This is a genomic window from Microbacterium sp. ZW T6_19 (assembly GCF_044987465.1).
Classification (GTDB): domain Bacteria; phylum Actinomycetota; class Actinomycetes; order Actinomycetales; family Microbacteriaceae; genus Microbacterium; species Microbacterium natoriense_A.
The window spans coordinates 168,691-225,517 of record NZ_JBJDRH010000005.1; the positions used below are offsets into that span (position 1 = coordinate 168,691).

General features: G+C 67.3%; 50 protein-coding genes (2 of these 50 running past the window's edge). 9 read left to right on the top strand and 41 right to left on the bottom strand.

Translation table 11 applies throughout. From position 1 onward, the window contains the following. A protein-coding gene (locus ACI3KT_RS09730; protein ID WP_404903929.1) for an ABC transporter substrate-binding protein crosses the window boundary here: on the bottom strand, positions 1-1,372 show its 5' portion. The gene continues 149 nt to the left of window position 1, outside the view; 1,372 of the gene's 1,521 nt are visible here — the first part of the coding sequence; its start codon is at positions 1,370-1,372; its stop codon lies beyond the left edge, outside the window. Positions 1,373-1,667: 295 nt separating this feature from the next. Between ACI3KT_RS09730 and ACI3KT_RS09735 the strand changes: the two genes are divergently transcribed. Further along, on the top strand, positions 1,668-2,624 hold the full coding sequence (locus ACI3KT_RS09735; protein ID WP_292904441.1) for a LacI family DNA-binding transcriptional regulator: 957 nt from the start codon (positions 1,668-1,670) through the stop codon (positions 2,622-2,624). A 53-nt stretch (positions 2,625-2,677) separates the two neighbouring features. On the opposite strand, the gene ACI3KT_RS09740 is transcribed toward ACI3KT_RS09735, so the two are convergent. The 3 genes from ACI3KT_RS09740 to ACI3KT_RS09750 all read right to left on the bottom strand — a co-directional run bounded on the left by ACI3KT_RS09740 (position 2,678) and on the right by ACI3KT_RS09750 (position 7,063). Continuing rightward, a complete protein-coding gene (locus ACI3KT_RS09740) occupies positions 2,678-4,162 on the bottom strand; it encodes an MDR family MFS transporter (RefSeq protein ID WP_404904063.1) in 1,485 nt (494 codons plus the stop codon). A gap of 92 nt (positions 4,163-4,254) precedes the next feature. Further along, the gene (locus ACI3KT_RS09745) at positions 4,255-6,759 is read right to left on the bottom strand and encodes a glycoside hydrolase family 2 TIM barrel-domain containing protein (RefSeq protein ID WP_404903931.1); all 2,505 of its coding nucleotides are present in this window, start codon (positions 6,757-6,759) and stop codon (positions 4,255-4,257) included. A gap of 127 nt (positions 6,760-6,886) precedes the next feature. Continuing rightward, positions 6,887-7,063, bottom strand: a complete 177-nt coding sequence (locus ACI3KT_RS09750; RefSeq protein ID WP_404903933.1) for a hypothetical protein — start codon at positions 7,061-7,063, stop codon at positions 6,887-6,889. 188 nt (positions 7,064-7,251) lie between these two features. On the opposite strand from ACI3KT_RS09750, the gene ACI3KT_RS09755 reads away from it, so the two are divergent. Continuing rightward, entirely contained in the window at positions 7,252-8,211 is a 960-nt protein-coding gene (locus ACI3KT_RS09755; RefSeq protein ID WP_404903935.1) for a LacI family DNA-binding transcriptional regulator, read from the top strand. Positions 8,212-8,333: 122 nt separating this feature from the next. Here the strand turns inward: ACI3KT_RS09755 and ACI3KT_RS09760 are convergent, their stop codons facing one another. The 6 genes from ACI3KT_RS09760 to ACI3KT_RS09785 form a co-directional block, all read right to left on the bottom strand. After that, positions 8,334-9,314, bottom strand: coding sequence for a glycoside hydrolase family 43 protein (locus ACI3KT_RS09760; protein WP_404903937.1), 981 nt, complete (start codon positions 9,312-9,314; stop codon positions 8,334-8,336). Between the two features lie 2 nt (positions 9,315-9,316). Next, complete coding sequence (locus ACI3KT_RS09765; RefSeq protein WP_404903939.1) at positions 9,317-10,108, bottom strand: carbohydrate ABC transporter permease; 792 nt, start codon at positions 10,106-10,108, stop codon at positions 9,317-9,319. A gap of 103 nt (positions 10,109-10,211) precedes the next feature. Beyond that, on the bottom strand, positions 10,212-11,087 hold the full coding sequence (locus ACI3KT_RS09770; protein ID WP_404903941.1) for a carbohydrate ABC transporter permease: 876 nt from the start codon (positions 11,085-11,087) through the stop codon (positions 10,212-10,214). 65 nt (positions 11,088-11,152) lie between these two features. Next, complete coding sequence (locus ACI3KT_RS09775; protein WP_404903943.1) at positions 11,153-12,463, bottom strand: ABC transporter substrate-binding protein; 1,311 nt, start codon at positions 12,461-12,463, stop codon at positions 11,153-11,155. A gap of 78 nt (positions 12,464-12,541) precedes the next feature. After that, positions 12,542-13,555, bottom strand: coding sequence for a LacI family DNA-binding transcriptional regulator (locus tag ACI3KT_RS09780; protein ID WP_404903945.1), 1,014 nt, complete (start codon positions 13,553-13,555; stop codon positions 12,542-12,544). A 125-nt stretch (positions 13,556-13,680) separates the two neighbouring features. Continuing rightward, positions 13,681-16,266, bottom strand: coding sequence for a carbohydrate binding domain-containing protein (locus ACI3KT_RS09785; RefSeq protein ID WP_404903946.1), 2,586 nt, complete (start codon positions 16,264-16,266; stop codon positions 13,681-13,683). Between ACI3KT_RS09785 and ACI3KT_RS09790 the strand changes: the two genes are divergently transcribed. Continuing rightward, a complete protein-coding gene (locus tag ACI3KT_RS09790; RefSeq protein WP_404903948.1) occupies positions 16,266-17,804 on the top strand; it encodes an alpha-L-fucosidase in 1,539 nt (512 codons plus the stop codon). The genes ACI3KT_RS09785 and ACI3KT_RS09790 overlap by 1 nt on opposite strands. 336 nt (positions 17,805-18,140) lie before the next feature. Here the strand turns inward: ACI3KT_RS09790 and dnaB are convergent, their stop codons facing one another. After that, positions 18,141-19,514 (bottom strand): replicative DNA helicase, encoded by a 1,374-nt coding sequence (gene dnaB, locus ACI3KT_RS09795; protein ID WP_292908606.1) that lies wholly within the window; start codon positions 19,512-19,514, stop codon positions 18,141-18,143. A 496-nt stretch (positions 19,515-20,010) separates the two neighbouring features. Here dnaB and ACI3KT_RS09800 point away from each other — a divergent pair, with 496 nt between their 5' ends. After that, entirely contained in the window at positions 20,011-20,988 is a 978-nt protein-coding gene (locus tag ACI3KT_RS09800) for a hypothetical protein (RefSeq protein WP_404903950.1), read from the top strand. 106 nt (positions 20,989-21,094) lie between these two features. Beyond that, the gene (locus ACI3KT_RS09805; RefSeq protein WP_404903952.1) at positions 21,095-22,567 is read left to right on the top strand and encodes a chaplin family protein; all 1,473 of its coding nucleotides are present in this window, start codon (positions 21,095-21,097) and stop codon (positions 22,565-22,567) included. Positions 22,568-22,926: 359 nt separating this feature from the next. Here ACI3KT_RS09805 and rplI read toward each other — a convergent pair whose 3' ends face one another. The 4 genes from rplI to rpsF are packed head-to-tail and all read right to left on the bottom strand — an operon-like array spanning position 22,927 to position 24,588. Then, complete coding sequence (gene rplI, locus ACI3KT_RS09810; RefSeq protein WP_292908564.1) at positions 22,927-23,379, bottom strand: 50S ribosomal protein L9; 453 nt, start codon at positions 23,377-23,379, stop codon at positions 22,927-22,929. Positions 23,380-23,390: 11 nt separating this feature from the next. Continuing rightward, positions 23,391-23,645: a 30S ribosomal protein S18 gene (gene rpsR / locus ACI3KT_RS09815; RefSeq protein WP_045257356.1), complete on the bottom strand. Its 255-nt coding sequence runs from the start codon at positions 23,643-23,645 to the stop codon at positions 23,391-23,393. A gap of 50 nt (positions 23,646-23,695) precedes the next feature. Continuing rightward, positions 23,696-24,223, bottom strand: coding sequence for a single-stranded DNA-binding protein (locus ACI3KT_RS09820; protein WP_292908560.1), 528 nt, complete (start codon positions 24,221-24,223; stop codon positions 23,696-23,698). A gap of 5 nt (positions 24,224-24,228) precedes the next feature. After that, positions 24,229-24,588, bottom strand: coding sequence for a 30S ribosomal protein S6 (rpsF, locus tag ACI3KT_RS09825; protein WP_404903954.1), 360 nt, complete (start codon positions 24,586-24,588; stop codon positions 24,229-24,231). A gap of 224 nt (positions 24,589-24,812) precedes the next feature. Here rpsF and ACI3KT_RS09830 point away from each other — a divergent pair, with 224 nt between their 5' ends. Further along, a complete protein-coding gene (locus tag ACI3KT_RS09830) occupies positions 24,813-25,520 on the top strand; it encodes a hypothetical protein (RefSeq protein ID WP_292908556.1) in 708 nt (235 codons plus the stop codon). 53 nt (positions 25,521-25,573) lie between these two features. Here ACI3KT_RS09830 and ACI3KT_RS09835 read toward each other — a convergent pair whose 3' ends face one another. The 16 genes from ACI3KT_RS09835 to ACI3KT_RS09910 all read right to left on the bottom strand — a co-directional run bounded on the left by ACI3KT_RS09835 (position 25,574) and on the right by ACI3KT_RS09910 (position 42,708). Then, the gene (locus ACI3KT_RS09835) at positions 25,574-26,470 is read right to left on the bottom strand and encodes a ribokinase (protein WP_404903956.1); all 897 of its coding nucleotides are present in this window, start codon (positions 26,468-26,470) and stop codon (positions 25,574-25,576) included. A gap of 31 nt (positions 26,471-26,501) precedes the next feature. Then, complete coding sequence (locus ACI3KT_RS09840) at positions 26,502-27,494, bottom strand: ADP-ribosylglycohydrolase family protein (protein ID WP_404903958.1); 993 nt, start codon at positions 27,492-27,494, stop codon at positions 26,502-26,504. After that, positions 27,491-28,486, bottom strand: coding sequence for an ADP-ribosylglycohydrolase family protein (locus ACI3KT_RS09845; RefSeq protein WP_292908550.1), 996 nt, complete (start codon positions 28,484-28,486; stop codon positions 27,491-27,493). The genes ACI3KT_RS09840 and ACI3KT_RS09845 overlap by 4 nt, the downstream gene beginning before the upstream one ends. A 23-nt stretch (positions 28,487-28,509) precedes the next feature. Beyond that, a complete protein-coding gene (locus ACI3KT_RS09850) occupies positions 28,510-29,856 on the bottom strand; it encodes an ADP-ribosylglycohydrolase family protein (protein WP_404903960.1) in 1,347 nt (448 codons plus the stop codon). Next, a complete protein-coding gene (locus ACI3KT_RS09855; protein ID WP_404903962.1) occupies positions 29,856-31,004 on the bottom strand; it encodes an ADP-ribosylglycohydrolase family protein in 1,149 nt (382 codons plus the stop codon). The genes ACI3KT_RS09850 and ACI3KT_RS09855 overlap by 1 nt, the downstream gene beginning before the upstream one ends. 52 nt (positions 31,005-31,056) lie before the next feature. Then, the gene (locus ACI3KT_RS09860) at positions 31,057-32,349 is read right to left on the bottom strand and encodes an ABC transporter substrate-binding protein (RefSeq protein ID WP_292908544.1); all 1,293 of its coding nucleotides are present in this window, start codon (positions 32,347-32,349) and stop codon (positions 31,057-31,059) included. A 55-nt stretch (positions 32,350-32,404) separates the two neighbouring features. After that, the gene (locus tag ACI3KT_RS09865) at positions 32,405-33,313 is read right to left on the bottom strand and encodes a carbohydrate ABC transporter permease (protein WP_307293093.1); all 909 of its coding nucleotides are present in this window, start codon (positions 33,311-33,313) and stop codon (positions 32,405-32,407) included. Further along, the gene (locus ACI3KT_RS09870; RefSeq protein WP_292908540.1) at positions 33,310-34,245 is read right to left on the bottom strand and encodes a carbohydrate ABC transporter permease; all 936 of its coding nucleotides are present in this window, start codon (positions 34,243-34,245) and stop codon (positions 33,310-33,312) included. Before ACI3KT_RS09870 ends, ACI3KT_RS09865 begins: the two co-directional genes overlap by 4 nt. Continuing rightward, entirely contained in the window at positions 34,242-35,264 is a 1,023-nt protein-coding gene (locus ACI3KT_RS09875; RefSeq protein WP_307293097.1) for a LacI family DNA-binding transcriptional regulator, read from the bottom strand. Before ACI3KT_RS09875 ends, ACI3KT_RS09870 begins: the two co-directional genes overlap by 4 nt. A 106-nt stretch (positions 35,265-35,370) precedes the next feature. Beyond that, positions 35,371-36,168: an HpcH/HpaI aldolase/citrate lyase family protein gene (locus ACI3KT_RS09880; protein WP_404903964.1), complete on the bottom strand. Its 798-nt coding sequence runs from the start codon at positions 36,166-36,168 to the stop codon at positions 35,371-35,373. Next, positions 36,168-37,385 (bottom strand): CaiB/BaiF CoA transferase family protein, encoded by a 1,218-nt coding sequence (locus ACI3KT_RS09885; protein WP_404903966.1) that lies wholly within the window; start codon positions 37,383-37,385, stop codon positions 36,168-36,170. The genes ACI3KT_RS09880 and ACI3KT_RS09885 overlap by 1 nt, the downstream gene beginning before the upstream one ends. Positions 37,386-37,485: 100 nt before the next feature. Further along, entirely contained in the window at positions 37,486-38,325 is an 840-nt protein-coding gene (locus tag ACI3KT_RS09890; protein ID WP_292908532.1) for an ABC transporter ATP-binding protein, read from the bottom strand. Then, positions 38,318-39,148, bottom strand: coding sequence for an ABC transporter ATP-binding protein (locus tag ACI3KT_RS09895; protein ID WP_404903968.1), 831 nt, complete (start codon positions 39,146-39,148; stop codon positions 38,318-38,320). The genes ACI3KT_RS09890 and ACI3KT_RS09895 overlap by 8 nt, the downstream gene beginning before the upstream one ends. After that, positions 39,145-40,056, bottom strand: coding sequence for an ABC transporter permease (locus ACI3KT_RS09900; protein ID WP_307293111.1), 912 nt, complete (start codon positions 40,054-40,056; stop codon positions 39,145-39,147). Before ACI3KT_RS09900 ends, ACI3KT_RS09895 begins: the two co-directional genes overlap by 4 nt. After that, on the bottom strand, positions 40,053-41,114 hold the full coding sequence (locus ACI3KT_RS09905) for an ABC transporter permease (RefSeq protein ID WP_404903970.1): 1,062 nt from the start codon (positions 41,112-41,114) through the stop codon (positions 40,053-40,055). Before ACI3KT_RS09905 ends, ACI3KT_RS09900 begins: the two co-directional genes overlap by 4 nt. Positions 41,115-41,121: 7 nt before the next feature. Then, positions 41,122-42,708: an ABC transporter substrate-binding protein gene (locus ACI3KT_RS09910; protein WP_404903972.1), complete on the bottom strand. Its 1,587-nt coding sequence runs from the start codon at positions 42,706-42,708 to the stop codon at positions 41,122-41,124. A 196-nt stretch (positions 42,709-42,904) separates the two neighbouring features. On the opposite strand from ACI3KT_RS09910, the gene ACI3KT_RS09915 reads away from it, so the two are divergent. After that, positions 42,905-43,444, top strand: coding sequence for an Lrp/AsnC family transcriptional regulator (locus tag ACI3KT_RS09915; protein WP_292908522.1), 540 nt, complete (start codon positions 42,905-42,907; stop codon positions 43,442-43,444). Positions 43,445-43,456: 12 nt separating this feature from the next. Here the strand turns inward: ACI3KT_RS09915 and ACI3KT_RS09920 are convergent, their stop codons facing one another. From ACI3KT_RS09920 to ACI3KT_RS09930, 3 genes are read right to left on the bottom strand one after another with little or no spacing between them, the layout of a single operon-like run. Then, positions 43,457-43,816 carry a hypothetical protein gene (locus tag ACI3KT_RS09920; protein WP_404903974.1) on the bottom strand — a complete coding sequence of 120 codons (360 nt, stop codon included), beginning with the start codon at positions 43,814-43,816 and terminating at the stop codon, positions 43,457-43,459. Beyond that, entirely contained in the window at positions 43,813-44,382 is a 570-nt protein-coding gene (locus ACI3KT_RS09925; protein ID WP_292908518.1) for a GNAT family N-acetyltransferase, read from the bottom strand. The genes ACI3KT_RS09920 and ACI3KT_RS09925 overlap by 4 nt, the downstream gene beginning before the upstream one ends. A gap of 2 nt (positions 44,383-44,384) precedes the next feature. After that, a complete protein-coding gene (locus tag ACI3KT_RS09930; RefSeq protein WP_404903976.1) occupies positions 44,385-45,395 on the bottom strand; it encodes a hypothetical protein in 1,011 nt (336 codons plus the stop codon). Positions 45,396-45,508: 113 nt separating this feature from the next. Between ACI3KT_RS09930 and ACI3KT_RS09935 the strand changes: the two genes are divergently transcribed. Beyond that, positions 45,509-46,636 (top strand): hypothetical protein, encoded by a 1,128-nt coding sequence (locus tag ACI3KT_RS09935; RefSeq protein ID WP_404903977.1) that lies wholly within the window; start codon positions 45,509-45,511, stop codon positions 46,634-46,636. Positions 46,637-46,855: 219 nt separating this feature from the next. On the opposite strand, the gene ACI3KT_RS09940 is transcribed toward ACI3KT_RS09935, so the two are convergent. The 5 genes from ACI3KT_RS09940 to ACI3KT_RS09960 all read right to left on the bottom strand — a co-directional run bounded on the left by ACI3KT_RS09940 (position 46,856) and on the right by ACI3KT_RS09960 (position 53,369). Beyond that, positions 46,856-48,493, bottom strand: coding sequence for an ABC transporter ATP-binding protein (locus tag ACI3KT_RS09940; protein WP_404903979.1), 1,638 nt, complete (start codon positions 48,491-48,493; stop codon positions 46,856-46,858). Continuing rightward, the gene (locus tag ACI3KT_RS09945; protein WP_292908510.1) at positions 48,493-49,488 is read right to left on the bottom strand and encodes an ABC transporter permease; all 996 of its coding nucleotides are present in this window, start codon (positions 49,486-49,488) and stop codon (positions 48,493-48,495) included. Before ACI3KT_RS09945 ends, ACI3KT_RS09940 begins: the two co-directional genes overlap by 1 nt. Position 49,489: 1 nt before the next feature. After that, positions 49,490-50,596, bottom strand: coding sequence for an ABC transporter permease (locus ACI3KT_RS09950; RefSeq protein ID WP_404903981.1), 1,107 nt, complete (start codon positions 50,594-50,596; stop codon positions 49,490-49,492). An 81-nt stretch (positions 50,597-50,677) separates the two neighbouring features. Then, positions 50,678-52,315 (bottom strand): ABC transporter substrate-binding protein, encoded by a 1,638-nt coding sequence (locus ACI3KT_RS09955; RefSeq protein WP_292908506.1) that lies wholly within the window; start codon positions 52,313-52,315, stop codon positions 50,678-50,680. Positions 52,316-52,454: 139 nt separating this feature from the next. Beyond that, positions 52,455-53,369, bottom strand: a complete 915-nt coding sequence (locus ACI3KT_RS09960; RefSeq protein WP_307293134.1) for a helix-turn-helix transcriptional regulator — start codon at positions 53,367-53,369, stop codon at positions 52,455-52,457. Positions 53,370-53,426: 57 nt separating this feature from the next. Here ACI3KT_RS09960 and ACI3KT_RS09965 point away from each other — a divergent pair, with 57 nt between their 5' ends. Further along, entirely contained in the window at positions 53,427-54,827 is a 1,401-nt protein-coding gene (locus ACI3KT_RS09965) for an MFS transporter (protein ID WP_404903983.1), read from the top strand. 35 nt (positions 54,828-54,862) lie between these two features. On the opposite strand, the gene ACI3KT_RS09970 is transcribed toward ACI3KT_RS09965, so the two are convergent. Together ACI3KT_RS09970 and ACI3KT_RS09975 are read right to left on the bottom strand one after the other, a co-directional pair. Then, positions 54,863-55,240, bottom strand: coding sequence for a DUF779 domain-containing protein (locus ACI3KT_RS09970; RefSeq protein ID WP_404903985.1), 378 nt, complete (start codon positions 55,238-55,240; stop codon positions 54,863-54,865). 71 nt (positions 55,241-55,311) lie between these two features. Then, positions 55,312-56,827, bottom strand: the 3' portion of a protein-coding gene (locus ACI3KT_RS09975; RefSeq protein ID WP_404903987.1) for an aldehyde dehydrogenase family protein. It continues 32 nt past the right edge of the window; the window shows 1,516 of its 1,548 coding nt (coding positions 33-1,548); its start codon lies off the right edge, out of view — the gene reads right to left on this strand; it ends in the stop codon at positions 55,312-55,314.

Here is a 56,827-nt window from a genome sequence, read left to right on the forward strand (position 1 = left end):
ATGCGGCGCCCTGCTCCTCGAGAGGTGCGGCCCCCGCGGCGTCCAGCAGAGCGGTGAGCTCCGGAGTCGTCGTCGCCTCGGGGTTGAAGGAACCGGACAGAACCTGCGAGATGTCCTTGGCATCGCTGCCCGAGTACCCGTTGTAGAACCAGAACATGCCGTACGCGTTGGCGTAGAGCTTGGAGTAGAGGTCCTGGAACGGAACGGTTTCGTAGGTGACCGAGATGCCGATCTCGCCGAGTTGTTGTGCGATGGTCGCATCGAAGGTGGTGGAGAGGACGGTGCTGGGCATCGTGACGCTGAACCCGTCCGCGTAGCCGGCCTCAGCCATGAGCGACTTCGCCTTATCGACGTCGTACGGGTAGGTGTCATCCAGTGCCGGGTCGTAGGCGTCGCCCGCGGGGCTGACCATCTGTGCCGTCGCTTCACCCGAGCCCGCAGTGAGCTTCTCGGCGATCGCATCGCGATCGATGGCGAGGTTGATGGCCTGTCGAACGCGAACATCGCCGAGGGCCGGGACGACGGTGCCGGCGCGGTCTGTCAGCATCAGAACGCCGATGGCGGAGGGAAGGCTCTCCCCGATGATGAACTCGCTCCCCTGGAACTGTGAAGCGAGATCAGGTGACCCCAGCAGGGCCCAGTCGATCTGTCCCGTCTTCATCGCGTTCTGCACGGCCGTCGGGTCGGCGATGACCGAGATGTCGATCGTGGCGTACGGGTACTCGTCCACGTCCCAGTAATCCGGATTGCGGGTCAGTCGGTAGGACGAGCCGACCGTGCTGCCCTCTTTGTCGAGCACGTACGCGCCCGATCCGATCGGCGAGAGCTTAGACTCCTCAGAGCCGAGCAGGCTCGGAGCACCGATCATTCCGGGATTGGCCGCCAGCTGATAGATCAGGCCGGCATCGGGATAGCTCAAGCGAATGACGACGGTCGACGCGTCCGGCGCCTCGACCGACGAGATCGAAGTCAACTGGGCTGAGCTTCCCGGGCCGACCCTCGACGCCTCGATCGAGGACACGACCGCGGCGGCGTCGAGCGTCTCTCCGTTGGAGAATTTCTGTCCGTCGCGGAGCTTGAAGGTCAGGACCGTGTTGTTCTCGGTGGCCTCCCATGACTCGGCGATCGACGGGACGAGCTTCCCGTCGATGCCCTGGGCGACCAGTCGATCGTAGATCGCGTACACGACGGTCGGGTCGCCGCCCGTGAAGTTGCCGACCGAGAGGTCGGCGGTGGGCGCCTGCACGGAGAGGGAGAGCGTCAGGTCGGAGTTGGTGTCGGAGGACGGACTCTGACCGGTGCACGCGGAAAGGGCGAGCGTCGCAGCGAGGGCGACGGCCGCCGCCCGCAGGACGGTAGCGGGTTTCTTCATAGAGGACTCCTTTGTCGGTAGAGAGGCGGCGTTGCCAGTCGGCGGTTCGACTCGGATGTGCCAAGTCAGAAAACCAGCGTTGACGCGCGTCAATGACTGATTGTTGCGTGTCAACTGCCGAAACACAAGTGCTGGGCTGTGTTTGTTTCGCTGGCCCGGACTCCGATACCGCGCCTCGCCTTCCAGACGAGGCCCGTCCGCACCGTCGCGCGCGTAGGATGCTCGCTGCGGGCCCGGACATCGGATCGATGTGGCCATTCTCGGTAAGCTGACGCACGTAGTCAGGAGGGCTCCGATGAATCCCACCAGTCAGGACGTGGCGAATCGAGCTGGCGTCTCACGATCCACTGTCAGCCAGATTCTCAACGGTCGGGCTGAGTACTTCGCAGAGGAGACGCGTGCGAAGGTGGCCAGCGCTGTCGCTGAGCTGGGGTACGAGCCGTCCTCCGCTGGGAGGACCCTCGCGCGCGGGTCCAGCGATGTCGTCATCGCTCTCATCCCGAACACGACGTTCGGCCACAACCTGCAGGACATCTACGCGTCCATGACCGATGAGTTGGCGAAGCGCGGGCTGACGCTCGTCCTGCGTCTGGCCGGCCATGACGCCGCATCTCTCGATCGGGTGGTCAAGAGCCTGTCGCCCCGGTTGATCATCTCATTGGAGAGACTGCCCGACCCGCAGCGTGAGGTCGTCCTGCGGCAGGGCGTGGAGCTCCTAGAGCCGGATGAATCGCTCTCCCTCGACTCCAACGCCCAGATCGGGGCGTTCCAGGCGCGGTATCTCATGGACCGCGGCTACCGGAGGCTCGCGTTCGCCCATCTGCGAGACACGCGCACCGATCCTTTCGGCGGCCCGCGCGAGATTCTCTTCGCTGCGGAGTGCGCCGCCGCCGGCCTCGACAAGCCGAGGATCCTGCACCTCGGCATCACCGCCGACGATGCCCGATCGGCGCTGGACAGCCTGGGCGAGCCGGGCTTCGCCGTAGGCTGCTACAACGACGAGGTCGCCGCAGCGCTCCTGTTCGCCGCTCACGAAAGAGGTTGGCGCGTCCCCGAGGACCTCGCCCTGCTCGGCATGGACGACATTCCGCTCGCCCGCTTCACCACCCCACCCCTCACCACTGTGGGCTACCACGCCGAAGAAGCCACGGCCCCCGCTCTCGAGCAACTGCTCGCCCGACTGGACAAGAGACTCCAGCCCACCAGCCCCAGCCAATTCAACGTGTATATCGTCGAGGGGGGAACGGTCTGACCACGATGACACGCCGTGCAGGTTGCCGCCGGGGCGCTGCCACGCTGCGCTAATCAGTGGGCCACCAACGTGCTCCGGTCGACGTCGGACGGCCGCTTGACGAAAAGGGACAGCAGGACGGGAACCAGCGAGAGGAAAGCTCCCCAGACGAACGCCGTGTGCACGCCGGCGACCTGGGCGGGGACGACAGCAGAGCCTGCGGCCGTCGCGGCGACGGTCCCGGTGGTCATGAGCGTGATGAACAAGGCCGTTCCGGCGGCGCCGGCGACCTGCTGCAGCGTGTTAACGATCGCGGATCCGTGAGAGTACAGATTCTTCGGCAGCGACCCCAGCGCCGAGGTGAGCAAGGGTGTGAGCATGAACCCGAGCCCCACGTTGAGCGCGACATGGACCGCGATGACCAAGACGACGCCGGTCCCCTCGTTCACGGTGGTCAGCCCCCACAGTGAGGCACTGAGGAGTACGGCACCCGGGGTGACGAGCGGCTTCGGCCCGAAGCGGTCGAAGAGACGGCCGACAATGGGGGCGGCGACCCCCATCGCAACTCCGCCGGGGAGGAGCGTCAGCCCTGTCTGGAGCGTGTCGAGGCCGAGCACGTCTTGCAGGTAGATCGGGAGCAGGATGAGCGACCCGAACAGCGTTGCCATGCTGACGATCACCAGGAGCGTCGAGATCGCGAAGGCCTGCGAGCGGAAGGGACGAAGATCCATGAGGGCCCGGTCCTGCTCCTGCAGCGACAGCGAGCGGAGAACAAAGACAGCCAGAGCGAGGACCCCGACCGCCGCAGGCACCACCGGCGGGAGCAGCACCTCTCCGGCGGCCGCCTCCCCCAGGCTGCTCAGCCCGAAGATCAGCCCACCGAAGCCGATCGCGGCGAGCAGAATCGACAGCACGTCGAACCGGCTTCTACGGGTCTCGGCGATGTCCGTGATGAGGACGGAGCCGAGGATCAGCGCGACGAGCGCGATGGGGAGCACGACGATGAACAGCCACCGCCAGGACAGCGAGCTCAGGATGAGCCCCGAGATCGTCGGGCCGATCGCCGGCGCGACGGCGATCACGATCGAGATCAGGCCCATCATTCGGCCCCGGCGCGATGCCGGGACGAAGGTGAGCACGGTCGTCATCAGCAGCGGGATCATGAGCGCCGTGCCGCTGGCCTGGACGACGCGGCCGGCCAAGAGCACCTCGAAGCCGGGTGCTGCCGCGGCGAGGAGGGTGCCGAGGGTGAACAGCGTCATCGCCGCGATGAAGACCGACCTCGTGCCGAACCGCTGAAGGACTTGACCCGTTGTGGGGATGATGATCGCCATCGTCAGGAGGTAAGCGGTGGTCAGCCATTGGGCGGTGGCCGCGGTGATCCCGAGGTCCCGAATGAGGCTCGGCAGTGCCACCCCCATGATCGTCTCGTTCAGGATCACGACGAACGCCGAGGCCAGGAGCAGCCCGATGATCGGCTTCGCCCGCTTCGGGAGCCGTTCGTCCATCGCGGGGTCGGCAGTGGCCCTTGAGGGATCGATTGCGGTCACGACGTCCATCCGGTCGGCTGCGGAGGTGGGCTTTGTCGCCAGTGGACCCACTCGTAGTTGTCGTGGATACTCCGAGGCAGACATGCGCTTCTTCTGGGTGCTCACCGGCCACCGGCCGAAGTGATGGGGGGGACGGGTAGGGCCGCCTCGTGCCCCAGGAGGGCCCCACGGCCCCGCTCGGCGCTGGCGTCTGCGACGTCGAGTGCGATGGTCACGGGCTCGAGCCCGTCGGCGGTCACGATGACGGTGACGCGTCCGACACCGGTGGGCCGGACGACGGCGAGGAGGCGCCCCTGGAAGGTGGTGTGCTCGTCCGAGTCGTACTTCTCAGTAGGGTCGGGGCGCGCGCTCCCCAGGCCCTGGAGGATCGCCGCGCCGCTGATCGCGACTCTGGCGAGGCGGTCGGCGCCGGTGATGAGGGTGCCCTCGGCGTCGCGCAGCTCGATGGTGATGAAGCCGAGGTCGGAGGTGTTGTCGATCAGGCGATCGCGATCGGCCTCCACCTTCAGCCGCACGTCTTCTGACGCTGTCCGGAGACTGGCCCGGCTCACCTCGGATCCGGCGGTGTGGGCGATGGCGGTGAGCTCGCCGGGCGCGTAAGGAACCTCGAAGACGGCACGGTAACCGTGGTCGCGGCCGGCCGCCGTCCGGCCGATGCTCTCACCGTTGAGGAGCAGCTCGACCTCGTCGGCGTCGCTGTAGACCTCGACGGTGGCGGGAGAGCCTGCCGGGACATCCCAGGTCCAGCTTGCGACGGCATCGGACCACGCCCACGGGCTCGGGAACTGGACGGCGCCGTGGTGCTGCGGAGGTTGCACCGCAACGTAGGGCTCGTGGCGGAGCCCGAACACCGTCTCGCGGTAGTACGACATGGGGCGGCGGAATCCCGTGATATCGAGGTCACCGCACCAGGCTGCGAGCCAGGGGTAGGGAGCCGCGAAGGAGGGACCCTCACCGTCAGCGAGGTACTGGACTCGGCCGATCCCGACCTCGCCCAGGTAGTCCCAGCCGGTCCAGGTGAAGTCACCGATCACGTGCGGGTTCTCCTCGACCAGGCGCCAATTGACGTCGATGTTCCGGGGGAAGGTCTCAGTGCCGACGATGATGCGGTTGGGGAACTCATCGCTGTCGGCGACATAGCGGGTCTCGCCGTAGTTGATGCCGGCGACGTCGACGGCGGCGAAGGATTCCGCGGTCCTCTCCGTCACCATGCCGGAGGCGTTGATCGCTCCCATGAAGTCGCCTGCCGCGTTCACTCCGGCGGGGGCATCGCCCTCGCGCTCTGCCGCCATGATGCGGGCGACCTCGGTGAGCGCTGACACGAAGCCGTTGATGCTGTTCGTGACGAAACGGGTCTCGTCGAGTGAGCGGATCTTCTCCGCGATCCTCCGTCCCCAGTCGGATCCGAGCGGGTTCCCTGTCTCGGGGATCTCGTTGCCGATGGAGTAGAAGATCACCGAGGGGTGGTTGAAGTCCTTCGCGACGAGGGCTTCCACGTCTCGCTCCCACCACTCCGGGAAAGAGAGGGAGTAGTCGAAGGCGGACTTGCCGACCGTCCACATGTCGAAGGTCTCGTCCATGACGAGCATCCCGTGACGGTCGCAGGCGTCGAGCATCGCCTGGCTGAGCGGGTTGTGCGAGCTGCGGATCGCGTTGAAGCCCGCCTCCTTCAACAACTGCACGCGTCGTTCCTCGGCGCGGCCGATCGTGGCGGCTCCGAGGATGCCGTTGTCGTGATGGATGCATGCCCCGCGGAGCTTCACGGTTGTCCCATTGATCCGCAGACCCTCGACCGGGTCAAGTTGGAGGGTGCGGATGCCGAAGCGGGTCTCGCGCTCCTCGGCCGCGGTCCCCGTGTCGAGAAGAGTGGTGACGGCCGTGTAGAGGGAGGGGCTGCCCACGTCCCATAGCTGCGGGGTCGTGACATAAAGTCGTTGGCGCGTGACGGAGGTCGATCCTGCGCGCAGGGTGAGGAGGGCGGTGTCGGTGGCGACGGTCCGGCCTTCGGAGTCCCGCAGGACTGTGGAGATCGACCGCTGCGCGGTGCCTGTGCTTTCGTTCTGCACGGTCGTCACGACCTCGACGACGGCACGACGGGCGTCGATGTCGGGAGTCGTGATCTGCACGCCGGTCCGCGTGACGTGCACAAGCTCGGTGACGTGCAGCCATGCGTCGCGGTGCATTCCGACGCCGGTGTACCAGCGGGAGTCCTCGTGGGCGCGGGCCTCGATTCGGATCGTGTTCGCGGCGCCATACGTCAGGAAGGCGTCGAGCTCGACGTAGAAGGTGGAGTATCCGAACGGCCGCTGCGCGGCGAACACCTCGTTCACGTAGACCATCGCATCGCGATGGACGCCCTGCAGCTCGAGCGTGACGCGCTTGTCCCGGTAATCCTCCGGGATGTGGAGAGTCTTCGCGTACTCCACAGTGGCGCTGGGGAAGTACCCCGTGTGCGAGGTCCGTCCGGCGGCCCCGGAGCGGTCACGGTGGATGAGGGCGTCATGCGGGAGCCGGACCGACTCCGTCTCGACGGCGCCTTGAAGGCTCTCGAAGATGCTCGTCTTGTCGCGAACGCTCCAGCCGTCGTTGAATGAGGTGGTCGTCATGGTGGGCTCCTTCATGCGGGTGTCGTCCTCATGCGTGGCATGCGTGCCGGTTCTAGATGGCGGACGGGATCGGTAGGTGTCGTCGCCTCATCGGCGGATGGGATGCGGCGGCGGCCGAACCTCCGCGTCAGCGCATGACCTTGATGCCTTGGGTGGCGAGGTCGGCTCGACGCCTGGCGGTGACGGGGACGATGGCCACCGCACCCAGCATCGCGATGACGGCACCGACGAAGAAGATCACGTCGATGATCCGAGGGTCAAGACCCGAGGACGGCGAGATGCCATCAGAGAGTTTTCGAGTCATTGATCAGAACCCCGTTGTCGTGAAATGTCGTGCATACGCCGCGGTCAGCACTTAGGCGCTGGGCGACAGTGACGTGCCGTTGTTACGAAACAATAGCGGGAGAAGCTCTCATTGTCACGCGTCAATCCGATAGCGCTTTGGAGGAGTGGGTACCCTGAGAGCCAGTTCAAGAACGGAAGAGAGCCGCAATGGCCACGACCAGCCGCGACGTCGCGCTCCACGCAGGCGTGTCGAGGTCGACCGTCAGCGAGATTCTCAACGGCCGCGGAGCCAAGTTCGCCGCGGCGACCCGCGAAAAGGTAGAGCAAGCGGCCCGAGAGCTCGCGTACCAGCCGTCGGCGGCGGCGCGGAGCCTCGTGCGGGGCACCAGTGATCTCGTGATCGCACTCATCCCCGACACCACGTTCGGCGTGAACCTTCAGGTCATCTTCGAGAAGGCGACCGAGGAACTGGCAGAGCACGGCCTCACGCTGCTGCTGCGCCTCTCCACGCCGTCCGCGCAGATGTTCGACCGACTCATCTCGACCGCCAGCCCGCGGGGTGTCCTCTCTTTCATACCGTTCCTGGAACGGGAGCAGGAGATCATGCGATCGAGAGGCGTGCAGTTCTTCTCCTCGCCCCCGTCCGGGGATCGCCGCGACGTGAACTACGACATCGGGCGACTCCAGGTGTGCCACCTCGCCGAGCAGGGACACCATCGCGTGGCCTACGCCCGCCTTCGCGACACACGACAGGACGTCTTCGGTGACGAGCGCGAGGCGGGCGTCCGCGACGAGTGTCAGCATCGCGGATTACCGGAACCGAGGATCCTCGAGCTGGGCGTGAGTCGAGCAGAGTCCCTGGCGGTCATGGACTCGCTGGAGGACACGCCGGTCGCGATCGCTTGCTACAACGATGATACTGCAGCGGCCGTCCTAACAGCGGGGATACTGCGCGGACGACGCGTTCCCCACGAGCTGGCAGTCATCGGCATGGACAACACCCCGCTCTCGCAGATCTTCGTCCCCCGTCTTACGACCATCGACTACCCTGCCGGCGACGCGGCACATGCGACCGTGGCCGGCTTTCTCGCAGCCATCACAGGAGAGCCCGTAAAGGAGTCCGACCTGCACTTCCCTCTCCGGGTCATCAAAGGCGAAACGACCTAGCCGCGCCGACGCTGACGACTCTGCTCCGAGTTCATGACGGCTGAGGCCTGAGAATAAGGCCACAGGCATCGATCGCGCAGGGGTCGGATTCCTCCTCCGAGACTCAACCAGAATTCTGCGATTCACAAGGTGTCTTGATCAAATCCAGAATGGACGCTGGGGTCTTCAGCGGCGACCCGATAGATCCCGTCGGCTTCCATCACGCGTCGGATGGTGAGCCTTTCTAAGGTGAGTTCATTGGGCTGGTGGAACACCAGAAAGTGGTTGCTTCGTGTTGTGAGCAGCATCGCGTGTCCCCCACCGGACCCCACGAGGGTTTGTGGTTCGTGCAGCCAGGGTCCGGTTATGAGTCCGGTGGAGCTGCGAGCCACGCCGACCGAGTATCCTCCATCGCCACCGCTCGACCAGAGGAGCGCAAGCCCAGCACTATCGTGAACGACGAAGGGGCCATCCGTGATGAACGCCACGTCGTCGTAGCCCGTTTCTTCATTGCGGAAAGGGCGTGTCCAGGGCGCCTGCGAGGCAGTGAACAGGAGAATCGGAGCTCCCCTCGAAGTTCGCAGGTCCTCGCTGAGGCGCTGCGCATAGATCGCACCGTCTCCGGCCTGCAGCCATTCATGGCAGAAGACTAGCCATGGCGCACCATCCGGGTCCACGAACAGGGTGCCATCAAGACACATCCACTCACTCGGGGTGACGGGGCCGTCGCTCCAGGGCTGAAACAACTCGTCTGGCTCGGTCGCGGCCAGCACTTGGGTGCCGCGGCGACCCCCGTGATCGGCGAACGTCGCGAACATCCACCACGTACCGTGGTGGAAATGCACCTCGGGTGCCCAGAACTGGGTCTCGCCCCAGAATCCTGGGCTGGGCCGAAACGCAGGGAAGGGGCCCGTCCACAGCTCGAGGTCGTCGCTCTCGTATCGATCGAACCCGATCCCCGGCCCGTGCCACGGACTCGGATCCGTCGTCCCGAAAAGCAGGTAGCGTCCGTCGTGCTCCACGATGAAGGGGTCCCGGATGCGCAACTCGGACCGTTCGGTCACCCCGTGGCACGGGTTCGTGGAGCGGGAGGCGGTTGGCTGTCGCGTGTTCTTGTGCGCCATCGCTAGGACTTCACTGCGCCCATTGTGAGCCCACTGACGATGTATCGCTGCAAGAAGGCGAACACGATGAGCAGTGGCGCGACGCCGAGCAACGCAGCCGGGAAGAGCAGACTCGGGTCCAGGGTGTAACTGCCGACAAGGGAGTACGCATTCACCATCACCGTCTTCAATGACGGATCCTGCACGAAGACCAGCGGCACGATCAGGTCGTTCCACACGCTGAGGGTCAGGAAAGTGGCCAGAGTCGCAGTGACAGGTCGAAGGAGAGGGAACAGCACGACGAAGAACGTGCGCACTGGTCCCGATCCGTCGATCGCGGCCGCCTCCTCGAGTTCGATCGGAATCTGTCGGAAGAACGATGTGTAGAAGAAGATCGCGACTGGAAGGTTGATGGCGGTGTAAGCGAGGATGACTCCGGCGTAGCTGTTCAGAAGGCCGGCATCTCGGAGCAGGAGATACAGCGGCGCGATCAGCACGAAGATCGGGATTGTCGAGCCTGCGATGAAGACGCGGTACACCCAGGTCGTCCACGATCGGCTGATGCGTGCAAGCGGGTACGCGGCCAACGATCCCGCGACGATGGTGAGGAACAGGGTGCCGACCAACATGATCGTCGAACTGAGCAATCCCTGCGTGTAGTTCATCTTCTCGTAGGCGTTCACGATGTTGTCGAGCGTCAGGCTTGTCGGCCAGCCGAGCGGATCGTTGATCACATCTGAAGCGGGCCGCAATGACGTCACGAGGGTGTATGCGAACGGCGCGATGATGAGGACGACGGCGATAGCAAGGATCACGTCCCCAATCAGCGACAGGGGCCCGCGGTGCGCTTTTGGGCCACCCACTCGACGTTTCGTTCGCAAGGCCGTCCGGGCTGGCTTGATCGTTGTGTTCGCCATGTCAGATTCGCTCCTCGCGACGTCGAAGTAGGGATTGCGTGACTCCGGCGAAAAGCACGACGACCGCGAGGAGCAGGACGGCGATGGTCGCGCCATAGGCGAAGCTGCCCTGTCCGCCGAAGATCTTGGCGAAGATCAGCATGGTGAGAGTGGTGGTCGAGCCGGCCGGTCCACCGTTCGTCATCACGAGGGGGAGCTCGAAGATCTTGAGTGAACCGATCAGCGAAAGGGTGACAGCCACGGTCGTGGCAGGGGCGAGAAGGGGCCACTCAACCGAGGCGAATCTGCGCCAGCCGGATGCACCGTCCACGCTTGACGCGTCGAGGAGTTCGGTCGGCAGGTTCATGTATCCGGCCAGGAAGACGGCGGCCGAATAGCCCGAGAACATCCAAATGTTGACCAGCGCGATCGCCCAGAGCGCCGTGGAGGGATCGCCGAGCCATACGCGTGTGAGCGTGCTGAGACCAAGCGATCTCAGGAGGGAGTTGATTGCTCCGTCCGGCGCGAAAAGCGAGTTCCAGACGAACGCGGCCATGACGGCCGACATCAAGGTGGGAACGAGAATGAGCGTGCTGCCCAGTTGGCGGATACGGGGTCGGGTGAACAGCGCCCTGGCGAGGCTCAGACCGATCGTATTCTGCACGATGACGACCACCAGGGCGTATGCGACAGTGATAGCGAGTGCTCGCATCACGTCGTCGTCGCCGACGAGCGCGACATAGTTCGCCGCTCCGACGAAGTTGCCGGCATTGCCGACCTTGCTGTCGGTGACGCTCAAGAAGAGTCCTTGCGTCAGCGGATACACGATGATGGCCAGGTACAGGGCCAGGGCCGGTGCCAGGAACGCGACGGCTGTGTATGGTCTGCGGTGGATCATGGAATTCCTTCGATAGCGGCGGCGGGGACCGAGCTGTGTGCGGCTCGGCCCCTGCCGCAGGCGCCTCACTGCGCGGGCTTGAGCTTCTCGTCGAGGTTCTTGACCGTCTGATCAATGCTCTGCTGACCGAGCCACAGGGCCTGGATCTGACCTTGGAGCGTCTTCTCGCCGGCGGCATCGAACCAGGTATTGGAAGGAAGGATGCGGTACCTTCCTGCGTCAACGGCTGCCACGAAGCTCTCCGAGGCGCTCGAAGACGGGCTGTCGCCGTCGGTGAAGGGCGACACCGCGTTCTCTGCTTCCAGGTAGAGCGACGCGTTCTCGCTTTCGGACCAGAACTCGACGTACTTCTCTGCTGCCGTCTTGACTTCGGACTTGGCGTTGATGCTGAACATTGTGCCGACGAACAGGTTCGCGTTCGAATCGTCCTTGTCGGTGGCCGGCCACGGGATGAACGAGTCGTCTACTCCGGCCTTCGTGAACGTCGACTGGTTCCATGCGCCCTGCACGTAGAAGGCGCTCTTGCCTGCCTGGAAGTCCGAGATGCCGGTGCTCCACTCGTCGACGCCGAGTTCGTTCTTGAAGTCGACGAACCCCTTCGTCTGCAGATCCATCATCTGCTGCATCGAGGATTCCCACGACGAGAACGACGCCTTTCCTTCCACGAAGTCCGCGTCGAACGACGGGTTGTCCTGATAGACGAGGGTGGCCGCAATCGCGTTGAGCACCGAACTTCCGGTCCACCCGCCCTTGTTGGGCAACGACAGCGGCGTGATGCCGGCATCCTTCGCCTTCTGGAGGGCCGTCTCGAACTCGGGCCACGTCGCCGGGATCTTCTCGATCCCCGCCTCCTTGAGGAGGGTGTTGTTGGCGAAGAGAGAGATGCCGATCACCTCCATGGGCAGCGCATAGGTCGTGCCATCGTTCTCGATGAAGGGCTTGATGTCGTCGCGCACACCGGCCACCCACTGCTGGGAAGACAAGTCCTCGAGGTATCCGGACGACCCCCAGTCCTGAACCTTGGCCGAGTCGGTCATGAGGACGTCGGCGGTGTTTCCAGCGAGCAGTTCGGACTGCACTCGTTGGGGATATGCGGCTGACGGGATGAACTCGTACTTGAGCGTGATGTCGGGGTTCGCCTTCTCGAACGCGGAGTTTATCTGTTCCACGTTGGCCGGCTCGGCCTCCCCGCCCTTCCAGCCATAGACAGTCAGGACCGTCTTGTCGTCACCTGCGCTCTCGCCTGTCGGTGCGCAGCCCGCGACGAGGAGCGCGGCGGCGGTGAGCGCAGCTGCCGCGATCAGATTCCTCCGCCGCGCTTTGTTGCTCCGGGCAGGGGCATTGCCCCCTTGAGTGTGGCTGATGCTGTGATTCATGAGGTCCTCTTCTTTGAGAATTTGTAGCGCTCCAAATAACGCAAATACAGGATGACTGTGACGTCGATCTTTGTCAAGTCAGCGTGACGAGGTTGTCGATTCACGCGTGACGAGGTGAAACGGCACGGTCAGTTGCTCCGGGATGGACTGGGGGTCGTCGAGTTGCTTGGCGAGCAACCGGACGGCCTCACGTGCCATCCATTCCTTGTCGATGAACATGGTCGACAGCGTCGGTGAGGCGAACCGGCCATCTTCGATGTCGTCGATGCCGATCACCGCGACATCCTCGGGGACGGTCAGCCCGCGTCGACGAAGCGCCGACATCGCGCCCAGTGCGAGCAAGTCGTTCGCGCAGAAGATCCCGTCGAATTCGACACCCGCGTCGAGGACCTCTTCGACGGAGCGAGCCCCGTCTTCGCGAGTCCAATCCCGAACCGCCGCGACAGGCCCGGCTTCACTCAGACCGGCTTCCTCCAACGCCCTGTGGAAGCCCGCCTCGCGTTCCGACACCACGAACGGGTCCCCGAACGTCTTGTCGCCGATCATCACCAGCCGCGACCGACCCTGATCCAACAGGTGCTTTGTCGCGGCATGGGAGATCGCCACCGAGTCGATACCGACGCGATCGACGGATGACAGCTTCGATCGCTCGCCCAGCAGCACGAGCGGGGTGCGACCCCGCCTTGACTCGATCTCCTCATCCTCGATCACCGACGGGCTGAAGATGAGCCCATCGGCGGAGCCCAGGTTCCATGAGTCCGCAGCCTCTCGCTCACGCTCCAGGAGATTGTCGGTCTGCTGGACGATCAGGCGCATCCCCGCGTCTCCCGCTGCGGCGACCGCGGCCCGCGCCAACTCGGCGAAGTAGGGCTGCGCAAAATTGGGGATGGCAAGACTCACCAGACCAGTTCGCCCGGAGACGAGGTTCTGGCCTATGGCCTGCGGCCGATAGCCGAGCTTGTCGATGGCCGCGTTGACGCGCTGACGCATCGACTCCCGAACGTGCGGATGGTTTCGGATCACGTTCGAAACGCTGCTCTTCGAGACCTGCGCCTCGGCGGCGACATCCTCGAGTGTTACCTGCCGACCCATTCTGTCCTCACCTCCCCGCTTGGAGCCTCTCGCAAGCGGTCATTTGGAGCGTACCAAAGACGGAATCGCGGCGCGGTCTGTGCCTGTGTCGGCAGGATGCCGACACAGGCACGGACCGAGGTTGGCTAGCCCACCGCCACCAGCATGAGGTCATCGCATGAGCCCGTCGATGACCCTGCGCCCTTGTAGCAATAGACGGTCGCCTGCGTGCTGGCAGTGCCCGTGGTGAACACCACCGCGGCCGGGGCGTAAGTCGACCCGGTCACGGCATGATACGACTCGGCGGCACCGAACGACTTGACGCCCAGAGCGAGCTGCTCACCCGATGCGGCGCGGAGCCACCCTGTGAGGACATACGTCGTGCCGGGCTGGAGTCCGCTGATCGTCTGCTGCACCCCGCTGTTGGCCGCTCCTGTCGAGAGCCCGAACGACCCGCTGTGCGCAGCCGCCGCCGTGACGTCGACAGCGACTGTCGATGACAGTCCCCAGGATGCTCGCGTGCCGGTCTCGAATCCTCCGTTCAGGACCAGGCTTGCGGGGTTCGTCAGTTTGGTGATGCTGAAGTCGTCACAGAATCCCGGGCCGGCGCCGGTGTTCTTGTAACAGTAGATCGTCGCGGTCGAGCTGCTCGGTCCGGTGGTGAACTGGACGGTGTTGAGTGCCCAGGTCGTGTCGGTCGCTTTGCTGTAAGCCTCCGCTCCGCCGAAGCCCTTGACTCCAATGGCGACCTGTTCACCCGCGACCTCGACCTTGACCCAGGCGGACAGGAGGTACGTCGTCGACGGGCTGAGCCCGCTGACGACGTTCTCCACTCCGCTGTTCGAGTTGCCCGTCTGCACCGCCGCAGTGCCGTTGACTCGTGTACTCGTCGTGAGTGACGATCCCGCTCCGCTCAGAGTCCATGGTGTGAGCGCGCCGGAGTCGAAACTGCCGTTTCGTATGACACTGGTGTCGGCATTTTCATACGCACCGATACTCGGGACCGCCGCGATCGGGTCACCGGCGAAATCTCGACCGCCGTTGGAGGGGATCGTCACACCAGCACCTAATGCGGCGGACGTTTCCCGCGGTTGGAAAGTACTTGCACCCGCCGATGGCTGCGTTGCGGATTGCAAGGGACCGACCAGTTGCGGCGACAGGTACATGGTCCCCGTCGTTGGCTCATTGTTGTTGCGCGGACCATACAGGAGGTTATTGGCAAAGACGGACCCTGTGGTCTGGAGGTAGCCCTTCGAGCCGAAGTTCAGTACGAGGTTGTTGCGGAACTGGTAGGACCCGGGCTGCGTGTTGCCGGTGCGCGTTCCGACCACCGACGTCGGCCGTCCCGAGGAGATATAGATCGTGTTGTTGTAGATATCCGGGAGGGGCGCAGCGGAGCCGCTCTGGTTGGGAATGGCACCGGGGAAGTCGAACACATTGTGGGCTCGATTGAAGTTGCTCGCGATCGGACACCCGGCCGTGTTCGTGTCGCCGTCGCTCACGTTGTAGCGCACAACAGTTCCGTCGCTCGGGGGCTCGCTCCCGATCTGCTGCATCATCAAGAGGAAGCCACCGGAGTTGTTGCGCGAGTAGTTGTACTGGATCGTCGTGTTGTGGTTGCCCCAATCGACATCGAACGCGGAGCCGTCCTGCTTGTTGATCGTGCACGCCACAGTGTTGTTCTGGATCATCGTGTCGCTGCTGCCGGCCACCCAGATCGACGCTGCCGCTGTATTGCAGATGTTTCCGGATGGCGGGCATCCGGTCGTCGCTTTGACCCCGCCGTGGGCCGCATCGTTCCCGTCGATCAACGCTCCGACCCCGTTGACAACCAAGATGTCGTCACCGCCCGAGTATCGGATGTTGTTGTTCAGAATGCGAACGTTCGTGGTCGGACCCGTACCCCGACCGTTGCCCTCCGGCGTGACCGCAACAGCGATGCGGTCCACGTGGTCGAAGGAGTTGTCGGCGATCGTGATGTCATTCCAGGTAGAGACCGCCGTGGTGCTGTCAGTCTGGATGCCGATTCCCGCGTTCGACGAGTACCAGCCGCCCGACCATCCGGAGATGTTGCGAATGGTCATGTCGGTGATCACGATGTGCGACAGTGTGGTGCCCGAGGAATTCTCTGCCAGGATTCCCGATCTGAACGCGGGAGTGGCAGCGGCGTTTCGGATCTCAAGGCCGGAAAGCTCCCACTGCTGGACGTTGAGGAGCTTGATCACGGGACCCACGACTCCGGCACCGTCGATGATCGGCTTGGCTCCCAAGCCATAGCTGGCGAGAGCGGCGGGGTTTCCTGCTGCTCCCGAACCGGACGGTGTCAACTGACCGACGCACGTCGTTCCCGCCTTGAACAGGACGCGCTCGCCCGGCCCAAACTGCATGGCGTTCACTTGAGCCAGGGAGTTCCATGGGCTCGCCTGCGTCCCCAGGCCGCTCGTGCTCGCCGAGCAATCGACGAAGTGGTCTGATCCTGCGGCGTTCGCCACCCCGACGTTACTGAGCACCGCCACCGCCAGGGCTGCGGTGGCGAGGAACCCGAGCAGGCCCCGCCGATGTTTCGGTCGATTCAGCATGAGCATCCATTCTCCCTTGAACGTGATCATTACTTGGAGCGCTCCAAGTACGGCTACACTGTTCCGCAGAACACCCATGCTGTCAACCGCCACCAGCTCGACTTCTGGTCGAACGACCTCGGTTTCGAGGATGGCCGCGAGAAGGATCCACAATGACGTTGCCCTTGATCAACCCTGCCGACCTCCCCGATCCGATCGATGTCTCTGACAACACCGCGGCACTGGCCGACGTGAAGCAGGTCATCGACGCGGGACCCTACGACTCGACCTGGGAGTCGCTTCAGCGGTACCGAGCTCCCGGCTGGTACCACGACGGCAAGTTCGGGATCTTCCTGCACTGGGGCGTGTTCGCGGTGCCCGCGTTCGAAGACGAGTGGTATTCCCGCAACATGTACTTGCAGGGCAGCAAGCCGTTCGAGCATCACGTCGCCACATACGGCCCGCAGCGCACATTCGGGTACAAGGACTTCATCCCGAGTTTCACGATGGACAAGTTCCAACCTGACGACTGGGCAGCGCTGTTCAAAGAGGCCGGCGCACAGTTCGTGGTTCCCGTGGCCGAGCACCACGACGGTTTCGCCCTCTATGACAGCGATCGGTCGCGGTGGAGCGTGACGCAGATGGGTCCGCGCAAGGATGTGTTCCGCCAGCTAGGCGACGCCGTTGACCGCGCCTGGATGGTACTTGGCGCGTCGAGCCATCGCGCAGAGCACTGGTTCTTCATGAACGGAGGCAGCCGGTTCGACTCCGACGTCCGTGATCCCGCCTATGCAGACTTCTACGGGCCGGCCCAGCGCGAGGAGGTCGCACCGAACGAGCGCTTTCTCGAGGACTGGCTCCTGAGGTGCGTCGAGATTGTTGACAAGTACCGGCCGCAGATCTTCTACTTCGACTGGTGGATCGAGTCGCCTGCGTTCGAGCCCTATCTGCGTCGCTTCGCTGCGTACTACTACAACCGCGCCGCCGAATGGGGACGCGAGGTCGTCATCAACTTCAAATGGAACTCCTTCGCGCCCGGAAGCGCCGTCTACGACATCGAACGCGGCGCTATGGGTGGCATACACGACGACGTCTGGCAGAACGACACGTCGGTGTCGCGAACATCATGGAGCTGGGTCGAAGGGCACGAGTACAAGCGCGCGCATGAGCTCATCGCCGAACTGGCAGACACCGTCTCGAAGAACGGCGTGCTCCTCCTCAACGTCGGACCGAAGCCCGACGGAACCATCCCGGAAGAGGAGGGTCGACTTCTCCGCTCCATCGGCGAATGGCTGACCCGGAACGGGGAAGCGATCTACGGCAGCCGACCGTGGACCATTTCCGGCGAAGGCCCGACGGAAGTCACCGCCGGCTCGTTCGTCGACAGTTCCTCACCCGAGTACACCGCCGCGGACATCCGCTTCACGACACGAACTCATGTCACCGGGGACTACGTGTACGCGACCTTGCTCGCACAGCCTGAGGATGGAATCGCGCGGATCCGATCCTTTGGAAGCGGTGCAGGCCTGGCGACCCGAGGAATCCGCGAGGTGCGAGTCCTCGGTTCTGCCGACGACGTCGTATGGCAGCGATCCGCTGACTCGCTCGATGTGACGTTGCCGATCCAATCGGCGACGTGCGCCGGTCCGGTCGTGCGGCTCTACCTCGAAGACGAAGCCCGGCCACCCCGCCACGATTTCTTGCACGGATGAGGAGGGATCCCTGGCCCACGTCACGGGGTGAGGCCATGCCGCTGGTCCGACTGTCAACCAACCCGCGCGCTCGCCAGACAATCTGAGGCGTCACGCCGCCACCAACCTGCTTGAGTCCGGACCGCGACACTGCCGCACGCAGGCCGTCCCACGGACCGGAGGGCAAAGCTCCGCGTCAACTCCGCGACGGCTTGAGGTCTCTCCCCCTACCAGCCTGCTGGGCAGGCCGGTAGCGACCTCGTTCTGGACCCCAGGTCCAGGTTGCAGTTGGCCGATAATTCGCCATGTCGCCGCCAACTGGGCGTGGAATCCGCCATCTCCAGCTGGAACCTACACTCAGTTGAAGTCCCCGCCCGGCGCCATGTCGGCGAACCGCGAGTAGTGACCCTGGAACGCGACGGTGATCGTCGCGGTCGGGCCGTTACGGTGCTTGGCCACGATCAGGTCGGCCTCACCAGGACGCACGTCCTTGTCGTAGACCGAGTCGCGGTGCAGCAGGATCACCATGTCGGCATCCTGCTCGATCGATCCAGACTCGCGCAGGTCGCTGATCGCCGGCTTCTTGTCCTGCCGCTGCTCCGGACCACGGTTCAGCTGCGACAGCGCGATCACCGGCACCTGCAGCTCCTTGGCGATGAGCTTGAGGCTACGAGAGAACTCCGAGACCTCCTGCTGACGCGACTCGACGCGCTTTCCCGAGGTCATCAGCTGGAGGTAGTCGATGATCACCATGCGCAAGCCTTCGCGCTGCTTGAGCCGGCGGCACTTTGCGCGGATCTCGACGAGTGTCATGTTCGGGCTGTCGTCGATGTAGAGCGGAGCGTCGTTGATGCGACCGCGGGTCGCGGCGACGGTCGTCCAGTCGCGCGGGTCGAGGTTGCCCTTTCGCATGTTCTGCAGCGGGATCGCACCCTCGGCGCTGAGCAGACGCATCGCGATCTCGCTCTTGCCCATTTCGAGCGAGAAGAAGACGGAGGGCAGGTTGTGGCCGATGGATGCCGACCGCGCGAAGTCGAGGGCGAGCGTCGACTTTCCCATGGCGGGTCGCGCGGCGACGACGATCATCTGGCCGCCGTGCAGGCCGTTGGTCAGTTCGTCGAGTTCGCGGAAGCCGGTCGGGACGCCGGTCATCGAACCGTCTCGCCCGTTGGCCGCCTCGATCTCCTCGATCGCCGCATCGACGGCCGTCTGCAGAGGCACGTAGTCCTCTGCCGTCTCAGATCCGGTGATCGAGTAGATCTCGGCCTGCGCGGTGTTGACGATGTCGGTGGCGTCACCCTCACCGGCGTAGCCGAGCTGCACGATGCGCGTTCCGGCGTCGACGAGGCGCCGCAGGATCGCGCGCTCCGACACGATGCCGGCGTAGTAGCCCGCGTTCGCCGCGGTCGGCACGATCGAGGTGAGCGTGTGGAGATAGTCGGCACCGCCGGCGCGGCTGAGCTCGCCGGTCTTGATGAGCTCGTCGGTCACGGCGACGACGTCGGTCGGCTCGCCGTGCGAGTAGAGCGACAGGATCGCCTCGAAGATCAGCTCGTGCTTCGGGATGTAGAAGTCGGCGCCCTTGAGCGTCTCGATCACGTCGGCGACCGCGTCCTTCGACAGCAGCATGCCTCCGAGCGCGCTCTGCTCGGCGAGCAGATCGTGCGGCGGAGTCCGCTCCGGATGACGCTGCCCTCCGAGGCGTTCCTCCGAGATGTCGGCGATCGACACAGGCTTCCCTTCGATGCGACGAGTGGGTGCTTCCGCGACCTCATTCAGTCAGGTGCACAGCGAATCAGCATCCACCGACATTTGGTCGCTCGACCACGCTATTCACGCGGTCAACCCCATGCAACACAGCCTGTGGATAACTATGTGGAAAGGATGCGGAGAAACTCGGAGTGTCTGTGCACAACGCATGTGGATAACCCGGTGGACTACTAGAGTTTTGGACGAGTTTATTCCTCACGACCAGGTCTTTTCAGTTTCCCCACCCTGTGTACAACATTCGGCCTCAAGCGGGGATTGAAGGTTGGTAGTGCGGATGTCGACATGTGCAGAACCTGGGGAAAGTCAAGCCGGGCCCGCGGTCGGGCGCGTCACTCGACGCCGTATGCCGAAACACTCGTATATCTGCTCCTGGACAGTCGCTTTCGGCGGGAGTAGTCTCACCCCATCGACGCATCCGCGCCGAGATTGCGTTTGCCTTCAGAGGGGGAGGTGGAACGTGGACGCTCGGGCCACCCGGGCCGGTTCAACCGGCCTCATCTGGGGTGGCGCTGCTGTGCTCGCGTGGGCCGCGTTCACTCTCTTCACCGGAGGCGGATCCGCACACGCGGATGAGGGGGACGGACCGCTCGACGGTCTGACCGGCGTCGTGAGCAGCACGGTCACGGCGGTCACGGCACCCGTGACACCGGTGGTCACGCAGGTCGTCGCACCCGTCGTCACCGCCATCGCGGCCCCGGTGCAACAGACCGTGCCGGCTGTGGTCACCACGGTCACTCAGACGGTCGCACAGGTCCCGGTCGTCGGACCGGCGACTGCACCTCTCGTCTCCGCGGTGACCGACACCGCCCAGACGGTCGTGCAGCCTGTCGTCGACGTCGTGGGGAGCACTCCCGTCTCCCAGGTGACCACGCCTGTCATCGACGTCGTCACCGGGCTCCCGATCGTCGGCGACCTCGTCGACGATCTCGGTGTGCCCCGGCTGATCGACGACGTGGTCGGAATCGTCGACGACGCCACGGACGTCGTCGGGGGCGTGATCGACGGAACCGTTCCGCCTGTTCTCGAAGGCCTCGAGCCGCTCCTTCCCGCAGAACCGATCACTCCGGCCTCCCCGAATCCTGACGACGGCCAGGCGGTGAGTCCGCCCACGGCGCCGACGGCATCCGCTGGCGTGGCTGCTGTCGCAGTCGTCTCCGGCGCGCCCGCTCGCGGCCCCGCGCATCCGAGCAACGGCGGTTCTGCGGGTCCCGACGGCGACGCGCCCTGGCCGTCCGGCGACCCGGCCGCCGCTCCCCCCACGACGCCGATCTCCCCGTCTTCCTCCGCCGGTTCCGGCGGAGGTGCAGCTGCCACCGCCGCTCGCATCAGCGACGACGGTGTTCCCCCGCTTCGTGCTGAGAAGCGGAACCACGGCGCGACCGATGACGCCCTGCCGACGTCTCCGGTCGCCGACCACGACGTCGCTCCTGACTGACGCCCTGTCGAGTCGTCCCCTCGCGGACGACAGATGACGTGCTGCGCGCGCACCCGAATCCCGCGCGCATCCCATCAATCGACACAGCTCAGTCAGGAGCATCACCATGCGCACCTTCTTGAAGCGGGCCCTGTGGGGCACGCTCATCGCCGGCGGGATCACCCTGCTCGGCGCCTCGGTCGCCAACGCGGCTGAGACCGATGGAGAGGACGGCATCCTCTCCGGCACCCAAGTGGTCGCGCCGATCTCGGCTCCGATCACGATCGCGGGCAACGCGATCTCCGTTCTCGGCACCTCGGCCTCCCAGACGCCGCCAGCGACGGCTCCCGCGCCTGCCCCCGCCCCCTCGGCGGAGACGAGCGGCGCGTCAGGCACAGCCTCCGGCAGTCAGGCCGTGGTCACCGTGAACCTCCCGATCACCGTGCAGGACAACGCCCTGAGCGTTCTCGGCACGTCTTCGACCAGCACCCCGGCCGCGGATCCTCAGCCGGTGGCTCCCCAGGCCACCACCGTGGTTCCCCAGACCACGACGGCCGGGGTGCCGTCACCCACGACCTCCGGCACGGACGGGCTGCTCTCCGGCAGCCAGGCCGTGCTGCAGGTCGACGCACCGGTCACCGTGACGGGCAACGCCGTCTCGGTGCTCGGCACCAGCGAGGCCACCGGATCGGATGCCGCAGCACCGGCGCCCGCGACGGCCGCTCCGTTCGAGGCGACCACCGACGGCTCCGATGGGACCGGCAGCGGCACTCAGGTCGTCGCACCCGTCACCGCTCCCGTGTCGGTTCTCGGCAACGCGGTGTCGATCCTCGGCACCAGCAGCGTCGCCGGTGGCACCGGCGCATCTCCGTCGCCCGCGTCGTCGACCGACGCGTCCACGTCGGGGGATGGAGCGATTCTGGGCGGCACCCAGGTCGTCGCGCCCGTCACCGCACCCGTGTCGGTCCTCGGCAACGCCATCTCCGCCCTCGGCACCAGCGCGGTGACCGGTGGCGGCGGAACGACCGCACCCGCAGGATCAGGCTCCGACGGCCCGACCACCGCAGGAGACGGCTCGCTCGCCGGCGGCACCCAGGTCGTCGCACCCGTCACCGCACCCGTGTCGGTCCTCGGCAACGCCATCTCCGCTCTCGGCACCAGTACGGTGACCGGCGGCGGAGGCGGCGTTCCCGCTACCGGCCCCGGGCTCGGAGGCGCGGTGACCTCGGGCGGCGGATCGATCCTCGGCGGCACCCAGATCGCCCTGCCGGTCAACCTTCCGATCACGATCGGCGGCAATGCGATCGCGGTCGGCGGCACCAGCACGGTGACGGATCCGGGAACGGATCCGGGAACCGATCCCGGCACCGACCCCGGCACCGATCCGGGAACCGATCCCGGCACCGATCCGGGAACCGACCCGGGCTCGACCCCGGCTACGCCTCCCGCAACGACGGTTCAGGGAGCGGCCGCGACCGCGGCGGGTGCTGACGCGCTTGCCACCACCGGAGGGTCCGCGACGCTCGGACTCGCCGTGGTCGCCGCCCTTCTGCTGCTGCTCGGGGCGGGACTGCTGCGTCGTCGTCTGCTGACGGCGTAGCGATACCCCCGGCGGGCAGTCATCCTCGGGGGAGGAGATGCTGTCCGCCGGAGCGTCGATGCGCCGAACAGCGGATGTCGGGACAGGTGCCCCTCACTGGCTCGCGATTCGTGGCGCTCACGCATACAAAGCGGATGCCCCGTGGCCCTCACCACGGGGCATCCGCCATGCCCTCGGCCGTCATCCGTCATCCGAGCGTGAAAAGTCGGAGATCCTTGCGGACACGCCGGGGCGCGGCATCCGCCCGGCGGCCAGTCGCCCGTCGACTCCGACTTTTCGCACGCCCCCATGCACACGAAGGACGAATGCAGAACGCCCCCTGTCCCGGAGGACAGAGGGCGTTCGAGCGGTGTCGCGCCTTACTTGGCGGCGACGACCTGCAGGGTGATGACAGCGGTCACGTCGTCGTGCAGACGAACCGTGGCCTCGTGCTCACCGGTCGACTTGATCGCCGACGTGATGTGCACCTTGCGCTTGTCGATCGCACCGAGACCGGCGGCTGCGACAGCATCCGCGATGTGCTCGGTCTTGACGGAACCGAAGAGGCGACCCTCGGCGCCCGCCTTGACGGCGAGACGCACCTTGGTGCCCTCGAGGGCGTTCTTCAGGGCCACGGCCTCGTCGCGGTCGTGGATCGCGCGAGCCTGACGAGCAGCCTGGATCGAAGCGACCTGCTTTTCGCCACCGCGGGTCCACGCCGTAGCGAAGCCCTGGGGGATGAGGTAGTTGCGGGCGTACCCGTTCTTGACCTCGACCACGTCACCGGCGCTTCCGAGCCCGGCGACCTCGTTCGTGAGAATCAGCTTTGCCATGTCCGTACCCCTCAGCGGCCAGCGCCGGCGTAGGGCAGGAGAGCCATCTCGCGAGCGTTCTTGATCGCGCGGGCGATCAGACGCTGCTCCTGCACGGAGACACCGGTGATACGACGGGCGCGGATCTTTCCACGCTCCGAGATGAACTTGCGAAGCGTGGCGACGTCCTTGTAATCAATGACGCCGACCCGGATCGACTTCGCGGGAGCGGTGGGCTTGCCACCCTTCCGCGGCTTGCGGCGGTCGCCGCTCGACTTTCCAGCCATAGTTTTTCCTTAGTTATGAGACGGATGCCGAAGCATCCGGAGATCCTTGTTCAGAACGGGGTGTCGTCGCCGAAGCTGCCGGGCGTGCTCCACGCGTCAGCGCTGGTCGACGAGCCGGGCGTGGACCACGGCTCCTCCGACACTGCCTGCTGCGCGGGACGGGACTGCTGCCCGCCACCGCCCTGACCGCCACCCTGGAAGCCGCCGCCATTCGACGCCGCCCGCGTGACCTGAGCGGTCGCGTACCGGAGCGAAGGGCCGATCTCGTCGACCTCCAGCTCGATCGCGGTGCGCTGCTGGCCTTCACGGTCCTGGTAGGAGCGCTGACGCAGGCGGCCGGTCGCGATGACCCGCATGCCCTTGGTCAGAGAACCTGCCACGTGCTCCGCGAACTCGCGCCACACGGACGCACGGAGGAACAGCGCATCGCCGTCCTTCCACTCGTTCGCGGCGCGGTCGAAGTTCCGAGGCGTCGATGCGATGGTGAAGTTCGCCACCGGCAGTCCGTTCTGCGTGTAGCGCAGCTCGGGGTCGGCCGTGAGGTTTCCCACCACGGTGATGACTGTTTCGCCGGCCATGAGACTTACGCCTTCGCAGCCTTGCGAGCAGCCTTCTCCTCGGAGCGCTTCGCCTCCGAGGCGACCATCGCCTGAGCTTCTTCTGCCCGCAGCACCTTGGTGCGCATGATCGACTCGTTCAGCTTGAGCTGACGGTCAAGTTCCTGCGTGGCCTCGCTGGTAGCGGTGAAGTTGACGACGGCGTAGATGCCCTCGTTCTTCTTCTGGATCTCATAAGCAAGACGGCGCTTGCCCCAGATGTCGACCTTGTCAATCGAGCCACCATCGTTGGTGATGACCTTCAGGAACTTGTCGAGCGTCGGGGCGACCGTGCGCTCATCGATCTCGGGGGTCAGAATGACCATGAGTTCGTACTGGTGCGTCACTTACCCACCTCCTTCGGACTAGAACGGCTCCCGGGACTTTCCCGGAAGCAGGAGGGTGTGTAGCACGTCATCCGTCCGGGCCTCCGAATGGGGGCCTGAGGGCAGACAACCTCAACAGTCTACCTGAGAAAGCTCGGCGCTGCGGCCAGCGACCGGGCGGAGCACTTGGCATGCTGGGGAGGTGCCGTCGAACGTCGGCGCCACACGACCGAAGGGGGGACGCCATGCGCGTCAACAAGTGGGGGGTCGGCGTCGTTCTCGCCGCCGCCGTCATGCTCACCGGATGCTCCGCGGGAGCATCCGACAAGCCCGCAGCCGAAGACAAGCCGAGCAGCAGCGCCTCGCAGGAGGCCGAAGCTCCCGCGACGGACTGCCCCGAGCTCAAGGAGGGTGCGACCGTCGACGGAGCCGCCCTCGGCGCCTGCATCGCCGACACCGCATCGTCGATCGCCGGTTACGCGGCCTCGACCAGCGTGATGGGCATGGAGACCACGGGCAAGTACAACCCGGCGGAGAAGGCCCTCGAGAGCACCACTCCCCTGGGTTCGATCATCGTGATCGGCGACGACGCCTGGGTCAAGACGGCCACCGGCGCCTGGCAGGTCGCCGACACCACGTCGAGCGACCCGATGGTCGCCGGCCTCAGCACGGGCGCGGCTGCCGCATCCCAGGCGAGCCCGACCATGATCGCCACCCTGCTCTCCGGCGACTTCACCGTCACCGGCACGGGCGAGCGTCTCGGTCAGCAGGTCTTCCTGCTCTCGGGCGCGGTCGAGATGCAGGGCGTCTCGTCGGACCTCGTCCTCGAGGTCACGAAGGACTTCGCTCCTCTCGCCACCACCACCAAGGCCGAGGTCAGCGGCACGGTCGTCGACTCGACCACGGTCGTCACCGAGTGGGACGTCAAGCAGGACATCGTCGCTCCGCTCTGAGCGGATGACGACGGCGAAGGGCCGGGGCGCGAGCCCCGGCCCTTCGTGTGTTCTCAGGGCTTCCGCGCAGCGAGGAACTCCTCGATCTCGGGGAGCCGCGGCGCCGAGGAGGACGCCCCTGACCGCTGAACCGACAGAGCGGCCGCCGCAGAGCCGAACTCGACTGCGGCGGTGAGTTCGTCTCCGAGGGCTAGACGCGAGGCGAGCGCTCCGCAGAACGTGTCGCCCGCCGCGGTGCTGTCGACGGCTGTCACGGCGAACGCCGGTACGCGGCGTTCGCCGGCGGCATCGCGCACGAGCGCTCCTTCTGCGCCGAGGGTCACGACGAGCGTGGGCACACGAGAGGCGAGCACTGCCGCGGCGTCCTCGAGAAGGGCATCCGCGGCGCCCGCCAGATCGAGGCACTCATGCTCGTTCACCACGAGGATGTCGATCAGCGCGAACACGTCGGCGGGCAGCGCCCGGCTCGGCGCCGCGTTGAGCACCGTCGTCGCCCCCTGCTCCTTGGCCGCACGGAACGCCTCCCGCACGACCTCGATCGGCACCTCGAGCTGCGCGAGCACGACATCTCCCTGCTCGGCCGTCGAGAAGCGACCGGACAGCGCGTCGACGTCGCCGTTCGCCCCCGGCACCACGACGATCGCGTTCTCCCCTCCCTCGGCGACCATCACGAACGCCGACCCGGTCGGACGTTCTGAGCGCGCGAGTCTCGCGTCGACTCCTTCGCCTCGCAGGACCTCGTCGAGCCGGCGGCCCGCATCGTCGTCGCCGACAGCGCCGACGAATCGTGTCCGGGCGCCGGCTCGCGCGGCAGCCACTGCTTGATTGAGGCCCTTTCCCCCCGCGCCCGTCGCCTCGCTCTCCGCGAGCACGGTCTCACCGGGACCCGGGTGACGGTGCAGCCGCACCGTGGTGTCGAGGTTGGCGCTGCCCACCACGATCACCCGCATGAGTCGCCCCCCGATGATGCCGACGGCCCGATCATCGTGCGATCGCCTCTGCGACCGTGAGTCCGGCGAGAGCGGGGATGCCGAGACCGGTCAGGCGGATGCCGTCGGCGTCGACCCCTGCGGGAATCCACGACTCTCCGAACAGTGCGGCCGCGGCCGCACCGGCCAGCGCCGGAAGAGACGCCGCGTTCCTCGGCTGTGCGAGCGCGCCGAGCATCAGATCCGCTGCATCCGCTGCAGAGGCGACGTGCGCCAGCAGGAAGCCGAACGTCTCCGGAGCGGCGATCGGATAGCTGTACACCCAGTCGCCGACCTCTGTGCTGAGTCGGCGGGCCCTGTCCATCGGACCGTGCGACTCGGCGGCGACTGCGAGCGAAGCGTCGGCCATGCGGCGGCTCCACGTGCCTTCAGGAAGCTGCTCCACAGCGAGCCGAACCGCGTCGTTCGCAGGAGCGCCGTCGAGGAGGGCGCCGAACAGGACCGCTGAGGCCCTGGCGCACCACACGCCATCGAGGGAGTGCGTGACCGCCGCATCGGCTTCGGCCGCCTCGGTCGCGTCCGCGCCGAGCACCGCGACCGCGGCGAGCGCCCGCACGGTGGCGATGTCGTCGAAGTAGTGGGCGTTGTCGTGGCCGGACTGCGGCGGCTCCGCTCCGCGTCGGAGGTTCTGCAGCGCGAGCTTGGTTCCGATCCGTGCCCGCAGTCCGCCCTCGGGATCCGCTTCGAGAGCCGCGAGCTCCCGCCATTCGACGAGACCGAATCCGCGTGCATGCTGGCGCGCGGAGAACGCGAACCACTCGAGGTTCTCGCCCGCCCCGGGATGCAGCGTCGTCGGCGGCGCCGCGTGCGTGAAAGGTCGCGGCACTGTGGTGGTGCGATCGGCGTCGCCGAGCGCGGCGAGGATCCGCACGCGGTTCACGCGCTTGGGCGGCAACGCGTAGACGCGGAAGTCGGCGTTCATCGACGATGAGGACTCCCCCGCCACGATTCCACGGGTGAGAAGATCGATCACGGGAGTGGTCATGCGCGCGCCTCCTCGACGATGCGGGTCAGGGTGTCGGCGGCATCCAGCGGATGGATGCCGCGCATCGAACGGATGCAGGATCCGGCCACCGGCCGAAGGCCCGCCACCCATTCGTCCGGCAGATCGGCGATACCCGAGATCGCACCGCCGATGCAGCCGGCGATCGCGGCTGTCGTGTCGGCGTCTCGTCCCATGTTGACGGCGAACAGGATGCTGTCGGCGGCCCGGCCCCGGGCGTGCAGCACCGAGGACATGGCGAGCCCGACGGCCTCGGGCGCGAGATCGGCCCAGAAGTAGTCGACCACGGCGAGCCGATCGTGCAGGGCGAGAGCCAGTGCGTCGTCGTCGAGGCCGGAGTGCACCAGATCCCTGGCGTCTCTGAGATTGCGCGCCGTCCAGCTGTCGGCGGGGATCGCCGCGAGGCCGGCCTCGTAGCACTCCTCCGCATCGGCCCCTGTGAGCGCGGTGGTGACCGCGACCGCGACGACGACCCCTGCCCAGACGCCCTCTGTCGTGTGGCTGACGGCGCCGTCGGCTTCTGCGAGCCGACGAGCGAGGTCCGCGTCGCCGTCGGCGACGATGCCGAGCGGGCTCACCCGCATGGCGAGGCCGTCGCTCCAGCCGTGCATCGTGTCTCCGCTCAGAGGCGGGCGGATGCCGCGACGCAGGTTGTCGATCGCGGCCATCTCGCTGAAACCGCCGCCCTTGAAGTCGTCGGCCTGCGGCAGCACGTCCTCGATCCAGGTCTGCGCGAAGTCGTCGGCCGTCGCCCCGACGCCGACGCGCTGCACGGTCTTCGCGGTGAGCAGTGCGTACTCGGTGTCGTCGCTGCCTGCAGGTTCCGGATCGAGATAGCCGGTGACGCGACCGTGGGCCGCCTGGATCTGGGCCGCGGAGAAGCCCTCGACCGGCCGGCCGATCGCGTCTCCGATCGCGAGCCCGGCGAGCGAGCCTCGAGCTCTGTCCTGCAGGCTCGGCGTGGGGGAAGTCATGGAAGTCCTTGTCTCTTCGAGGGTCAGTGCGCAGGAAGAAGCGCGAGAGTGCGTCGAGCGAGGTCGTCGATCTCGACGCCGTCGAGGCCGGGAAGACTCGTGGCGATGCGGTTGCGCAACGGCGCGGTGAATCGCTCGGGGAGCCTGGAGAAGCCCGCCAGGCCACCGAGCACCGAGCCGACCGTCGCGCCGGCGGAGTCGGTGTCCCACCCTGCCACCACGGCGAGCGGCACCCCTCGGGCGAAGTCGCCGCCGCTGCGGGCGATGGCGAACGCGATGAGCGCGGCGTTGTTGATCGTGTGCACCCAGTGGAGGCGTCCGTACGCGGCGTGCAGCGCGTCGAGGGCTGCAGCGTCGTCGAGATCCGAACGGCCGAGATCCGCGCCGTGGGCGATGGCGGCGGCGAGCTCGCTGTCGACGGGAACCACGGTCCCGGCCAGCGCGAGCACCTCGTCCACGGAGTGCGAGACCAGCGACGCGGATGCCAGGGCGGCTGCCCACATCGCACCCCAGAGGCCGTTGCGCGTGTGGCTGAGGCGCGCGTCCGTCCAGGCCATGCGCGCGGCCTCGCCGACATCGCCGGGGTTGATCCAGCCGTAGACATCGGTGCGGATGAGCGCTCCGATCCATTCGCGGAACGGGTTGCGCACGCGGGCGGCTTCATCGGGGCGGTAGCCGTCGAGAAGGTTGCGGTACGCGATGCGCTCGGCGGTGAACGTGCGGCCGGCCGGGAGGTCGGCCAGCCAGGCCTGGGCCACGTCGTCGGTGGTGAACCCGCGTCCCGCCGTCTCCAAGACGCGGAGGTTGAGCAGCGGGTAGTTGAGATCGTCGTCCTCCGGCATCCCGTCGATGTTCTCGACGAGGGAGTTCACCGCCGACCTCCTGTTCCACGGCCAGCGGGCGGCGACCTCGGCGGGCAGCCCCTGCGCCGTGAAGTAGTCCGTGAGCGGCCAGCGATCGGTCGATCGCAGGATCTCCTCGATCCCCTCGCGGGGGATCTTCTCGACAGGCTTGCCCCACAGGCAACCGGCCGACCGTCCTGTCCACGCCCCCAGCATCCGGTCCGCGAGAGCCTCACCGCCCACCGCCGTCGGCGCGGGGACGCCGTCGAGCATGGCGTGCACGCCAGGCCAGTCCGTCGGTTCCTCGCTGTCGCTCCGAACCCGATCGAGCTCGACGAGCAGCTCTCGGGCGAGCATCCGCAGCTGGTCGGGAGGAGCCTCCGGCGTCGCGCCGCCGCGCACCGGATCGAGGCCGCCGCCGGCCTCCACCCACCGAGCGGCGATCGCGGAGACGTCCTTCCCCTCCGCCCTCGCCTGCACCAGTTCGTGCGGCACCAGGTCCTCGGGCTGCGCCCAGGTGAGACGCATCACGCCTCCTGAAGGCCGGCGATGCGGCGCAGATCAGCCTGCGCCCGGGCTCCGTCGGCCGCGATGATCTCCTCGGCGACATCCGACAGCAGCGCGGCGTACTCATCGAAGTCCACGCGGCTCGCGGTCGCGATCGTGTCGATGATGTCGGCGGGGATCACGGCGACCCCTCCGATTCCGGCTGCGATGCTGCCCGCCATCGAGGCGATCGAGTCCGAGTCGCGCCCGTAGTTCACCGCCCCCAGCACGGTCGGCATCAGATCACCGCGATACGCGACCAGGAAGCCGAGAGCCACCGGCAGCTCTTCGATCGACTTCGTGCGCGAGGGGACCCGCGCGTCCATGAGCGGTTCGCGATACGCGTCCCCGACGGTGTCGAAGGGACGGATCGCGTCGCGCAGCACGGCGCCGACTGTCTCATCGTCGGCATCCTCAGGAAGCGATCTCGCCGCATCGACGACCGCCTGGATCGCTGCCGCCGTACCGTCGTGCGCGACGCGCAGAGCGGCGTCGATCACAGAATCGACGGAGGCGCCGACCGCGACGGACGCCGCCACGGCCGCGGCGAACACGCCGGCCGCCTCGCGGCCGTAGCTCGACTGGTGCGCTCCCGCGACGTCGATCGCCTCCGCGTACGCCGCCTCGGGGTTGCCCGCGTTGACGATCCCCACCGGGGCCATGTACATCGCGGCGCCGCAGTTGACGACGTTCCCCACCCCGGCCTCGCGCGGGTCGACGTGTCCGTACTGCAGTCGCGCCACCATCCACTTCTCCGCGAGGAAGATCCGCTGCAGCAGGATCGACTCGCGCTCGAGCTCGGGTATCCAGCGGATCTCCGTCTGAAGCAGCGGCACCAGCGATTCGGCGACCGCGAAGGCGTCGATGTGATCCCGCCGCTCGGCGTACACGCGGATCAGCGCCTGCGTCATGAGGGTGTCGTCGGTGATGTGACCGTCGCCCTTGTGATACGGACTCACGGGCCGGGCCGTCTGCCAGTCCAGGTGATACGGAGGGACGATCCCGGTGATCCGGCCCCCGTAGCGCTCCTTGATCTTCTCGGGGCTGAAGCCCTCGGCCGCCCCACCGAGGGCGTCGCCGATCGCCGACCCTGCGAGCACGGCCGCCGTGCGTTCCCGAATCCAGCTCATGCCATTCCTCTCTTCGAGCCGGAGCGGATGCCGAGCATCCGCTCCGGCGTCATCAACCGTTGACCTGTGCCCAGCCGTCATCGAGCTCGGACGCGAGGCCCTCGTCGTCGATCTCGCCGCCGAGGAACTTCTGGAACGCCGGGGTCGCCACGGTGTCCTTCCACCGGACGAATCCGTTGGCCTGCAGGAAAGCGGGACCTTCGAGCCCCTCTGCCGACTTCACGATCTCCGGCCAGCCGTTCTGATCCGCGGTCTGCTCGGCGAGCGCCTCGCGCGCCGACACCGTCGTCGGGATCAGCCCGTCGGCGACGTTCATCTTCACGAGGTTGTCGGTCTGCATGAAGTAGTCGAGGAACTTCGCCGCCTGCTTCTGATGCGGGGAGTCGATGTTGATCGACAGCGTCTGAGGGTTGGCCGCCTGGACGGCGCCCTCGGAGCCGGCGAGCGGAGGCAGGACGACCCAGTCCATGCCTGCCGGAGCATCGGTCGCGATGTTGGCCACCTGGTACGAGCCCTGAACCGTCATCGCCGCCTTGCCCGCGTAGAACGTCGCGAGCACGTCGGAACCCGACTGCGTGACGCCGATCGGGTCGACGGAGCCCGCCTCGATCATGTCGCGCACGCGGTTCGGCACTTCGAGGTCGGCATCCTTCACCTCGACCTTCATGTCCTCGCCCTTGCCGGTGAAGTACTCCGATCCGAAGCCCATCCCCAGGCTCATGAACGCCGCGGTGGGGCTCTTCAGGCCCCACGTGATGCCGTGCACGTCACCCGAGGTGGTCGCCGCGGCGATGTCGGCCAGTTCGTCCCACGACATGGAGTCGCCGGTCGGGATCTCCACACCTGCGGCCTCGAGCAGCGTCTTGTTCGCGAACACGACGTAGGTCTGCAGTTCGGTCGGGGCGCCGATGATCTGGCCGTCGACCGTGACCGACTCCCGCACGCCGGGATCGATGTCGTCGAGAGTCTTCTCGCTGAGCAGCTCGCTCAGATCGGCGAGGTAGCCGTCCCTGGCGAACGGCACGATTCCGAGCACCTCGTAGTGGATGATGTCCGGCGCGACCTCGCCCGCGAACTGCGTCGTCAGCTTGTCATCCAGACTGTCGGTCGGAGCCTGGACGATCTCGACCTGGATGTCGGGATTGTCGGCGTTCCACGCGTCGACGATCTCCTTGGTCGCCTGGATCGCGGCCGGCTGATCGGAGAACGACTGGAACGTGATCGACACCGGCTCGCCGTCGGCGGTGTCGTCTGCGGTCTCGCCGCCCTGCGAGCAGGACGCGAGGACCAGGGCCGTCGCGGCGGCGGCCGCGAGTGCGATGGTCGCACGATGAAGCGTCTTCACTTCATACCTCTTTCTCTAGTGTTCGGGAACTGCGGGAACTGCGGGAACTGTGGAGCTAGCCCTTGACCGCGCCGGACAGCAGGCCGGTGGCCAGGCGCTTCTGCAGCAGCGTGAAGAACACGATGCTGGGGATGCTGGAGAGCAGCGCACCGGCGGCGAGCGGACCGACGGCGACCTTGCCCTCGCCGCCGATGAAGGTGCTGAGCGCGATCGGGAGGGTGTAGTTCTCGGGAGACTGCAGCAGCACGAGTGCGAAGAAGAACTCGTTGTACGCCGAGACGAAGCTGAACATCGCGGTGGCGGCGAGTCCGGGCATCAGCAGCGGGAACACGACCCGCTGGAGAGTGCGCGCCTTGTTCGCGCCGTCGATCGCCGCCGCTTCCTCGATGTCGAAGGGGATCGCCGCGACGTAGCCCTGCAGCATCCAGAGCGAGAACGGCAGCGTGTAGACCGAGTACACGATCACGAGTCCGAGCAGCGAGTCGACGAGCCCTACGGAGCGGAGGATGAAGAACAGCGGGATCACGACGAGGATCACCGGGAAGATCTGGCTGACCAGGATGTAGCCGACGCCGATCGTCCGCAGCTTCCCCTGGTAGCGCGCCATCACGTAGGCACCTGGGATCGACAGCAGCGTGACGACGATCGTCGTCGCGACGGCGACGATGAGGCTGTTGCCGGCCGCACGCACGAGCCCCTGCCTCTCCAGCGCCGCGATGAAGTTGTCGATCGTCGGCTGCAGCGGAAAGAGGTTGACGGCGAGCGAGTTGATCTCGGCCGAGGACTTGAATGCCGTCGAGATGAGCCACACCAGCGGGAACCCCAGGAAGATGAGGAACGCGGCGAGCGCCAGATACTGCAGAGTACGCACCAGAGGCTTCCTCGTGCGCCGGTCGGCCCGTCGCCGCTGGGTCTTCGTGGCGTTCTGCGTGACCAGGGTCCTGGTCGCGGTCGTGTCCTTCATCGCGCGCTCCTCTCCGGACGGAACTGGCGCCACAGCGCGATCACCAGGATGACGACGAGGAAGAGCACGATCACGTCGCCCATCGCCGCGGCCCCACCGGTGTTGCGGGTCTTGAACGCCTCGAGGTAGGTGAACAGCATCGGCAGCATGGTGCGTCCGCCAGGACCGCCCTCCGTCATCACGTAGACGATGCCGAAGGAGTTGAAGTTCCAGATGAAGCTCAGGCTCGCGATCGAGAAGATCACCGGACGCAGCGCGGGGAGCGTGACGCTCACGAAGCGCCGCCACGTGCTCGCGCCGTCGACCGCGGCCGCCTCGAGCAGCTCGCCGGGCACCTGCTGAAGCCCGGCGAGCAGGACCACGGTGTTCTGCGGCATGCCGACCCAGACGCCGACGAGGATCACCGCCGGGAGGGCGAGACCGAAGTCGCCGAGCCAGTTGATGTCGGCGGGACCGCCCAGCGACTCGATCAGCCAGTTCAACGGGCCGTTCGTCGGCGAGTAGATCATCTGCCACATGACGGCGACGACGACCGGCGGCATGGCCCAGGGGATCAACGCGAGCACACGCGTGATCCCGCGGAATCGCAGGTCGGTGTTCAGCAGCAGCGCCAGGCAGAGTCCACCGACCACCTGCAGCACGGTGACCGTCACCGCCCAGATCATGCCGATGCCGAACGACTGCCAGAACTGCACGTCGGAGCCGAGCGAGATGAAGTTCTCGAAGCCCACGAACTGCGTGTCGTGGTGACGTGCGAGCCGCGAGTCGGTGAACGCCGTCGCGACGCCGATGAACAGCGGCACCACGCTCAGCGCGAGGATCGGGATCAGGGTGGGCACGACGAGGCCGATCGCCTCGTTGCGCCGGGAGCGGGCCAGCCCGCCCGTCCGCGGAACGGCCGTGGTCCTGGTGCGGCTCGTCCCGGCACTCATGCGGCTTCGCCGATCGTCGAAGCCCTGATGACGAGCGTGGCGTCCACCGTCTCGCGGCGGGGAGGGCGCGACGGGTCGGCGAATCGCTCGCTGAGCATACGCGCCGCGATGCCTCCGCGTCGCTCGGACTGCAGCGACACCGAGGTGAGCGGAGGGCTGTACAGCGCCGCGAGCTCGGTGTCGTCGATGCCCGTGACGGCGAGGTCGTCGGGTACCCGCAGCCCTCGACGTCGCGCCGCGCTGATCGCGCCGATCGCGATGAGGTCGTTCGCACACACGATGGCGTCGATCGGGATGCCGCTGTCGAGCGTTGCGGCGAGCAGGTGTTCCGCGGCGTCGACGCCTGCTCCCACCGTGAAGTCCGCCGCCGTGATCTGCAGCGCCTCGGTGCGCACGAGAGCATGGCGCTCGACCGCGGCCGCGAAGCCCGCCCGACGCGCGGCGCCCGGATTGGTGTTTCCCGGCCCGTTGATGACGCCGATGCGGGTGCGACCGATCTCGACGAGGTGGTCGACCACCATTCCCACCGCGACCGACGAGTCGACGAACACGTTGTCGACGCCGAGATCGGAGTGCAGCGTGCCGATCACGACGACCGGCACGACGGTGTCGGCGATCGCCTGGCGCAGCGCCGGGGTCACGCGCAGCGGAGAGATGATGAGTCCGTCGCCCGCTCCCATGCTCAGCATCCGCACGAGCTCCACCGTCTGATCCGGGCGACGGCCGGTCGAGGAGACGCTGATCCGCGTGGTCTCCCCCAGCTCCGCCTCGATCGCGCGCAGCATCTGCACGTAGTTCGGGTTGCCGATGTCGTCGACCGCGAAGACGACCTGCCTGTGTCCGCCCAGGCGCAGCGATCGGGCTGTGGCGTCAGGGAGGTAGCCGATGCGCTTGGCCGCGGTGCGGACCTTGCGCACCATCTCGGGGCTCGCGGAGCGTCCGGTGAGCGCACGCGACGCGGACGCCAGGGAGACGCCGGCGGTCGCGGCGACCTCGTGCAGTGTCGGCTTCGTCCCCATGATGCTCCTCGTCGAGTGGAAACGTTTCCAGCGATCGGACGTGGAAACGTTTCCAAATCGGCGCTGGTCGGGCTGCAGGGAATCTAGGCGGCGGGAGTACCGGGTGTCAAGACCCTGCGACGTACTCCCGGAGAATCCGCTCGGCACGCCCGCGCATGGCCGGATCGACCATCTCGCCGGAGGCCAGAGTCGCCACTCCCCCTGCCGCGAGCAGTCGCAGCACCTCCTGCGCCCAGGCGATCTGGGCGGCCGTGGGCGCGAACTCCGCCGAGATCACCGGCAGCTGGATCGGATGCACCGCCATGCGCCCGAACATGCCCAGCTGCGCCGCCCGTCGCGTGTCTTCCGCGAGCCCATCCAGATCGCGGATCGCGGGGTATACGGATGCCATCGGGGCCGGCAGTCCGGCGGCCCGCGCGGAGTACAGCGCGGTGAGTCGGGCATGGTCGAGTACCGGCTCGCCGCCGCCCAGGTCGCTGCGCAGATCGCTCTCGCCCAGGCCGATCGCCACCACCGCCGGGTGCTCGGCAGTGGCACGCGCGTTCAGCACACCCCTCGCCGACTCGAGCAGCGCCGTCACCGGATGTCCCGGCGCGAGCTCGGCCACCCGGTCGAGCTGCATTCGATCCTCGACCTTCGGCAGCCGGATGCCGACGTCGAGCGGCAGCGTCGAGACCGCGCGCAGGTCTTCGTCATCTCCGGCGTTCACGCGCACCTGCACCGCGACCTCCGATGAGCGAGCTTCCAGCCACCTGATCACGTCATCCCTGGCGCGCCCCTTGCGCTCGGCGGCCACCGCGTCCTCGAGGTCGAAGACGACAAGGTCCGCCCCGCTCGCCTCGGCCGAAGCGAAGCGATCGGGCCGGTCGCCCGGTACGTAGAGCCCCGTGCGGTGAAGATCCATCACACGGCGCCTGACGCGTGCAGTGCGTCGATGTCGTCATCCGAGAATCCGGCATCCCGCAAGACGTCGTCCGTGTCCGCACCGTGCGGCCGCCCGGCCCAGCGGATGGAGCCCGGCGTGCGCGAGAGCCGGAAGAGGACGTTCTGCATCGCGAGGTCTCCCAGTTCCGGGTCGGGCACTCTCACGATCGTCTCCAGAGCCCGGTACTGCGGGTCCTCGACGACTCCCCTCACGTCGTACACCGGTGCGATCGCGGCGGATGCGGCCTCGAAGGCATCGATCACCTCGGACGCGGGGTGCGCGCCGATCCAGGCCTGCACGGCGTCGTCGAGCTCGTCGGCGTGCTGCGCCCGGTCGTGTCCCGAGCCGAACCACGGCTCCCTGGTCAGCTCGGTGCGGCCGACCACGGTCATGACCCGTTCGGCGATCGACTGCGAACTCGTCGAGACCGCCAGCCAGACGCCGTCGCGCGAGCGGTAGACGTTGCGCGGAGCGTTGTTGACGGACCTGTTGCCGGTGCGCGGCTGCACGAGACCGAGCTGATCCCATGCCGTGATCTGTCCGCCCAGCAGCATCAGGATCGGCTCGATGATCGCCATGTCGACGACCTGCCCGACGCCGTCGCGCTCGGCACCTCGCAGTGCCGCCATCACAGCGTAGGAAGTGGCGAGCGCCGCGATGCCGTCGGCGAGGCCGAACGGCGGCAGCGTAGGCGGGCCGTCCGGATCGCCTGTGAGCGCGGCGAATCCGCTCATGGCCTCGGCGAGGCTTCCGAAGCCCGGCCGTGAGGAGTACGGCCCGAATTGCCCGAAAGCGGTCACCCTCGCGAGCACCAGCCGCGGATTCGCCGCGAACAGCTGCTCGGGCGAGAGCCCCCAGCGCTCGAGAGTGCCCGGACGGAAGTTCTCGATCATCACGTCGGTATCGGCGACGAGTCTCAGAAGCACGTCCGCGCCGGCCGCCGTGCTCAGATCGACCGTCGCTGTGCGCTTGTTGCGACCGAGCGTCTTCCACCAGAGATTGACGCCGTGCTTCTGCGGGCCGTGCCCGCGGGCGGCGTCGGGTCGTGCCGGATGCTCGATCTTGATCACGTCGGCGCCGAAATCGCCGAGAAAGGTGGCCGCGAGAGGACCGGCGAAGAGCGTCGACACGTCGAGCACGCGCACCCCGTGCAGCGGAGGCGATGGAACAGTTCTCAGATCTTCCTGGTCCGACACCGAGACATGATAGCCACAGCTCGATCGCACGGGAACACCGACAGGATCCGCCTCCGACGAGCCGTCGCGACTTTCCCGTCAGGGCTCGGAGCGCGACGCCTCAGTCGATGACCGGAGCCACTTCCGACCACAGCATCCGATCCTCCGTCGAGGGCGCCTCGGGAATGCGCCCCGCGCCGTCGGGTTCGGGAATGGCCGCCAGCAGCGCCCGGGTGTACGGATGCTGAGGGCTCGACCACACGCGGTCCGTCGCGCCCGACTCCATCACGCGGCCCCCGTAGAGCACCACCGTGCGGTCTGCGATGCGGCGGACCACGGCGAGGTCGTGCGAGATGAACAGCATGCCGGCGCCCGCCTCGGCCACGAGATCGCGCATGAGACCGGCGACGCTCGTCTGCGTCGACGCGTCCAGCGCCGAGATCGGCTCGTCGGCGACCAGCAGCGACGGCCGTGCGGCGAGCGCTCGCGCGATCGCGATGCGCTGCTTCTGACCGCCGGAGAACTGGTGCGGGTAGCGCGACACCACGTTCGCGGGAAGCCCGACCTTCTCGAGCCACTCCTCGACCGTCGAGCCTGCAGCTCCTCGCGCCAGAGCCGTCGCGATGCCATCGGCGATCTGGTCGCCGATGCGGCGACGCGGGTTCAACGAGGTCGCCGGGTCCTGGAAGACCATCTGGATGCCGGTGAGCGCGATCGACCGGCGGCGGATGCCGAGCGGAGTCACGGGGGCGTCGTGGAACAGCACGGCGCCGCCGGCGAGCTTCTCGATGCCGACGGCTGCGCGGGCGAGGCTCGACTTGCCGCTGCCGGATTCGCCGACCAGGGCGACGGTCTCCCCCGGCGCCACGCTCAGCGAGACGCTGTCGACGGCGACGACCGGCGGGTTGCCCGGGTAGCGCACGACCACGTCGCGCGCATCGAGGACGGCGACTTCACTCATCTGCGGCCTCCTCGGTCGCGGCATCCGCTTCGTCTGCCGCATCGGCCTCTTCGATCCTCGAACCAGGCAGGGCGGCGAGCAGCGTGCGGGTGTACTCGTGCTGCGGATCGCGGAACAGCGTCTCGCGGTCGGCCCGCTCGACGATCTCGCCGTTCTTCATGACGGCGACCTCGTCGGCGATCGCGCTCATCACGCCCAGATCGTGCGTGACGAGGAGCACCGCGAGGTTCCGCTGGGTCGCGAGGTCGCGCAGCAGCCGCAGGATCCCGGCCTGCACCGTGACGTCGAGCGCGGTCGTGGGCTCGTCGGCCAGCAGCACGTCGGGGTCGCACGCGAGCGCGCACGCGATCGCGATGCGCTGACGCTGTCCGCCCGAGAACTGATGCGGATAGCGCTTCAGCGCCTCGGCCGGGTTCGGCACCTGCACCGTCTCGAGCAGCTCGATCGCCCGGGTCCTCGCGGCGTCCTTCGTGAGAGAGAGATGCACTCGCAGGTGGTCGGTGAGCTGGCGCCCCACGGGCAGCTGCGGGTGCAGCGACGCCGAGGGGTCCTGGAACACCATGGCGATCCGCCTGCCGCGGATGCGGTTGAGGTCGCGCCGGCGCATGCCGAGCAGCTCCTCCCCCGCCAAGGAGATCGATCCGCCGGTGCGGGCCTGTCGCGGGAGGAGCCCGAGGACGGCGAGCGAGGTGAGCGTCTTGCCCGAACCGGATTCTCCGGCGAGACCGTGGATGCGTCCGGCCTCGAGCTCGAGCGAGACTCCACGGACGAGCGGACGGCCGATGTCGATCGTCAGATCGCGGATGCTGAGCGCCGCGGTCATGCGATGGCTCCCTTCGCGTCTGCCTTGTGCTCCGCCTGCTTCTCGTGCGTCATCTCGGCGGTCGGGTCGAGCACGTCTCTCATCGCATCGCCGAGGAAGTTGAAGGCGAGCACGACCGTGAGGATCGCGAGACCGGGGAAGACGCCGAGCCACCAGGCGTCGAAGTTCTGGATCGCGGCCGAGATCATCGAGCCCCACTCCGCGGTCGGCGGCTGGGCGCCGAGACCGAGGAATGAGAGACCGGAGAGCAGCAGGATGGCGGCGCCGATGTCGAGGGTCGCGAGCACGAGCATGGGACCGGCGATGTTCGGCAGGATGTCGACGAACAGCGTGCGCAGCGGCGAGTGACCGAGCAGCCGCCCCGCGATCACGTAGTTCTGGCCGCGCAGGCCCAGCACGATGCTGCGCGTGACGCGCGAGTACTGCGGCCAGGAGACGACGATCGCCGCGATCACCGCGTTGAACAGCGACGGGCCGAGGGATGCCGCGACCACCATGGCAAGGATCACGGTGGGGAACGCCATGAAGAGGTCGGTGATGCGCATGAGCGTCTCGTCGACCCAGCCGCCGAAGTATCCGGCGAGCGCGCCGATCGTGGTGCCGATGATCATCGCCGCGATCACGAGCATGAGCGCGAGAGGCAGGCTCACTGTCGCACCCGTCATCAGGCGGGAGAAGATGTCGCGACCGTTGCCGTCGGTGCCGAGCAGCGTGTCGATGCCTGGCGGCTGCAGGCGGGGCAGCGCCTGGGCGTTCGGATCGAACGGGACCCACCACTGCGCGGTGAAGGCGATGATGACCCACGCCAGGGCGATGACCGTGCCGATGACCCCGAGCGGGGTGCGCCAGGCGCGCGGCCAGCGGAGACGGATGCGCCAGGGTCCGGATGCGGCGTCGATGCTGCTCATGCGATCCTCACTCTCGGGTCGAGGACGCCGTACAGCAGGTCGACGACGAAGTTGATGAGGAGGTAGATGAGCCCGACCACGAGACCGACGCCCATGATGCCGGGGAGGTCGAGGTTGGACGCCGAGTTGTAGGCGTAGGTGCCGAGGCCCGGCCAGGCGAACACCGACTCGACGAGCACCGTGCCAGAGAGCAGCGAGCCGAAGGCGACGCCGACGACGGTGAGGATCGGGAGGGAGGCTCCGCGGAGCACGTAATCGAGGATCACGCGCATCGCCGGCAGGCCCTTGGCCCGCGCCGCCCGCACGTAGTCGCTGCCGAGCACCTCGAGCACCGAGGTGCGGATGAATCGGGTGAGCAACCCGATCGTGACGAGCGAGAGCACGAGGACGGGCAGGGCGAGGTGTGCCAGTGCATCGAAGTAGCCCACGCCGTCGCCGTTCAGGAGGAAGTCGATCGTGTACATGCCGGTGACGGTCGGCGGCGGGGTGATCGACGGCGAGATGCGCCCGGAGCCCGGGGCGATGTGCAGCTGCAGGAAGAACACGTAGAAGCTGACCAGAGCGAGCCAGAAGGTCGGGACGCTGAGACCGACGAGGGTCACGACGCGGATGACCTGATCGGTCACGAGCCCGCGGCGGTAGGCGGCGAGCGTGCCCAGCACGATGCTGACGACGAGGCTGAGGATGATCGCGGCGATGGCCACCTCGATCGTCGCCGGCACCGCGGTGGCGAGGTCGCTGGTGACCGGGCGTCCGGTCACCAGCGACGTGCCGAGGTCTCCTCGGAGGAGGTTCCCCATGTAGATGAAGTACTGCACGATGAGCGGCTGATCGAGACCGTGCGCGGCGATGAACGCGTCGCGCGTCGCGGGGTTCTGCGACGCGCCCTCACCCAGTGCCGCGGAGATCGGGTCGCCAGGCACCAGGTTCGTGAGCGCGAATGTCACGATCGTGACGCCCACCAGCAGGAGCAGCGAGGTGCCGATCCGGCGCAGCAGGTATCCGATCAGCGGAGACCTGCGCCGTTGCGCCTGTCTCTGCACCGCCACCGTCGTCATGAGGCCCTCAGCCGGCGGGGTTGATCTCGGCGATGTCCATCTCCCAGACGGAGTTGTACACCGCACCGGTGACGTCGTCGGCGGTGGCGATGTTGCGGCCGGGGACGATCAGCGGCACGAAGGGGCCCTCGGCCTGCATCGCCTCGGCGAAGGCGGTGAAGTCGTCGGCGCGGGTCGCCGCATCCGTGGCGCTGGCTGCATCCGCCGCGATCTGCGCGATCTCGGGGTTCGCCTCGGCCGCCCAGCCCGAGCGCAGACCGACCTTGAGGCCGGGGGCGAAGGGCAGGAAGTTGGCCGAGTCGGCGTAGTCGGGGCCCCAGAACCAGAGGCCGAAGCCCTCGGTGCCGCCGACGTAGGCGTCGAGCTCGGTCGCGAAGGGCTGCGGCGCCAGTTCGACGTTGATGCCCGCGTCCTTCAGCTGCGCCTGGACGCGCTCGGCGAGCGGGGTGAACTCGACGCCGCCGACCGGGTAGTCGTTCGGGAACTGCAGCTTCAGCGTCTGGCCCGTGTAACCGGCCTCGGCCAGCGCGGCCTTGGCCTTCTCCGCGTCAGGCTTCACACCGGACTCGAGAGCGCCCTCGAACCCGGGAGGGATCACGCCGGTCGCCTGCACGGCGCCTGCTCCGGCGAGCTCGAGCAGGGCGTCGTAGTCGAGCGAGTAGCGGATCGCCTCGGCGATCTTCACGTTGGCGAGATCGCCGGCGACGGCCGGAGACTGGTTCAGCAGCAGGAAGATGGTCTGGCCCGAGGGCACCGAGTCGACCTTCACGCCGTCGCCGAGACCGGCGACCTGGTCGCCGTTGAGATCCATCGCGACCATCGAGTCGCCGCCCTTGAGGTTGGCGAGCTGCGTGGCGCTCTCGGAGACGTTGCGCACGACGACGCGGTCGTAACCGGCCTTCTCGTCGCCGTTGTACTCGTCGCTCTTCTTCAGCACGACCTGCGAGGAGAGGTCGAGGGTGTCCAGCACGTAGGGACCGGAGCCTGCAGAGGCGCCGTCGAGGTACTTCTGCGCGCTGTCCGATCCGTCGGTGGCGCCGCCGTTCTCGATCACGACATCGGAGTTCACGATGCCGAGTGCCGGGTTCGCGAGGATCGCCGGCAGCTGCAGCAGCGGAGTCTCGGAGGTGATCTTCACGGTCTTGTCGTCGACTTCGGCGACGGTGAGCCCGCCGAGCAGGAAGTTCGGCTTGGCATCCTCCATGCCCTGGATGCGCTGCAGGGAGAACACGACGTCCTTCGCCTCGATGGGCGAACCGTCGGAGAAGACCCGGTCTCCCTCGAGGGTGAAGGTGAACTCGGTCGCGGCGTCGTTCTGCTTCCACGACGCGAGACCGGCGATCGGAGTCGACACGTCGGAGCCCTTGAAGTCGACGAGGGTCTCGTAGAGGGCCTTCGCGATCATGTTGCCGGTGGGGTCGTAGGTGTGGCCGGGGTCGCCGGTCTCGATGGAGAAGGCGGTGTCGATGACGAGCGAGTCGCCCTTCGACGCGTTGCCTCCGCCGTTCGCGGAGTTGCCGCCGGAGCAGCCGGCGAGGGCGAGGAGCGCGACGGCTCCCAGGGCGATGAGAGAGGTGCTGCGACGCGTCACCATGGTGGCCTCCAGGGGCGAGGAGTACATTTCGGGTAGGCCGCCCGATGTGGACGACCTTCAACAGATTCCCATGATGTGCGACGATCTGTCTATCAAGAATGCGTAACGCTGGTTGGATCTGATTCCAGCCCTAGCCAGGAGGTGCAATATGTCCAGCAGGGACGCCGAAGTCCTGAAGCAATCTGGACGAAGTGCCATGCCACTCGACGACATCGCGTACAGAATTCTCGACGTGCTCCGCGAGAACGGGCGCGTCTCGATCGCCGCCCTCGCCGAGAAGGTGGGCATCTCCCGAGCCAATGCGTACACGAGGGTCGAGTCTCTCGTGCACGACGGCGTCATCACCGGGTTCAGCGCACGCATCGACCCCGCGAAGGCGGGACTGTCGATCGGCGCGCTCGTCTTCGTCACCGTGCTCCCCCAGGCATGGACGTCTTTCCGCGAGCGCGTCTCGGAGATGCCCGACGTCGAGTGGTGCGCGATCACCACCGGCGAGCACGACGCGATGCTGCTGATCCGCGCAGTGGACGTGAGCGGTGTGCACGAGTTCTCGACCGGAGTCATCGCCCAGCTGCCCGAGGTGCGCACGGTCGTGAGCGTGGTGGTGCTCGACGAGGTCGTGCGCCGGTCGTTCCTGCTCCCCTCCGATCTCCCGGAGCGGAACACCGAGATCCCGCTCGGCATGACGCGGTGGACACCCGCGACGCCGGGTCGCGACACCCTTCCGCCTCGGTGAAGCCGTCGCGGCTCAGGCCGCCGGGATCTCCTCGCACACGCTGAGCTGCGGCGCGCCGTGCATCTCGTAGTGCTCCACGAGGCGGATGAGCCCGGCATCCGTGACCTCGAGCTCGCTCTCGCCGTCGCCCGTGACCACCGTTCCATCCGCGGCGAGCACGTGGACGAACGACACCCAGATCGTGTCGCCCGTGCGCGTGCCGACGAAGCGGCCGAAGGTGACGGTGTCGCCCTCGTAGTCCCCCCAGATCGCGCCGTCGCGCTCCCAGTAGCTGAAGACGCTGGGAGAGTCGGGGTCGACCGCCGAAGTGGTCGACGAGACCATCCGGAATCGGCGGCCGTCGAGGGAGGGGATGGATGCTGTCGCGGTCACCCCTCGATTATGGACGATCTCCACTCGTCCTCCAGCAACGCGTAGATCAGCAACGTCGTCCATTCGCCTTTGAACCACGAGCTCTCCACCAGTCGGGCCTCGCGACGGAAGCCGAGTCGCTCGACGACTCGGACGGATGCCGCGTTCCGCTCGTCGATGCGTGCCGCGATGCGGTGAAGTCCCAGTCCGTCGAATCCCACCGCGAGCAGAGCGGCCACGGCCTCCGCCGCGTAACCCCGCCCCGAGAACCGGGGATCGAGGATGTACCCGACTTCACCCTCTCGGTCGTTCTCGCTGCGCCAGAACAGCACGACGTCGCCGACCAGGCGTCCGCTCTCCCGCTCTTCGACCGCGAGGCACACCGCGTCATCCTGCTTCTCGAATCGGGTCCCCGCCCAGCGCGTGGCGATCCTCTCCTCGATCTCGGCGAGGGTGAGCGGCCCGTACGGGACGTAGCGGACGTTCTCGGCGTCGGCCTTGTAGTCGAGCATGGGCGCCGCATCGGCGGCCTCGATCGGTCGCAGCAGCAGACGCTCGGTGCGGATCGGATAGTCCGGCGCGAACATCGTCACTCCAGATCGAGCGAGACGAGGCCGGGCAGACCTGCGGTCTCGGAGCGCAGAGCGAGGACGAATTCCTCGTAGGTCGGCGTCATCGTCACGCGCGTCGATCCCAGGATGCAGGTGATTGCTCGCCCTCCCCGCTTGTCGAGCCGGATCCGGTGCACCGGGTATGCGGGCGGCGTCAGCCAGATGCGCGCAAGCAGCGAATAGGGATGGTCCTCTTCGCCCATGCGCAGGCCGTGCGGGCCCACGACGATCTGCGCCGGAGTCCGTCTCACCGCCCGGTAGCGCTGCGCGGCTCCGATCGCGAAGCCGATGGCGGCGATGCCTGCGAAGGGGATCAGCAGGACGAGCGCCGAGAGATCGCCGTCGAGGAAGCCCGGGGTCAGCACGAGCAGGGTCACGCCGAGAGTCATCGCGAACAGCACGATCGCCGTGATCAGGAAGCCGCGCCCTATGCGTCGTTCGCCCGACGAGTCGAGCCGGAACGTCGTGGGCAGTTTCGCGCGCTCGCGCGCGGCCGCGACCGGATCGGCGGCCGGCGGCTGAGCGATCGGAGCGAGCTCGGCCATCAGCTCGTTGAAGACGGTCCTCGAGAATCCGGGCAGGTCGATCACGGTCTCGCGTCCGTCGGTCCAGACGACCAGCGCGCGGGTCGTGCCCGTGCGCAAGCCGTTGGTGCGGTGCTCGGTGACTTTCGACCGGAACGCGGTGGTGTCTCTGGCGTATGTCTGCATGCCTCCGGGCCGTCCGATGTCGACCGTGCCGGGACGCACGATCACCCGGATGTTCCGGAGCCAGAAGGCCCCCACCCACACGGCGATCGTCAGCACGATCGCCGCCACGAGCACGATCCGGCCCCGCGTGGAGATGTTCATCGTGCGGGGAAGGAATCCCGGGATGATGAACAGAGCGGCCGTCGACAGCACGGCGGACAGCATGAGGGCTCCGAGAGCGATGCGAAGCGGATGCCGGCGGAACACGCGCTCGGCGGGCACGGTGGCGACCTGACTCATGGGGACAGTCTGCCGCACCCGGCGACGCACCCGTGCGCTGTGGCGCACCGCGGGTAGCGTGAACGCATGCAGTGGTTCACGGATCTCGCCTTGCGCGCCGTCGGGGCGCGCCGATGACACCGCCGACGCAGGCGACCTTCGACGCCCGACCCCTCACAGAACCGGTCGATCCTCGGGCGGTGCGGGCCTTCGCGGCCGAGCTGCGAGCACGAGGGACCGCGACCATGAACGCGGGGGCCATCATCGCCGTCGTCGTTATCGCGCTCTCGGCGGTCATCATGGTGCCTGTCCTCGTGTCCGTCATGGTCGCGGTGCTCTCCGGCTCCGGCTCCGGCGGACGCGGCGGCCTGATCCCCTTCGCGTTGATCGGCGTCGCCGCCGTGCTCGGCATCGTGCTCTCGCTGGCCGGCTGGCGTCGAGCGCGCACGACCCGCTACCGCCTGAACCGCTTCGCGCAGGCGAACGGCATGACCTACGAGGCGAGGATCGCCGACCCTCCGCTGCCGGGGATGGTCTTCGGCATCGGCCGCTCCCGGGCCTCGACCGACGTCGTCCGCGGCACCACACCCCGCTTCGCCGAGTTCGGGAACTTCCAGTACACGACCGGATCGGGCAAGAACTCGACCACGCACAACTGGGGCTACGTGGCGGTGAAGCTCGACGTGCCGCTGCCGAACATCGTGCTCGACGCCAAGGGCAACAACTCCTTCGGATCCAACCTGCCGGCCGCCTTCCGCAAGGCGCAGCGGCTGTCGCTCGAGGGCGACTTCGATCGGTACTTCGACCTGTACTGCCCCGAGGGGTACGAGAGCGACGCCCTCTACCTGTTCACACCCGACATCATGGCGCGTTTCATCGACAACGCGGCCGAGCTCGACGTCGAGATCGTCGACGACTGGCTGTTCCTGTACACGCAGCGCAAGGCCTCGACTCTCGACCCCGCGACGTGGGCCTGGTTGTTCGGCGCGGTGGGGGCTCTGCTGGTGAAACTCGACCAGTGGGCGCGGTGGCGCGACGAGCGGCTGCTGGTCGCGAATCCACCGCTCGCCTCATCTGCGGGACAGGCGAGGGATGCCACGGCGCTGCCCTTCGCAGCGCCGGCGGGGATGCTCACCCCGCCCCCTGGCGTGGCGCACGAAGGCCGTCGGCTCTCGCGGGGCTTCCGGTGGGTGCCGATCGTCGTCGCTGTCGTTTTCGGCGTCGTGTGGATCGCGCTGCAAGCCATCGGTTCGATGCACTGAGCAGTGCGAACGTCGCGTCAGGCGGTCACCGAGGGGTGAGTGTGGGGGTGGGTGCTGCTTTGGGGATTAGCGCCCACCCCATCCCCCCTCGGGATCAGAAGAAGCTGGGGACCTCCTCTGCATGGCGGACGAGCCGCCAGCGAGTGCGGTCAGCTGGGGGCTGACGTATGTGCACCGCGTTCAATATGGTATGCCAATGAAGGTTGCAAGCGGTTGCGATCACCCGTGCAACGCGGCCCATTCGGCTCGACGCACCGCCTGCTCCACCGGGTCGGGAACGGGAAGCGACGCGATCAGGCGCTTCGTGTACTCGTCCTTCGGGGCGCCGAGCACGTCGGCCGTGCGTCCGTACTCCGCGATCTCGCCGCGATGCAGCACGACCACCTTGTGGGCGAGCATGTCGACGACGGCCAGGTCGTGCGTGATGAACAGCGTCGCGAAGCCGAAGCGCTCCTGCACCTCGCCGAACAGCTCGAGCACTCTGGCCTGCACCGACACGTCGAGCGCGCTCGTGGGTTCGTCGGCGATCAGCAGCTTGGGATCGAGCGCGAGCGCACGGGCCAGCGAAGCCCGCTGACGCTGGCCGCCCGAGAGCTCATGCGGATAGCGGTCGCCGAAGGCGCCGGGCAGCTGCACCGCCTCGAGCAGTTCGTCGACCCGAGGGCGCGCGTCGGACGGGTCCTTGGCCATGCCGTGCACGATCAGAGGCTCCGCCACGTTCTGCGCGATCGTGAGCAGCGGGTTGAAGCTCGTCGCGGGATCCTGGAACACGAATCCGAGGTCTTTGCGCAGTGGCCGGAAATGCCGCTCGCGCACGCCGAGCATCTCCATTCCGAGCACCTCGAGCGAACCGTCGGACACGGGGGTGAGTCCCGCGATCGCCCGGCCGATCGTGCTCTTGCCCGAGCCGCTCTCGCCCACGAGCCCCACCACTTCGCCGGGCGACAGCGTGAAGCTCACTCCCTTGACGGCGCGGAATGCGCCTCGCCCGAAACGACCCGGATACTCGATCACGAGATCCTTCGCGACCACGAGCGGGGCGGCATCCGTCTCCGGCGCCCGCCGGTCGGTGACCAGAAGGCGCGGCACGGCGGCCAGCAGGCGCTGGGTGTACTCGTGCTGCGGAGCCGCGAACAGCTCGGCCACAGGCGCAGTCTCGACGAGCTCGCCGTTCAGCATCACGGCGACGCGATCCGCGAGATCGGCGACCACGCCCATGTTGTGCGTGATGAGCACGATCGCGGTGCCTTCTTCGTCGCGGAGACTGCGCAGCAGCTCGAGGATCTCCGCCTGCACCGTGACATCGAGCGCCGTGGTGGGCTCGTCGGCGATGATGACCTTCGGCTTGAGCGCGAGGGCCATCGCGATCACGATGCGCTGCTTCTGTCCGCCCGAGAACTGGTGGGGATAGTCGTCGACGCGGCGCTCGGGCTCGGGGATGCCGACGCGCCGGAGCATGTCGATCGCCAGCACCCTGGCCGCCTTGCGGCTGACGCCGCCGTGCGCCCGCAGGCCTTCGGCGAGCTGCCAGCCGACCGGGAACACGGGGTTCAAGGCGCTCGAGGGCTCTTGGAACACCATGGCGGCCTTCGGCCCGCGCACGGCGCGCAGGCCCGCAGGGTCGAGTCTCGTGATCTCGGTGCCGTCCAGGATGACCGTGCCTCCCACGATCGCCGTCTCGGGCAGCAGTCCGAGGATCGACCTCGCCGTCACGGTCTTTCCGCTGCCCGACTCGCCCACGATCGCGAGCACCTCGCCGGTCTGCACGTCGAGGGTGACGCCTCGCACGGCCTGCACGTCGCCGCCGTCGGTCGCGAACGTGATGTTCAGGTCGCGGATGTCCACTGCTGTCGTCATCACTGCACCTCTCCCAGGTCTTCTCGGGTCACCGGCTGGGTCGCCGCGACCGCATCGGCCGGCGTCGTGCCGCGACCGGCCCGGCGACGGGCGCGCAGACGCGGATCGGCCAGATCGTTCAGGCTCTCGCCGATGAGCGTGATGCCGAGCACGACGCACACGATCGCGAGTCCCGGCGGGATCGCCGTCCACCAGATTCCGGCCGCGACGTCGCTGATCGACTTGTTGAGGTCGAAGCCCCACTCGGCGGCCGCGGTCGGCTCGATGCCGAAGCCGAGGAAGCCGAGCGCGGCGAGGGTCGAGATGGCCTCGGCCGCGTTGAGGGTCACGATGAGCGGCAGGGTCCGGGTGGAGTTGCGCAGCACGTGGCGGAACATGATCCTGCTCGTGGACGCGCCGATGACCCGCGCCGACTCGACGAAGGCCTCGGCCTTCACGCGCAGAACCTCGGAGCGCACGACGCGGAAGTACTGCGGCACGAAGACCACGGTGATCGAGATCGCCGCGGCGAGCACGCCGGGCCAGAGTCCCGACTGGCCGCCGCTGATCGCGATGGCCGCGACGATCGCGAGCAGCAGGGTGGGGAAGGCGTAGATCGCGTCGGCGACCACCACGAGCACGCGGTCGACCCAGCCGCCGAGGTATCCAGAGACGAGGCCGAGCAGCACGCCGATCACGACCGAGAGCGCGACCGCGACGACGATGACGAGCAGTGCGGTGCGCGATCCCCAGATGACACGGGAGAGCACGTCGTAGCCGCCGACGGTGGTGCCGAGCAGGTGCGCTCCGCTCGGCGCCTGCTGGGCGCCGAAGTTGCCGTCGGCGCCCTTGAGCTGGTCGTAGCTGTACGGGGCGAGCCACGGCGCGAAGAGAGCGGTGATCAGGAAAAGACCGGTCAGCACGAGACCTGCGACGAGCATGCCGCGCTGCAGACCGACGCTCTGTCGCAGCTGATGGATCACCGGAAGACGGTCGAAGAGCGAGGGCTTCGCCATGTCAGTACCTCACCCTCGGGTCGACGAACGCGGCGATGATGTCGACCACGAAGTTGGTGACGGCGACGATCACGGCGATCATCGCGACGATGCCCTGCACCGCGACGAAGTCGCGTGCGCCGAGGTAGGCGGCCAGCTGGAAGCCGAGCCCCTTCCACTCGAACGTCGTCTCGGTGAGCACTGCGCCGCCGAGCATCAGCGCGATCTGCAGCCCGATCACGGTGATGATCGGGATCAGGGCCGGACGGTACGCGTGCGTGCGGACCAGGCGCCCTTCGCTGACGCCGCGCGAGCGGGCCGCGTCGATGTAGGGCATGTTGTACGTGCCGATCAGGTTCGTGCGCACGAGGCGCAGGAAGATACCCGCCGTGAGCAGACCCAGAGTCGCTGCGGGGAGGATCGCGTGCAGCAGCACGTCCTGCACGTATGCCGGGTTGCCCGAGGCGATCGCGTCGATGAGGTAGATGCCGGTCCCCTCCTTGCTCAGCGCGATCTCGGTGCGCACGTTCGCGCGGCCGGAGACGGGCAGCCAACCCAGCCACACCGAGAAGATCAGCTTGGCGACGAGGCCCGAGAAGAACACCGGGGTGGCGTAGAAGAGGATCGCCGAGACCCGCAGCGATGCGTCGGGCCAGCGGTCGCGCTTGGCGGCCGCGACCATGCCGAGGGGGATGCCGACGACGAACGCGACGACCAGCGCGTAGATCACGAGCTCGAGCGTGGCGCTGCCGTACGTGACGAGCACCTCTGTCACGGGCATCCGGTTGCCCGTGAGCGTGGTCCCGAAGTCGAAGGTCAGGATCTGACCCAGGTATTCGAAGTACTGCACCAGCACGGGGCGGTCGTAGCCCGCGGCGTGGATGCGCTCGGCGAGCTGCGCGGGTGTCAGCTGTCCGCCCAGAGCGGTGGTGATCGGATCGCCGGTGAGCCGGATCAGGAAGAAGACGACCGTGACCAGGATCAGCACGGTGGGGATCATCAGGAGGAAGCGGATGAGGATGTAGCGCCCCAGCGAGGTTCCGCCGGATCTGCGGCGGGCTGTGCGGGCGGGCGGGAGGCCGTCGGCCGGGGTTGTCCCGGCGGACGACGCAGCGACGTTGCTCGTCATGTGAGGGGTCCTTCGCGCATATCAACGACCCCGCCCTCTTCGACTCGGCGAGCGGAAGCGGACGGGGTCGTGATCGTGATGCTACTTGGTGATGGAGGCGAACCGCAGCTTGAACGATGCGTCGAGGGTCACGCCGTCGACGTCGGTGCCTGCGACGGCCACCTGAGCGCCCTGGAGCAGCGGAACCGTCGACAGGTCGCCGGCGACGAGCTCCTGGATCTTCTCGATGTCAGCCGTACGCGTCGCGGCATCCGGCTCGACGGCCTGCTTGAGGATCAGGTCGTTGACCTCGGGGTTGTCGTAGTGGTTGCCCAGGAAGTTCTCCTTGAGGAAGAAGGGCGTGAGGTAGTTGTCTGCGTCGGAGTAGTCCGGGAACCAGCCCAGCTGGTACGCCGGGTACACGTCAGCCGTGCGGTCCTCGGAGTACTGCACCCACTCGGTCGACTTCAGGTCGACCTCGAACAGACCCGAGTCCTCGAGCTGCGACTTGACCAGGGCGTACTCGTCACCCGACGAGGGGCCGTAGTGGTCGGGGCTGTACTGCAGGCTCAGCTTCACCGGAGTGGTGACGCCGGCGGCCTCGAGGGTCGACTTCGCCTTGTCGGCATCCGGGGCGCCGTTTCCGTCGCCGTAGAGGCCCTTCAGCGCTTCGGTCGCGCCCGCGAAGCCCTCGGGGACGTAGGAGTACAGCGGGGTGTAGGTGCCCTTGTAGACCTGCTCCGAGATGGCGTCGCGGTCGACGAGGTCGGCCACGGCCTGGCGAACGGCGAGGGCCTTGGCCGGGTCGGCCTCGGCGGTCGTCGCGCCGTACGGCTGCGTGTTGAAGTTGAACACGATGTAGCGGATCTCGCCGCCGGGTCCGTCGACGACCTTGACCTTGTCGTTGCCGCTGAGGTCTTCGACGTCGGTGGCCGACAGGCTGCGGTAGGCGACGTCGACATCGCCCTGCTGCACGGCGAGCTTCAGGTTCGAGGACTCGGCGAAGTAGCTGAGCACCACGCTGTTGTTGACCGGCGCGTCGATCAGTCCCTTGTAGTTCTCGTTCGGCGTGAACTCGACGGTCTTGTTGAAGTCGTACGAGGAGATCACGTACGCCCCGCCGAAGGCGTTTGCCTTGACGATGTCGTCATCCGAGGTGAGGGCGTCGGCCGAGAAGACCTCGTCGTCGACGATCGCGCCGGGGAAGCTCGTGAGGATGAACGGGAACACCTGGTCGTTCTCGGTCTTCAGGTGGAAGACGACCGTGGTGTCGTCGGGGGCCTCGACGCTGTCGAGGTTGTAGAGCAGGCTCGATGCGCCGTTCGGATCGGCGATCTTGATGTTGCGCTCGAACGAGAACTTCACGTCGGACGAGGTGAGGTCGTTGCCGTTGGCCCACTTCAGACCCTTGGGAAGGGTCACCGTGTACTCGGTCGGCGAGGTGAACTCGGCCGACTCGGCGAGGTCGGGGACGACCTCGTTGCTGTTGTAGTCGGTGTTGACCAGGTACGGGAACACCTGGATCTGCACGGCGAGCGAACCGTTGTCGTAGGATCCGGCCGGGTCGAGAGTGGTGACCTTGTCGGTGGTGCCGACGATGATGTCGCCGCCCTTGGCGTCACCGCCGCCCCCGCCGTTGTCGCCGCCGCCGGCTGCGCAGCCGGCGAGGACCAGGGATGCGACGCCGAGGGCGCCGACGGCGAGGCCGAGGCGGCTTCGCGTGTTTTTACGCAGAGACATGAATCTCCCCATCTGTGAAGGTGCAGCCTCGTCTGGTGGACGGGCTCATCGCACCATCATGCACATGCATGCACCCGGATGCCGAGGGGGTGCCCGAAACCGTAACGAGACCGAAACCCGTGCGGGATGGGACGCGGCGTCAGGCGACGAGGGCGGACTCGAGCCGCGCCGCCACCTTCGGACGCGCGGTGACGACGGGTGAGTCGTGGAGTTCGGCCGCCATCCGGGCGAAGGCCTCCGCGCTGGACGCATCGACGGGCTGGAGGACTTTGATCTGAACCGAACGCGCCCGATCTATCCAGAGCGGCACGAAGCGCACGTGCACCGACCCGGCGCGGGTATGGCGGAACACCTGCTCATGGGGAGTGTCCCGAGCGATCTCGCCGGACTGCCACAGCGCGTCGAAGCGGGGGGATTCCGTGCGCATCCTCTCGACCAGCCCGGTCCAGGCCGGATCGTCCAGATGCTCGGCCATCGCGGCGTGCAGTCGCGCGACCATGCGGGTCGTGACCGCGTCGTAGTCGCCGTAGGAGCGCTGCCAGACCGGATCGAGGAACGCCCGCACCATGCAGTTGCGGTCGGCGACGGGCACGGCATCGAGGTCGTCGATGAGAAAGCGATAGGCCGCGTTGCTGGCGAGGATGTCGTATGTCGCGGTCTGGATGCAGGCGGGGAGCGGCATGAGCGTGGCGAGCAGGGCGAGGTGGTCGGCGGTCACCACCTCGCACATCGACGACAGCGGCGCGCCTGGTGCTGCGTGGCCGGTCGCGAGCACCCAGAGGTGTTCGCGTTCCTCGAGATCGAGGCGCAGCGCCCCGGCGATCGCGTCGAGCACGGCCGGGGACGGGCGGATGTCCCGGCCCTGCTCGAGCCACGTGTACCAGGTGACGCCCACCCCAGCCAGGACGGCGACTTCTTCGCGGCGCAGTCCCGGGGTGCGCCTGCGGCCTCCAGGCGGAAGGGACACCTGCGCAGGACTGAGCCTCTCCCTCCGATTGCGGAGAAAGGCTCCGAGCTCATGCCGGGCGGTGGCCGTGCTGTCCGCTGTCATCATCAGTACCATGATAAGCACGCTCTGGATACCTGGATGGATGAGGACGAATCTGGTCTCATGACCCAGACCATCTCCCTTCCACGAGCGAGTTCCGACGGCCTGACCGATGCAGGGGCGACCGCGCTTCTCGGAGGAACCGTGCTCGCCAACGTGATCTTCGGCGCGGCGACGATCGTCGCCCCGTCCGTGGCGACGGAGGTGGGAGCGGATGCCGGTGCCGCCGGGCTCTTCGTGGCGTTGTTCTCGGCGGGGTTCGCGGCCGTGCTCGTCCTCGGCGGACGGCTCGGCGATCGCCTGGGACGGCGACGGCTGTTCCGGGCCGGGCTCGTCCTGCTCGCCTTCACATCGCTCGCCGTGAGCCTGGTTCCGGGTCTGGCCGGTCTGCTCGTGGTGCGCGCGGCTCAGGGTGTGGCGACCGGACTCCTGCTGCCGCAGGCGCTGACCACGATCCAGGCGACCACGTCGGGCACCAGACGGACCCGGCTCACCTCGATCTACGCCGCCGTGCTGGGCGTCGGCACCACGGTCGGCCAGATCGGTGCGGGTGCTCTCGCCGCTCTGGGTCCGAGCTCCTGGCGCCTCGCCTTCGCCGCCATCGGGGTGCTCGCGATCGTCGTCCTGTGCGTGACCGGGCTGATCCCCGAGACGCGCTCGCCCTCGGAGCCGGGCATCGACGTGTTCGGCAGCATCCTCCTCGCGACAGCCATCGTGGCGCTCCTCGTTCCCCTCGGTCTCGGTCGGAGCCTGGGCTGGCCGTGGTGGACGGCAGCCTCCCTCGCCGCGTCACTGCTCGCCGCGATCGTGCTCACCGCGTGGGAGCGCCGCCTCCCCTCGCGCAGGGCGCTGCTGCCCCGAGATGTCCTCCGCACTCCGATGCTGCGAGTCGGTCTCCTTCTCACCGCCCTGTTCTTCACCGGGTACGGCGCCTTCGTCTTCCTGTTCTCCTCCACGGCATCCGCCCGGCTCGGGCTCGACCCTCTCGCGGTCGGCATCTCCCTGGCGCCGTTCGCCGGAGCCTTCATCACCGGCACGCTCTTGTCGCCGCGACTCGCGATCCGGTTCGGTGCGCCGAGTCTCATGCGGGGGTCCGCGGTCGTGCAGGCCGTCGCGCTGCTCGCGATCGGTCTCATGGTGTGGCTCGAGTGGCCGGCGCCGTCGATGCTCGGCATGCAGCCCGCGCTGCTTCTGCTCGGATTCGCGCAGGCGCTGATGTACACGCCGCTCATCGGCACGATCATGGGTTCGCTGCCGCATGAGCTGGCCGGCATGGCGAGCGGTCTTCTCGCCACGGTCCAGCAGGCGGGACTCGCCATGGGCGTCGCCGTGATCGCGGTGCTCGCCGACGTGTTCTCGGCCGCGGGAGGCGCCGGGTTCGCCGCGTGCCTGCTGCTGAACGTGCTGCTGGCGATCGCTTTCGCGGTCACCGCCGGACGGTTGCGCCGACTGTCTCCGCAGTAGCGGAGGACCCCCTCGGTCCGCGCACTGTCGGGGGTTCAGGCGCTCAGACCGAAGTGCTCGAGCTCCGCGGCATCCAGCATCCGCGATCTGATCAGGAATCGCATGCCGGTCGGCCCTTCGACGCTGAACCCGGCACCCCTGCCAGGCACCACGTCGATGGTCAGATGCGTGTACTTCCAGTACTCGAACTGCGACACGGACATGTACACCTCGACGGAATCGTCGAGACCGACGTCGAGGTCGCCCAGCAGCACGTCACCGGGCCCCGTGATGAACATGCCGATCGGATAGCACATCGGCGCCGAGCCGTCGCAGCATCCGCCCGACTGATGGAACATCAGCGGACCGTGCTGCGCGGTGAGCTCGCGGATGAGGGATGTCGCGGCATCCGTCACGTCCACCCGTTGGTGCATGTCTGCTCCTCTCGCCGAGACATGGTGCCGGGCGGGCGCGTCCCGAGATCGCGCCCGCCCGGTGGTGCGGATCAGAAGAAGCCCATCGGTCCCTCGGCGTAGGAGACCAGGAGGTTCTTGGTCTGCTGGTAGTGATCGAGCATCATCTTGTGGTTCTCACGGCCGACGCCCGACTGCTTGTACCCGCCGAACGCGGCGTGCGCGGGGTACTGGTGATAGGTGTTCGTCCACACCCGGCCGGCCTCGATCGCGCGACCCGCGCGGTACGCGGTGTCTCCGCTGCGGCTCCAGACGCCGGCGCCCAGGCCGTACAGCGTGTCGTTCGCGATCGAGATCGCCTCGTCGAAGTCGCTGAAGCTCGTCACCGACAGCACTGGTCCGAAGATCTCCTCCTGGAAGATGCGCATGTCGTTCGTGCCCTCGAACACGGTCGGCTGCATGTAAAAGCCCTCGCTGAGGTCTCCGCCGAGATCGGCACGCTCACCGCCGATGAGGAGTTTCGCGCCGCCTTGCTTGCCGATGTCGATGTAGCTGAGGATCTTCTCGAGCTGGTCGTTCGACGCCTGCGCGCCGATCATCGTCGCGGGATCGAGCGGGTTGCCCTGCACGACCCTCTTCACCCGCTCGAGCCCGTCGGCGAGGAAGCCGTCGTAGATCGAGCGCTGGATCAGTGCGCGCGAGGGGCAGGTGCAGACCTCGCCCTGGTTCAGCGCGAACATCGTGAAGCCCTCGAGAGCCTTGTCGTAGAAGGGATCGTCTGCGCGGGCGACATCTTCGAAGAACAGGTTCGGGCTCTTGCCTCCCAGTTCCAGCGTAACCGGGATGAGGTTCTGCGAGGCGTACTGCATGATCAGGCGACCGGTCGTGGTCTCACCCGTGAACGCGACCTTGCGGATGCGCTTGTGCTGCGCGAGCGGGGCACCCGCCTCGATGCCGAAGCCGTTCACGATGTTCACGACGCCGGCCGGCAGCAGGTCGCCGATGATGTCGAACAGGAACAGGAGTGATGCCGGCGTCTGCTCTGCCGGCTTGATCACGACGCAGTTGCCTGCGGCGAGCGCCGGAGCGAGCTTCCACACCGCCATCAGGATCGGGAAGTTCCAGGGGATGATCTGGCCGACGACTCCGAGCGGCTCGTGGAAGTGGTACGCGACCGTGTTCTCGTCGAGCTGGCTGATGCCGCCCTCCTGCGCCCGCAGGACGCCGGCGAAGTAGCGGAAGTGATCGATCGCGAGCGGGATGTCGGCGGCGAGCGTCTCCCGAACGGGCTTGCCGTTCTCCCACGTCTCGGCGATCGCGATCTCCTCGAGGTGCTGCTCGATGCGGTCGGCGATCCGATTGAGGATGACGGCGCGCTCGGCCGGGCTCGTCTTGCCCCAGCTCGCGAACGCCTTCCAGGCCACCTCGACCGCCCGGTCGATGTCTTCGCTGGTGCCGCGGCCGACCTCGGTGAACGCCTTGCCGTTGACAGGGCTGACGTTCTCGAAGTACTGACCTCTCACGGGCTCGACGAACTCTCCGCCGATGTAGTGACCGTAACGGGGGCGAAAGTTCGCGAGGGCTCCGGGCTGCCCCGGGGCGGCGTAG

Excerpts from the sequence above, each read along its gene's own strand:
- ACI3KT_RS09735 (WP_292904441.1), top strand. The coding sequence starts at position 1,668 with ATGAATCCCACCAGTCAGGACGTGGCGAATCGAGCTGGCGTCTCACGA.
- ACI3KT_RS09740 (WP_404904063.1), bottom strand. The coding sequence starts at position 4,162 with ATGGACGTCGTGACCGCAATCGATCCCTCAAGGGCCACTGCCGACCCC.
- ACI3KT_RS09745 (WP_404903931.1), bottom strand. The coding sequence starts at position 6,759 with ATGACGACCACCTCATTCAACGACGGCTGGAGCGTTCGCGACAAGACG.
- ACI3KT_RS09750 (WP_404903933.1), bottom strand. The coding sequence starts at position 7,063 with ATGACTCGAAAACTCTCTGATGGCATCTCGCCGTCCTCGGGTCTTGAC.
- ACI3KT_RS09755 (WP_404903935.1), top strand. The coding sequence starts at position 7,252 with ATGGCCACGACCAGCCGCGACGTCGCGCTCCACGCAGGCGTGTCGAGG.
- ACI3KT_RS09760 (WP_404903937.1), bottom strand. The coding sequence starts at position 9,314 with ATGGCGCACAAGAACACGCGACAGCCAACCGCCTCCCGCTCCACGAAC.
- ACI3KT_RS09770 (WP_404903941.1), bottom strand. The coding sequence starts at position 11,087 with ATGATCCACCGCAGACCATACACAGCCGTCGCGTTCCTGGCACCGGCC.
- ACI3KT_RS09775 (WP_404903943.1), bottom strand. The coding sequence starts at position 12,463 with ATGAATCACAGCATCAGCCACACTCAAGGGGGCAATGCCCCTGCCCGG.
- ACI3KT_RS09780 (WP_404903945.1), bottom strand. The coding sequence starts at position 13,555 with ATGGGTCGGCAGGTAACACTCGAGGATGTCGCCGCCGAGGCGCAGGTC.
- ACI3KT_RS09790 (WP_404903948.1), top strand. The coding sequence starts at position 16,266 with ATGACGTTGCCCTTGATCAACCCTGCCGACCTCCCCGATCCGATCGAT.
- ACI3KT_RS09805 (WP_404903952.1), top strand. The coding sequence starts at position 21,095 with ATGCGCACCTTCTTGAAGCGGGCCCTGTGGGGCACGCTCATCGCCGGC.
- rplI (WP_292908564.1), bottom strand. The coding sequence starts at position 23,379 with ATGGCAAAGCTGATTCTCACGAACGAGGTCGCCGGGCTCGGAAGCGCC.
- rpsR (WP_045257356.1), bottom strand. The coding sequence starts at position 23,645 with ATGGCTGGAAAGTCGAGCGGCGACCGCCGCAAGCCGCGGAAGGGTGGC.
- ACI3KT_RS09820 (WP_292908560.1), bottom strand. The coding sequence starts at position 24,223 with ATGGCCGGCGAAACAGTCATCACCGTGGTGGGAAACCTCACGGCCGAC.
- ACI3KT_RS09830 (WP_292908556.1), top strand. The coding sequence starts at position 24,813 with ATGCGCGTCAACAAGTGGGGGGTCGGCGTCGTTCTCGCCGCCGCCGTC.
- ACI3KT_RS09835 (WP_404903956.1), bottom strand. The coding sequence starts at position 26,470 with ATGCGGGTGATCGTGGTGGGCAGCGCCAACCTCGACACCACGGTGCGG.
- ACI3KT_RS09840 (WP_404903958.1), bottom strand. The coding sequence starts at position 27,494 with ATGACCACTCCCGTGATCGATCTTCTCACCCGTGGAATCGTGGCGGGG.
- ACI3KT_RS09845 (WP_292908550.1), bottom strand. The coding sequence starts at position 28,486 with ATGACTTCCCCCACGCCGAGCCTGCAGGACAGAGCTCGAGGCTCGCTC.
- ACI3KT_RS09850 (WP_404903960.1), bottom strand. The coding sequence starts at position 29,856 with ATGCGTCTCACCTGGGCGCAGCCCGAGGACCTGGTGCCGCACGAACTG.
- ACI3KT_RS09855 (WP_404903962.1), bottom strand. The coding sequence starts at position 31,004 with ATGAGCTGGATTCGGGAACGCACGGCGGCCGTGCTCGCAGGGTCGGCG.
- ACI3KT_RS09865 (WP_307293093.1), bottom strand. The coding sequence starts at position 33,313 with ATGAAGGACACGACCGCGACCAGGACCCTGGTCACGCAGAACGCCACG.
- ACI3KT_RS09870 (WP_292908540.1), bottom strand. The coding sequence starts at position 34,245 with ATGAGTGCCGGGACGAGCCGCACCAGGACCACGGCCGTTCCGCGGACG.
- ACI3KT_RS09875 (WP_307293097.1), bottom strand. The coding sequence starts at position 35,264 with ATGGGGACGAAGCCGACACTGCACGAGGTCGCCGCGACCGCCGGCGTC.
- ACI3KT_RS09880 (WP_404903964.1), bottom strand. The coding sequence starts at position 36,168 with ATGGATCTTCACCGCACGGGGCTCTACGTACCGGGCGACCGGCCCGAT.
- ACI3KT_RS09890 (WP_292908532.1), bottom strand. The coding sequence starts at position 38,325 with ATGAGTGAAGTCGCCGTCCTCGATGCGCGCGACGTGGTCGTGCGCTAC.
- ACI3KT_RS09895 (WP_404903968.1), bottom strand. The coding sequence starts at position 39,148 with ATGACCGCGGCGCTCAGCATCCGCGATCTGACGATCGACATCGGCCGT.
- ACI3KT_RS09900 (WP_307293111.1), bottom strand. The coding sequence starts at position 40,056 with ATGAGCAGCATCGACGCCGCATCCGGACCCTGGCGCATCCGTCTCCGC.
- ACI3KT_RS09905 (WP_404903970.1), bottom strand. The coding sequence starts at position 41,114 with ATGACGACGGTGGCGGTGCAGAGACAGGCGCAACGGCGCAGGTCTCCG.
- ACI3KT_RS09910 (WP_404903972.1), bottom strand. The coding sequence starts at position 42,708 with ATGGTGACGCGTCGCAGCACCTCTCTCATCGCCCTGGGAGCCGTCGCG.
- ACI3KT_RS09915 (WP_292908522.1), top strand. The coding sequence starts at position 42,905 with ATGCCACTCGACGACATCGCGTACAGAATTCTCGACGTGCTCCGCGAG.
- ACI3KT_RS09925 (WP_292908518.1), bottom strand. The coding sequence starts at position 44,382 with ATGTTCGCGCCGGACTATCCGATCCGCACCGAGCGTCTGCTGCTGCGA.
- ACI3KT_RS09930 (WP_404903976.1), bottom strand. The coding sequence starts at position 45,395 with ATGAGTCAGGTCGCCACCGTGCCCGCCGAGCGCGTGTTCCGCCGGCAT.
- ACI3KT_RS09935 (WP_404903977.1), top strand. The coding sequence starts at position 45,509 with ATGACACCGCCGACGCAGGCGACCTTCGACGCCCGACCCCTCACAGAA.
- ACI3KT_RS09940 (WP_404903979.1), bottom strand. The coding sequence starts at position 48,493 with ATGACGACAGCAGTGGACATCCGCGACCTGAACATCACGTTCGCGACC.
- ACI3KT_RS09945 (WP_292908510.1), bottom strand. The coding sequence starts at position 49,488 with ATGGCGAAGCCCTCGCTCTTCGACCGTCTTCCGGTGATCCATCAGCTG.
- ACI3KT_RS09950 (WP_404903981.1), bottom strand. The coding sequence starts at position 50,596 with ATGACGAGCAACGTCGCTGCGTCGTCCGCCGGGACAACCCCGGCCGAC.
- ACI3KT_RS09955 (WP_292908506.1), bottom strand. The coding sequence starts at position 52,315 with ATGTCTCTGCGTAAAAACACGCGAAGCCGCCTCGGCCTCGCCGTCGGC.
- ACI3KT_RS09960 (WP_307293134.1), bottom strand. The coding sequence starts at position 53,369 with ATGATGACAGCGGACAGCACGGCCACCGCCCGGCATGAGCTCGGAGCC.
- ACI3KT_RS09965 (WP_404903983.1), top strand. The coding sequence starts at position 53,427 with ATGACCCAGACCATCTCCCTTCCACGAGCGAGTTCCGACGGCCTGACC.
- ACI3KT_RS09970 (WP_404903985.1), bottom strand. The coding sequence starts at position 55,240 with ATGCACCAACGGGTGGACGTGACGGATGCCGCGACATCCCTCATCCGC.